Origin of the sequence: Rhizobium cauense, assembly GCF_019511525.1 — a bacterium.
Lineage (GTDB): Bacteria > Pseudomonadota > Alphaproteobacteria > Rhizobiales > Rhizobiaceae > Rhizobium > Rhizobium cauense.
Map to the genome: position 1 here is coordinate 283,729 of NZ_JAEUAT010000005.1, position 56,151 is coordinate 339,879.

53 protein-coding genes and 1 pseudogene (1 of these 54 only partly in view) are annotated in these 56,151 nt (G+C 60.8%); 38 read left to right on the forward strand and 16 right to left on the reverse strand.

All coding sequences use genetic code 11. From position 1 onward, the window contains the following. Positions 1–177, reverse strand: the beginning of a protein-coding gene (locus tag JNB88_RS12015; RefSeq protein WP_220355649.1) for a sigma-70 family RNA polymerase sigma factor. The gene continues 384 nt to the left of window position 1, outside the view; 177 of the gene's 561 nt are visible here — the first part of the coding sequence; it begins with the start codon at positions 175–177; its stop codon lies beyond the left edge, outside the window. 331 nt (positions 178–508) lie between these two features. Between JNB88_RS12015 and JNB88_RS12020 the strand changes: the two genes are divergently transcribed. From JNB88_RS12020 to JNB88_RS12040, 5 genes are all read left to right on the forward strand, one after another. Continuing rightward, entirely contained in the window at positions 509–1,072 is a 564-nt protein-coding gene (locus JNB88_RS12020; protein ID WP_037132041.1) for an invasion associated locus B family protein, read from the forward strand. A 228-nt stretch (positions 1,073–1,300) separates the two neighbouring features. Further along, the gene (rlmN, locus tag JNB88_RS12025) at positions 1,301–2,536 is read left to right on the forward strand and encodes a dual-specificity RNA methyltransferase RlmN (protein ID WP_220355650.1); all 1,236 of its coding nucleotides are present in this window, start codon (positions 1,301–1,303) and stop codon (positions 2,534–2,536) included. 107 nt (positions 2,537–2,643) lie between these two features. Next, positions 2,644–3,597 (forward strand): ABC transporter substrate-binding protein, encoded by a 954-nt coding sequence (locus JNB88_RS12030; protein ID WP_220355651.1) that lies wholly within the window; start codon positions 2,644–2,646, stop codon positions 3,595–3,597. Positions 3,598–3,719: 122 nt separating this feature from the next. Next, positions 3,720–4,601, forward strand: a complete 882-nt coding sequence (locus JNB88_RS12035) for an ABC transporter permease (RefSeq protein WP_220355652.1) — start codon at positions 3,720–3,722, stop codon at positions 4,599–4,601. Beyond that, positions 4,598–5,392 (forward strand): ABC transporter ATP-binding protein, encoded by a 795-nt coding sequence (locus tag JNB88_RS12040; protein ID WP_220355653.1) that lies wholly within the window; start codon positions 4,598–4,600, stop codon positions 5,390–5,392. Before JNB88_RS12035 ends, JNB88_RS12040 begins: the two co-directional genes overlap by 4 nt. A gap of 41 nt (positions 5,393–5,433) precedes the next feature. Here the strand turns inward: JNB88_RS12040 and JNB88_RS12045 are convergent, their stop codons facing one another. Both JNB88_RS12045 and JNB88_RS12050 read right to left on the reverse strand, forming a co-directional pair. After that, complete coding sequence (locus JNB88_RS12045) at positions 5,434–6,075, reverse strand: LysE family translocator (RefSeq protein ID WP_220355654.1); 642 nt, start codon at positions 6,073–6,075, stop codon at positions 5,434–5,436. Positions 6,076–6,155: 80 nt separating this feature from the next. Next, the gene (locus JNB88_RS12050) at positions 6,156–7,010 is read right to left on the reverse strand and encodes an SDR family NAD(P)-dependent oxidoreductase (protein ID WP_220355655.1); all 855 of its coding nucleotides are present in this window, start codon (positions 7,008–7,010) and stop codon (positions 6,156–6,158) included. A 186-nt stretch (positions 7,011–7,196) separates the two neighbouring features. On the opposite strand from JNB88_RS12050, the gene JNB88_RS12055 reads away from it, so the two are divergent. Next, positions 7,197–8,420, forward strand: a complete 1,224-nt coding sequence (locus tag JNB88_RS12055; protein WP_220355656.1) for an argininosuccinate synthase — start codon at positions 7,197–7,199, stop codon at positions 8,418–8,420. 47 nt (positions 8,421–8,467) lie between these two features. On the opposite strand, the gene JNB88_RS12060 is transcribed toward JNB88_RS12055, so the two are convergent. Beyond that, on the reverse strand, positions 8,468–9,652 hold the full coding sequence (locus JNB88_RS12060) for a multidrug effflux MFS transporter (RefSeq protein ID WP_220355793.1): 1,185 nt from the start codon (positions 9,650–9,652) through the stop codon (positions 8,468–8,470). 201 nt (positions 9,653–9,853) lie between these two features. Here JNB88_RS12060 and JNB88_RS12065 point away from each other — a divergent pair, with 201 nt between their 5' ends. Next, positions 9,854–10,495 (forward strand): LysE family translocator, encoded by a 642-nt coding sequence (locus JNB88_RS12065; protein ID WP_220355657.1) that lies wholly within the window; start codon positions 9,854–9,856, stop codon positions 10,493–10,495. 2 nt (positions 10,496–10,497) lie between these two features. Here the strand turns inward: JNB88_RS12065 and JNB88_RS12070 are convergent, their stop codons facing one another. After that, the gene (locus JNB88_RS12070; RefSeq protein ID WP_220355658.1) at positions 10,498–10,929 is read right to left on the reverse strand and encodes a hypothetical protein; all 432 of its coding nucleotides are present in this window, start codon (positions 10,927–10,929) and stop codon (positions 10,498–10,500) included. 212 nt (positions 10,930–11,141) lie between these two features. On the opposite strand from JNB88_RS12070, the gene JNB88_RS12075 reads away from it, so the two are divergent. The 9 genes from JNB88_RS12075 (at position 11,142) to ppa (ending at position 24,903) form a co-directional block, all read left to right on the forward strand. Beyond that, positions 11,142–13,229 (forward strand): M3 family metallopeptidase, encoded by a 2,088-nt coding sequence (locus JNB88_RS12075; protein WP_220355659.1) that lies wholly within the window; start codon positions 11,142–11,144, stop codon positions 13,227–13,229. A 136-nt stretch (positions 13,230–13,365) separates the two neighbouring features. Beyond that, the gene (locus tag JNB88_RS12080) at positions 13,366–14,481 is read left to right on the forward strand and encodes an ABC transporter ATP-binding protein (protein ID WP_220355660.1); all 1,116 of its coding nucleotides are present in this window, start codon (positions 13,366–13,368) and stop codon (positions 14,479–14,481) included. Beyond that, on the forward strand, positions 14,474–15,433 hold the full coding sequence (locus JNB88_RS12085; protein WP_220355661.1) for an ABC transporter substrate-binding protein: 960 nt from the start codon (positions 14,474–14,476) through the stop codon (positions 15,431–15,433). The genes JNB88_RS12080 and JNB88_RS12085 overlap by 8 nt, the downstream gene beginning before the upstream one ends. A 10-nt stretch (positions 15,434–15,443) precedes the next feature. Then, positions 15,444–17,123: an ABC transporter permease gene (locus tag JNB88_RS12090; protein ID WP_220355662.1), complete on the forward strand. Its 1,680-nt coding sequence runs from the start codon at positions 15,444–15,446 to the stop codon at positions 17,121–17,123. Positions 17,124–17,251: 128 nt separating this feature from the next. Continuing rightward, the gene (locus JNB88_RS12095) at positions 17,252–18,829 is read left to right on the forward strand and encodes an alkaline phosphatase D family protein (RefSeq protein WP_220355663.1); all 1,578 of its coding nucleotides are present in this window, start codon (positions 17,252–17,254) and stop codon (positions 18,827–18,829) included. 126 nt (positions 18,830–18,955) lie between these two features. Beyond that, positions 18,956–20,773, forward strand: coding sequence for a translational GTPase TypA (gene typA, locus JNB88_RS12100; protein ID WP_113360267.1), 1,818 nt, complete (start codon positions 18,956–18,958; stop codon positions 20,771–20,773). 204 nt (positions 20,774–20,977) lie between these two features. Next, positions 20,978–21,484, forward strand: coding sequence for a GNAT family N-acetyltransferase (locus JNB88_RS12105; RefSeq protein ID WP_220355664.1), 507 nt, complete (start codon positions 20,978–20,980; stop codon positions 21,482–21,484). Positions 21,485–21,619: 135 nt separating this feature from the next. Further along, positions 21,620–24,268 (forward strand): AMP-binding protein, encoded by a 2,649-nt coding sequence (locus JNB88_RS12110; protein ID WP_220355665.1) that lies wholly within the window; start codon positions 21,620–21,622, stop codon positions 24,266–24,268. Positions 24,269–24,366: 98 nt separating this feature from the next. Next, entirely contained in the window at positions 24,367–24,903 is a 537-nt protein-coding gene (gene ppa / locus JNB88_RS12115; RefSeq protein WP_220355666.1) for an inorganic diphosphatase, read from the forward strand. Here the strand turns inward: ppa and JNB88_RS12120 are convergent. Together JNB88_RS12120 and JNB88_RS12125 are read right to left on the reverse strand one after the other, a co-directional pair. Beyond that, positions 24,904–25,219: pseudogene (locus JNB88_RS12120) on the reverse strand (DUF167 domain-containing protein). After that, positions 25,216–25,506 carry a YggT family protein gene (locus JNB88_RS12125; protein ID WP_223217173.1) on the reverse strand — a complete coding sequence of 97 codons (291 nt, stop codon included), beginning with the start codon at positions 25,504–25,506 and terminating at the stop codon, positions 25,216–25,218. Before JNB88_RS12125 ends, JNB88_RS12120 begins: the two are co-directional and overlap by 4 nt. Before the next feature lie 139 nt (positions 25,507–25,645). Between JNB88_RS12125 and JNB88_RS12130 the strand changes: the two genes are divergently transcribed. Continuing rightward, positions 25,646–26,884: an MFS transporter gene (locus JNB88_RS12130; protein WP_220355667.1), complete on the forward strand. Its 1,239-nt coding sequence runs from the start codon at positions 25,646–25,648 to the stop codon at positions 26,882–26,884. A gap of 13 nt (positions 26,885–26,897) precedes the next feature. Here the strand turns inward: JNB88_RS12130 and JNB88_RS12135 are convergent, their stop codons facing one another. The 6 genes from JNB88_RS12135 to hemC form a co-directional block, all read right to left on the reverse strand. Continuing rightward, on the reverse strand, positions 26,898–27,665 hold the full coding sequence (locus tag JNB88_RS12135) for a glutamine amidotransferase (RefSeq protein ID WP_220355668.1): 768 nt from the start codon (positions 27,663–27,665) through the stop codon (positions 26,898–26,900). Next, positions 27,655–28,140 carry a tellurite resistance TerB family protein gene (locus JNB88_RS12140; protein WP_220355669.1) on the reverse strand — a complete coding sequence of 162 codons (486 nt, stop codon included), beginning with the start codon at positions 28,138–28,140 and terminating at the stop codon, positions 27,655–27,657. Before JNB88_RS12140 ends, JNB88_RS12135 begins: the two co-directional genes overlap by 11 nt. A gap of 15 nt (positions 28,141–28,155) precedes the next feature. After that, positions 28,156–29,745 carry a heme biosynthesis protein HemY gene (locus tag JNB88_RS12145; protein ID WP_220355670.1) on the reverse strand — a complete coding sequence of 530 codons (1,590 nt, stop codon included), beginning with the start codon at positions 29,743–29,745 and terminating at the stop codon, positions 28,156–28,158. A 3-nt stretch (positions 29,746–29,748) separates the two neighbouring features. Continuing rightward, positions 29,749–30,969, reverse strand: coding sequence for a COG4223 family protein (locus tag JNB88_RS12150; RefSeq protein WP_220355671.1), 1,221 nt, complete (start codon positions 30,967–30,969; stop codon positions 29,749–29,751). 86 nt (positions 30,970–31,055) lie between these two features. Beyond that, a complete protein-coding gene (locus JNB88_RS12155) occupies positions 31,056–31,763 on the reverse strand; it encodes a uroporphyrinogen-III synthase (RefSeq protein ID WP_220355672.1) in 708 nt (235 codons plus the stop codon). Positions 31,764–31,770: 7 nt separating this feature from the next. Then, entirely contained in the window at positions 31,771–32,700 is a 930-nt protein-coding gene (hemC, locus tag JNB88_RS12160) for a hydroxymethylbilane synthase (protein WP_220355673.1), read from the reverse strand. Between the two features lie 73 nt (positions 32,701–32,773). On the opposite strand from hemC, the gene tsaD reads away from it, so the two are divergent. The 5 genes from tsaD to JNB88_RS12185 are packed head-to-tail and all read left to right on the forward strand — an operon-like array spanning position 32,774 to position 36,244. After that, a complete protein-coding gene (gene tsaD / locus JNB88_RS12165; protein ID WP_220355674.1) occupies positions 32,774–33,871 on the forward strand; it encodes a tRNA (adenosine(37)-N6)-threonylcarbamoyltransferase complex transferase subunit TsaD in 1,098 nt (365 codons plus the stop codon). Further along, a complete protein-coding gene (locus JNB88_RS12170; protein WP_220355675.1) occupies positions 33,868–34,851 on the forward strand; it encodes an NAD(P)H-dependent glycerol-3-phosphate dehydrogenase in 984 nt (327 codons plus the stop codon). The genes tsaD and JNB88_RS12170 overlap by 4 nt, the downstream gene beginning before the upstream one ends. 10 nt (positions 34,852–34,861) lie before the next feature. After that, a complete protein-coding gene (locus JNB88_RS12175) occupies positions 34,862–35,155 on the forward strand; it encodes a YciI-like protein (RefSeq protein WP_007794196.1) in 294 nt (97 codons plus the stop codon). Between the two features lie 2 nt (positions 35,156–35,157). Continuing rightward, on the forward strand, positions 35,158–35,589 hold the full coding sequence (locus JNB88_RS12180) for an EVE domain-containing protein (protein WP_220355676.1): 432 nt from the start codon (positions 35,158–35,160) through the stop codon (positions 35,587–35,589). Between the two features lie 7 nt (positions 35,590–35,596). Next, positions 35,597–36,244, forward strand: a complete 648-nt coding sequence (locus JNB88_RS12185; RefSeq protein WP_220355677.1) for a class I SAM-dependent methyltransferase — start codon at positions 35,597–35,599, stop codon at positions 36,242–36,244. Here JNB88_RS12185 and JNB88_RS12190 read toward each other — a convergent pair. Further along, positions 36,234–36,758 (reverse strand): hypothetical protein, encoded by a 525-nt coding sequence (locus JNB88_RS12190; RefSeq protein WP_220355678.1) that lies wholly within the window; start codon positions 36,756–36,758, stop codon positions 36,234–36,236. The genes JNB88_RS12185 and JNB88_RS12190 overlap by 11 nt on opposite strands. 312 nt (positions 36,759–37,070) lie before the next feature. Here JNB88_RS12190 and sdhC point away from each other — a divergent pair, with 312 nt between their 5' ends. From sdhC to lpdA, 16 genes are all read left to right on the forward strand, one after another. Then, complete coding sequence (sdhC, locus tag JNB88_RS12195; protein ID WP_037132121.1) at positions 37,071–37,466, forward strand: succinate dehydrogenase, cytochrome b556 subunit; 396 nt, start codon at positions 37,071–37,073, stop codon at positions 37,464–37,466. An 11-nt stretch (positions 37,467–37,477) separates the two neighbouring features. Next, the gene (gene sdhD, locus JNB88_RS12200; RefSeq protein WP_037132123.1) at positions 37,478–37,858 is read left to right on the forward strand and encodes a succinate dehydrogenase, hydrophobic membrane anchor protein; all 381 of its coding nucleotides are present in this window, start codon (positions 37,478–37,480) and stop codon (positions 37,856–37,858) included. Positions 37,859–37,865: 7 nt separating this feature from the next. Continuing rightward, on the forward strand, positions 37,866–39,707 hold the full coding sequence (sdhA, locus tag JNB88_RS12205; RefSeq protein WP_220355679.1) for a succinate dehydrogenase flavoprotein subunit: 1,842 nt from the start codon (positions 37,866–37,868) through the stop codon (positions 39,705–39,707). A gap of 12 nt (positions 39,708–39,719) precedes the next feature. Beyond that, positions 39,720–40,499, forward strand: a complete 780-nt coding sequence (locus JNB88_RS12210) for a succinate dehydrogenase iron-sulfur subunit (protein ID WP_037132127.1) — start codon at positions 39,720–39,722, stop codon at positions 40,497–40,499. Between the two features lie 224 nt (positions 40,500–40,723). After that, positions 40,724–41,233, forward strand: coding sequence for a protease inhibitor Inh/omp19 family protein (locus tag JNB88_RS12215; protein WP_037132129.1), 510 nt, complete (start codon positions 40,724–40,726; stop codon positions 41,231–41,233). A gap of 48 nt (positions 41,234–41,281) precedes the next feature. Next, positions 41,282–42,445: a cell division protein ZapE gene (gene zapE / locus JNB88_RS12220; RefSeq protein ID WP_220355680.1), complete on the forward strand. Its 1,164-nt coding sequence runs from the start codon at positions 41,282–41,284 to the stop codon at positions 42,443–42,445. 180 nt (positions 42,446–42,625) lie between these two features. After that, positions 42,626–43,588 carry a malate dehydrogenase gene (gene mdh, locus JNB88_RS12225; protein WP_112655582.1) on the forward strand — a complete coding sequence of 321 codons (963 nt, stop codon included), beginning with the start codon at positions 42,626–42,628 and terminating at the stop codon, positions 43,586–43,588. Between the two features lie 40 nt (positions 43,589–43,628). Further along, positions 43,629–44,822, forward strand: coding sequence for an ADP-forming succinate--CoA ligase subunit beta (gene sucC / locus JNB88_RS12230; RefSeq protein ID WP_037132136.1), 1,194 nt, complete (start codon positions 43,629–43,631; stop codon positions 44,820–44,822). A gap of 18 nt (positions 44,823–44,840) precedes the next feature. Continuing rightward, entirely contained in the window at positions 44,841–45,746 is a 906-nt protein-coding gene (sucD, locus tag JNB88_RS12235) for a succinate--CoA ligase subunit alpha (protein ID WP_220355681.1), read from the forward strand. 160 nt (positions 45,747–45,906) lie between these two features. Beyond that, positions 45,907–48,891: a 2-oxoglutarate dehydrogenase E1 component gene (locus JNB88_RS12240; RefSeq protein ID WP_220355682.1), complete on the forward strand. Its 2,985-nt coding sequence runs from the start codon at positions 45,907–45,909 to the stop codon at positions 48,889–48,891. Positions 48,892–48,903: 12 nt separating this feature from the next. Continuing rightward, positions 48,904–49,221: a YciI family protein gene (locus JNB88_RS12245; protein WP_037132143.1), complete on the forward strand. Its 318-nt coding sequence runs from the start codon at positions 48,904–48,906 to the stop codon at positions 49,219–49,221. Between the two features lie 29 nt (positions 49,222–49,250). After that, complete coding sequence (gene odhB / locus JNB88_RS12250) at positions 49,251–50,492, forward strand: 2-oxoglutarate dehydrogenase complex dihydrolipoyllysine-residue succinyltransferase (RefSeq protein WP_220355683.1); 1,242 nt, start codon at positions 49,251–49,253, stop codon at positions 50,490–50,492. A 51-nt stretch (positions 50,493–50,543) separates the two neighbouring features. Next, a complete protein-coding gene (locus JNB88_RS12255; protein ID WP_220355684.1) occupies positions 50,544–51,095 on the forward strand; it encodes a hypothetical protein in 552 nt (183 codons plus the stop codon). Continuing rightward, the gene (locus JNB88_RS12260) at positions 51,092–51,844 is read left to right on the forward strand and encodes an SDR family oxidoreductase (RefSeq protein ID WP_220355685.1); all 753 of its coding nucleotides are present in this window, start codon (positions 51,092–51,094) and stop codon (positions 51,842–51,844) included. Before JNB88_RS12255 ends, JNB88_RS12260 begins: the two co-directional genes overlap by 4 nt. Before the next feature lie 20 nt (positions 51,845–51,864). Beyond that, complete coding sequence (locus JNB88_RS12265; protein WP_220355686.1) at positions 51,865–52,503, forward strand: LysE family translocator; 639 nt, start codon at positions 51,865–51,867, stop codon at positions 52,501–52,503. A 26-nt stretch (positions 52,504–52,529) separates the two neighbouring features. Continuing rightward, positions 52,530–53,936 (forward strand): dihydrolipoyl dehydrogenase, encoded by a 1,407-nt coding sequence (lpdA, locus tag JNB88_RS12270; protein ID WP_220355687.1) that lies wholly within the window; start codon positions 52,530–52,532, stop codon positions 53,934–53,936. Positions 53,937–53,988: 52 nt separating this feature from the next. Here the strand turns inward: lpdA and JNB88_RS12275 are convergent, their stop codons facing one another. Beyond that, a complete protein-coding gene (locus JNB88_RS12275) occupies positions 53,989–55,068 on the reverse strand; it encodes a TraB/GumN family protein (RefSeq protein ID WP_220355688.1) in 1,080 nt (359 codons plus the stop codon). An 81-nt stretch (positions 55,069–55,149) separates the two neighbouring features. Continuing rightward, complete coding sequence (locus JNB88_RS12280; protein WP_220355689.1) at positions 55,150–56,085, reverse strand: tyrosine recombinase XerC; 936 nt, start codon at positions 56,083–56,085, stop codon at positions 55,150–55,152. Positions 56,086–56,151: the final 66 nt, after the last annotated feature.

The following is a 56,151-nucleotide window of genomic DNA, read 5'->3' on the forward strand; positions in this document are numbered from 1 at the left end:
GATCATAACGTCCTGAACGAGTTCCTCTGCCTCGCTGCTCGTCAGCCGTTGTCGCAATAGCCAAGATTTGAGGCGGGGTGCGAAGTAGTCGAACAGCACCGTGAATGCCTCTTGGTCGCGGCGTTCCGCAACGGCCTTGGCGAGGTCGGCGAAGCGCTGTTTCTCCTCGGCATTCATGTTCCGTCCAAAGTCCCCTGGCTCAGCGAATTCTCCAACGGATTTCCGTGCTTATGACCTACATCGGTTTCTCAAAAGGTCAAACTCTTGCCTGAATCTTTATGTCTTAGATTCATCCATGGCGTTGGTCCGTGTGCGCACACGGCATCGCGCCAATACGGGCGAGGCGCCGCGTCCGATGTTGACAGTTGGGTGAGAATGACACAGGCAGGGACATCTCGCTGTCCCTGTTGACGCTTTGGTAACCTGAATTAAGTCAAAATAAAGCAGATCGTGATTATGCGCCGCCCGTTCGCTTCGGGCTCGAATCGCAAGAACCGGCAGGATATCCATGTTTCTTAAAAGTACCGCAATCGCCATTTCCCTCGTTCTCGCTGCCGCCGGCATTGCATCCGCTCAGACCAAGAAGTCGCAGCCCGCGGCGCAGGCAACGCAGCAGCAGGCCACTCCGGCTTCGACGGCACCGACACGCATACAGCAGTTCCAGGCCTGGGGCGCTTATTCGTATAAGTCGGGCGCGAGCACTGTCTGCTACGTTTTGTCCGTGCCGACGGAAAAGAAGCCGGCTGGCATTGACCATGGGGACAACTTCTTCATCGTCTCGCAGCGACCTGGCCAGAACATCTCCTACGAGCCGCAGGCAATGATGGGCTACACGGTCAAGGAGAACTCGAAGATCAATGTCGTTATCGACGACAAGACCTTCGTGATGTTCACCAAGGATAAGGCCGGCTGGGTCGAGAACGCCGCTCAGGAGCCTGCGCTCGTGGCGGCCATGAAGGGCGGCAAGTCGATGACGATCAATGCAACGTCTCGCCGTGGCACTACGACCTCTTACAGCTACTCGCTGGCCGGGATTTCCGCTGCGCTCAAGCAGGTTGAGGGCTGCAAGTAAGCAGCTTGCCTGGTGGCAAAGAAATCAGGAGGCCGGCCTTGTGCCGGCCTTTGTCGTTTCCATCTATAGTGACGCGCGGCAAAAATGATGCTAAAGGCCCGCGCAACAGCGGATAGATCGCGGTCCTTGCCGTATGCTCCGCATTCAATTTCTGCCACCATGCCCTTCCTACCCGCAAGTCATCCGGCTTTCCGGGGCGGTCGCATGTTGAATTCGGGATTAAAGACTATGTCCGTCATGGATGCGATGACTGTTACCAAGCCCTTGGGCGCAGCGACCGGCGGTGCCGACGCTGGGCTGAAGCCTTCGCTGATCGGCCTCAGTCGTGAAGAGATGGGCGCCGCACTGCGCGAAAAGGGCGTGCCGGAGAAGCAGATCAAGATGCGCGTCGCGCAGCTGTGGAACTGGATCTATGTGCGCGGGGTTTCCGACTTCGACCACATGGCCAATATCTCCAAGGACATGCGCGAGACGCTGAAGACGCATTTCACCATCGCGCGGCCCGAAATCGTCGAGGAGCAGGTCTCGAACGACGGCACCCGCAAGTGGCTGCTGCGCTTTCCCGCCCGCGGTGCCGGCCGTCCGGTCGAGATCGAAGCCGTCTATATCCCTGAAGAAGGCCGCGGCACGCTTTGCATCTCCAGCCAGGTCGGCTGTACACTGACCTGTTCCTTCTGTCACACCGGCACGCAGCGCCTGGTGCGCAACCTGACGGCGGAAGAAATCCTGTCGCAGCTGCTGCTCGCTCGTGACCGGCTGGGCGACTTCCCGGATCGCGAAGTGCCGCAAGGCACCATCATGCCAGCGGAAGGCCGCAAGGTCAGCAACATCGTGATGATGGGCATGGGTGAGCCGCTCTATAACTTCGACGCGGTGAAGCAGGCCCTGCTGATCGCCACAGACGGCGACGGGCTCTCGCTCTCCAAGCGCCGTGTGACGCTCTCCACCTCGGGCGTCGTGCCTGAAATCTTCCGGACCGGTGGAGAAATCGGCGTGATGCTGGCAATTTCGCTGCATGCCGTGCGCGACGACCTACGCGACATCCTCGTGCCGATCAACAAGAAGTACCCGCTGAAGGAGTTGATCGATGCCTGTCGGAAATACCCCGGCCTGTCGAACGCCCGCCGTATCACCTTCGAATATGTGATGCTGAAGGACGTCAACGACAGCCTGGAGGACGCCAAGGGGCTGATCCAGTTGCTCAAGGGCGTGCCCGCGAAGATCAACCTCATTCCGTTCAACCCCTGGCCGGGCACAAACTACCAGTGTTCCGACTGGGCGCAGATCGAGAAGTTTGCCGATTTCATCAACTCTGCCGGCTATGCCTCGCCGATCCGCACGCCACGCGGCCGCGACATTCTCGCTGCCTGCGGCCAGCTGAAGTCGGAGTCGGAGCGCATGCGCAAAACCGAACGGCTGGCCTTCGAGGCGATGATGATCGCCAACCATGGCGCGGACGACTAGAGCTGGCGACTGATCAGCAAGTTTGATCCGTTCAGTGTTTTCTAATGATTGATTTCATGGCCTGCTTTTCCTAGAAGCAGGCCAAAATCATATCTGGAGGATACCCAATGCGTTCAATTCTGCTTGCTGTCGCGGCCACGCTGGCCCTGACCCTGCCTGCAAAGGCCGAAGATGTGACGGTCGCGGTCACGGCGATCGTCGAGCATCCGGCTCTTGATGCCGCACGCAAGGGTGTCCTCGATGTGCTGACGGCCGCCGGTTACAAGGAAGGCGAGAACCTGAAGTTCATGTTCGAGTCGGCTCAGGGCAATCCGGCAACGGCTGCGCAGATCGCTCGCCAGTTCGCCGGCGAGGGCCCGAACGTTATCGTCCCGATCTCCACGCCATCGGCTCAGGCTGTCGTTTCCGCGACGCGCGACATTCCGGTTGTCTTCACCGCTGTTTCCGATCCGCTCGGCGCGCAGCTCGTGAAGGATATGGACAAGCCGGGCGGCAATGTCACCGGTCTTTCCGACATGTCTCCGGTTGCCGAGCATCTTGCGCTCATCAAGGAAATCCTGCCGAACGTCAAAACGATCGGCTATCTCTACAACTCCGGTGAAGCCAACTCCGTATCGTTGCTTGCCGTCCTGAAGGCCGAGGCCGACAAGGCTGGCCTGAAGGTTGTCGAATCCGCCGCCACGAAGTCCGCTGAAGTTCAGGGCGCTGCCCGCGCGCTGGTCGGCCGCGCAGACGCCATCTATATCCCGACTGACAACACGATCATCTCTGCACTCGAAGGCGCCGTCGCCGTTGCCGAAGAAAGCAAGCTGCCGCTCTTCACAGCTGACACGGACTCCGTTTCGCGCGGTGCGATCGCTGCCCTCGGCTTCAACTACTACGATGTCGGCAAGCAGACGGGCGAAATCGTTGTTCGCATCCTCAAGGGTGAAAACCCGGGCGACATTCCGGTGAAGGTTGCCGCTGGTAGCGACCTCGTCATCAACAAGGGCGCGGCCGCCAAGATGGGCGTTACGCTGCCGGAAAGCGTCGTTAAGCGCGCGACGAAGACGATCGACTGATCGCCGTATGGTTTTGAGAAACTGGTCATCCAGCCGCTCCCGTTTTACGCGGGGGCGGCTGATGGTATTAAAAGCTTGGACCCGATGACAGGCGGGGCAAGTCAGAGGAAAGGGCAGGAGCCTTGAGTCAGATCGCATTCTGGGGAGCCGTGGAACTGGGGTTGGTCTACGCCTTCGTCGCACTCGGCGTTTACCTTGCATTCCGTGTGCTGGATTTTCCGGATCTGACGGTTGACGGCTCTTTTCCGCTGGGTGCTGCCGTGACGGCGGTTCTCATCATCGCAGGCGTCAATCCTTGGTTGGCCGCCCTCGTCGCCATGGTTGCGGGCGCTGCGGCCGGCATGGTGACCGCGATGCTCAATGTGCGGTTCAAAATCCTCAACCTGCTGGCCTCGATCCTGACGATGATCGCACTCTTCTCGGTCAATCTCCGGGTCATGGGCAAGCCGAACGTCGCGCTGATCAATGCCGATACGATGATCAGCCCGTTCTTCGGTCATGGCCTGCGTGATTTCTACGTTCGCCCGCTCTTCGTCGGCATCCTCGTCATCGTTGCCGTGATCCTCGTCTGGCGCTTCCTCGAGAGCGACTCGGGTCTGGCGATGCGCGCAACCGGCGCGAACGCCCGCATGGCCCGTGCGCAGGGTGTCGACACGAGCCGCCAGATCTATCTCGGTATGGCGATCTCCAACGCGCTGGTTGCCCTCGGGGGCGCGCTGTTTGCGCAGACGAATGGTTTTGCCGATGTCACCTCGGGCGTTGGCACGATCGTTGTGGGCCTCGCTGCCGTTATCATCGGCGAAACGCTGCTTGGACGGCGTGGGCTGTTGATCGCCTTGATCGGTTGCGTGCTCGGCTCGATCCTCTACCGTATCGCCATCCAGCTCGCTCTCTCGACTGATGTCATCGGGTTGCAGGCCTCGGACCTCAATTTCGTGACCGCGGTTCTGGTGACGATTGCGCTCATTCTTCCCCGCCTTCGCCGCGGAGGTGCCGCATCGTGATTACGCTCAAGGATATCAAGGTCGTCTTCGGCAAGGGTACGCCGCTGCAGAAGCAGGCACTATCAGGCGTTAGCCTGACGATCGAGGAAGGCTCGTTCGTCACCGTGATTGGCTCGAACGGTGCGGGCAAGTCGACGCTGCTTGGCGTTCTGGCCGGTGATGTGCTTGCGAGCGAAGGCCAGGTTCTGATCGGCCATGCCGATGTCACCCGGAAGTCCACGGCCGCCCGCGCAGGCCTCGTCGCCCGTGTCTTCCAGGATCCGCTGACCGGAAGCTGCGGTTCGCTCTCGATCGAGGAGAACCTTGCGCTTGCGGCGCGTCGCGGCGAAAAGCGTGGGCTCGTCTCGGCGCTTGGCCCGAAGCGGCGCGAGCATTTCCGTGAGCGGATCGCGGAACTCAATCTCGGTCTCGAAAATCGGATGCGGGACCGCATGGACCTACTGTCCGGCGGTCAGCGTCAGGCGGTGTCGCTCGTCATGGCAACGCTCGCCGGTTCCGAAGTGCTGCTGCTCGATGAGCATACGGCGGCGCTTGATCCAGGGATGGCGGAGTTCGTCATGGGGCTCACGCAGAAAATTGTCTCGGAGCGCAAGCTCACAACGTTGATGGTCACGCATTCCATGCGCCAGGCGCTCGATTATGGGCACCGTACGATCATGCTGCATGGCGGGGAAATCGTGCTCGACGTCAGCGGTGACAGCCGCAAGACGCTGCAGGTCGAGGACCTGATCGCCATGTTCCGCAAAATGCGAGGTCAGACGCTCGACGACGACGCGCTGTTGATCGGCTGAGGAGAGCCAAAGCCGGGAAGCCAAGGCTTCCCGGAGATCGCTTAGCGGGCCTGCGTCAGCAGAATTTTTGCAGCGAAGACGGAGAAGACGCCGGCGAAGGTGAAATCCATGCCGCGCAAAACCTTCTTGTTGTTCTGCAGCCAGCTCGCCAGCCAGTCGGCGGCGAAAACGACGGCTGCGTTGACAGGCATGCCGATCAGAATGAAGCAGAAGCCGAGGAAGAGCAGCTTCTGCGTCACGGCAGGATCGCCGGCGCTGACGAACTGCGGCAGGAAGGTCATGAAGAAGATGATGACCTTCGGGTTCAGGAGGTTGACCCAGAAGCCCGAGGAAATGTTTGCAAGCGGCGTACCCTTTGAGCCTTCCACCTTGTTGACCGAGAATTTCGAGCCATAGCGGATCGCCTGTACAGCAAGCCAAAGCAGGTAGGCGGCACCACCGGTCTTGAGGATCAGGAAGGCGGTAGGCGAGGCGGTGATCAGCGCCGAGACGCCAAAAGCGACCAGCATCGTGTGTACGACGATACCGAGACTGGTGCCAAGCACGACGAAGAGAGCCGCTTTCTTGCCCTGCGCCAGCGCACGGCTAATCGATAGCGTCATGTCAGGGCCGGGCGTTGCCGCAAGCAGAAGGGTCGCGGCGGCAAAGGCGAGAAGCGTGGCAATGCTGGGCAGAAAGTCCATGTTACACTCTGAGAGCCGAAAAACGTTGGTTGCTTTTATCCGGCTCTCAGAAAATGTCTAATCAAACCTTCTAATACGACCTATTCCTTGCGTTCGAGATAGGCCTTGAACTTGTCGGCATAATCCTTGTGCCAGCGCGACAGCGGCGGACGGTTCTCGATGATGTCCCCCATCGCCCAGGCCATGCGGCGCTCGTCCACGGCGCGAACCACGTCGTTGTCGGGGCAGAGGATATAGAAGTCACCGCGTTCCAGACTTTCGATCATGAAGTCGACGGTCTGCTCCGCAGTCCATGCGGCCGCCGGCTTTTCGGCGCGATCGCCCTTGGTGAGGCCGGTGAAAACGAAGCCGGGAATCAAAAGGTGGGCTGAGATCTTCGAGCCCTCGGTGTTGCGCAATTCGTGCTCGAGCGCTTCGGTGAATACCCTCACGCCAGCTTTTGAGACGTTATAGGCAGGGTTGCCTGGCGGGGTTGTGATGCCCTGCTTGGAACCAGTGTTGATGATCAGGCCAGGTTCGCCGTGCGAGAGCATGTGCTGGCCGAAGGTCCTGACGCCGTTGATGACGCCTAGCAAGTTGACGCCGAGGATGTTGTCCCAGTCCGCCTGGGCGCTGAAGATCGACGTCTCAGGGCCGATACCGGCATTGTTCATCAGAACATGCACACGGCCGAAGCGCTGTATGACAGTCCGTTCGAGCGCTTCCAGCGAGTCCTTCTGCGCAACGTCCGTTTCAACGGCGAGTACGTTCTCTTCGCCCGAAATTGACTTCAGTTCGCTTGCTGCCTCCGCCAGCCGGTCGCCGCCGAGATCGGCAATGGCAACCCTCATGCCCGCCCGGGCAAAGTGCTTCGCCGCCGCTAAGCCGATGCCGGAGGCACCGCCCGTGATGACGGCAACATTGGATTTCTTGATGATGTCTTGGATTCTTGTCACGGCCGGCCTCTCCTCAGCGTTGTCAGGACGATGGCAGATATGGGTTGCGCTTTCGGCCTGTCAAACACTATCCGGGCCGCCTATGGTAGCCGTTGCCCTTGCGTCCTGCGCCGATCTCGCTAAAAGTGCCCGCCAGACCGGGCTTGGCGGGTTTGCCGCCGCCCTCTTGCAACGGACCTCATCATCATGGCATCGCACAAAGACGTAAAGAAAGTCGTCCTCGCCTATTCCGGCGGCCTCGACACCTCGATCATCCTGAAGTGGCTGCAGACCGAACTCGGCGCAGAAGTCGTGACCTTCACCGCCGACCTCGGCCAGGGCGAAGAGCTGGAGCCGGCACGCAAGAAGGCCGAGATGCTCGGCATCAAGGAGATCTACATCGAGGATGTGCGCGAAGAGTTCGTGAAGGACTTCGTGTTCCCGATGTTCCGCGCCAATGCCGTTTACGAGGGCGTCTATCTGCTCGGCACCTCGATCGCTCGCCCGCTGATCTCCAAGCACCTGATCGACATCGCCCGCAAGACCGGCGCCGATGCGATCGCGCACGGTGCGACCGGCAAGGGCAACGACCAGGTTCGTTTCGAGCTTTCCGCCTATGCTCTGAACCCCGATATCAAGATCATCGCGCCGTGGCGCGACTGGTCGTTCAAGAGCCGCACCGATCTGCTGGCGTTTGCCGAAGCCCACCAGATCCCGGTCGCCAAGGACAAGAAGGGCGAGGCGCCGTTCTCCGTCGACGCCAACCTGCTGCACTCCTCGTCCGAGGGCAAGGTTCTCGAAGATCCGGCGCAGGAAGCACCTGAATACGTGCATATGCGCACGATTTCTCCGGAAGCCGCACCTGACAAGGCGACAACAATCAGGGTCGGCTTCGAGAAGGGTGATGCGGTTTCGATCAACGGCGTACGCATGAGCCCGGCAACGCTGCTCGCAACGCTCAACAACTATGGCCGTGACAACGGCATCGGTCGTCTCGACCTCGTGGAAAACCGCTTCGTCGGCATGAAGTCGCGCGGCGTCTACGAAACGCCCGGCGGCACGATCCTGCTTGCCGCGCACCGCGCCATCGAATCCATCACGCTCGACCGTGGTGCCGCGCACCTGAAGGACGAACTGATGCCGCGCTATGCGGAGCTGATCTACTACGGCTTCTGGTTCTCGCCGGAGCGCGAAATGGTGCAGGCACTGATCGACAAGAGCCAGGAGCATGTCGAAGGCGAAGTGACGCTGAAGCTCTACAAGGGCAATGTCATGGTTACCGGTCGCGAGAGCCCGAAGTCGCTCTACTCCGACAAGCTGGTTACCTTCGAAGACGACCAGGGCGCCTACGACCAGAAGGACGCCGCCGGCTTCATCAAGCTCAATGCGCTGCGTCTGCGTACGCTCGCCAAGCGCAACCTCTCGAAGTAATCGAGAGCAGCTGCAAGAGATCAAAGGCCCGCCTCGTGCGGGCCTTTTCATTCGTCCGTTGTGGCGTGGGAGAGCTCTGCTGCGCGTTGCGACGCGCGCACGAACCAGAGGTAGCTGATGATCGAAATCAGCGCCATGAGCGGGATCACCGTTCCGAAGGCAAGCAGCGGCATGCCGATCAGCGAACCCGCGACGCCGCCGGCAAAGCCGCCGCCCATCTGGATGAAGCCCATCATCGCGGATGCCGATCCGGCGATATGCGGGAATGGGTATAGACCTGATGTGGTCATATGCGGTGTCAGGAACGCCAAACCGAAGGCGAGGAACGCGATCGGCCCCATGATCGAGAGATAGGATGGCGTGACGAAGTGGACTGACAGAGCGATCATGATGCCGGCAAAGCCCAGCAGGCCAAGCCCGACGCGCACGGAGCCGTCGCCGCCCAGACGCGGCGCCGCATAGCGAAGGCACACGGAACCAAGGAAGTAGGAACCTGATTGCATCAGCATGCCCAAGCCAAAGGCGGTCGGTGAAAGGCCAACGACCTTGATGAGAATGAACGGCAGGAGCGTCGCCTGCGCGTAAAGTGCGCCGATCGAGCCGCCGAGCACGAACGAGGCGGAGACGAAGCGGCTTTCGCGGGCAAGCTCCAAATAGGCGCGAAGCAGCGGAAGCGGGAGCGCGCGGCGGGGATCGGGCACGCTCGTCTCGCGCATGAAGACGATCACGCCGAAACATATCAGCAGTCCAAAGCCGATGAGGAGGAAGAAGACCGACTGCCAGCCAAACGCCGCCAGCGCCAAGCCGCCAACGGTTGGCGCGGCGGCCGGTCCGATGGCGATCATGATGCCGATCAGGTTCATGATGCGGGAGGCTTCGGTCCCGGTGAACTGGTCGCGGACGATGGCGCGCGCCACCGTAATCCCGACAGAAGCACCAATGCCCTGGATGAGGCGGCCGGCAAGCAGCCATTCGATGCCGGGCGCAAAGGCGGAAAGCAGGCTGCCGACCACATAGATGCCGATGAAGAGGAGCGTCGCCGCCCGGCGTCCGAAGGCATCCGAAAGCGGACCGGCAAGCAGTTGCGCAACCGAGAAGCCGGCGAAATAGACTGACAGCGTCATCTTGATCGCCGAGTCTGATGTCTGGAACGCATGGACGAGTTCGGGCATCGCCGGTGTGTAGATCGACATCGAGATCGGGCCGATGGTTGCGAGAAGCGCGCCGAGCATGCTCGTTCGCCGTTCGCTCATCCGGAATGGGGGCATAGGGTACTCGGTTCTGGTGAAATGCGCGGTCAGCGCGAAGGCTGCGGCTTTTCTTCTGTCGCAAGCTGCGTGATCCGGCAATTCAAAAATCTCATGGGTTGCCATGACAGCTTGACGCCTTTCGATTGGCGCATAAGCTGCGGCTGTCCTTTCCGGAGTTTCTCGATGACGCAATCCTTGCTGGCGGGCGCCTTTCTGGCAGCCCTTCTTTATGTGCTCATTCCAGGGCCTGCCTTCCTTGCGCTGCTGGGTATCGGCGCGGGGCAGGGACGCCGAGCAGGGGCAATGTTCGTCGGCGGCCATCTGGTCGGCGACCTGCTGTGGGCATCGCTAGCTCTGATCGCGATCATCGGGGCGAAGACAATCGGGACCTTCGTGTTCGACGCGCTCGGTCTTCTCTGTGGTTTCTACCTTGCCTGGATCGGCTGGAATGCGGTTCGGGCAAAGCCGAAGGGTGAGGGGCAGGCACTGATGGTGGTGGAGCGGCCGTTCCGCCGCGGTTTGATCTTCGGGGTCACCAATCCGAAGGGATATCCGGTCGCGCTGGCGACATTCACTGCCCTCGTTGCTGGCTCCGCGAGCGCGCTGCAGTTCCACACGCTGCCCGTCCTGCTGGCGGTTTCGTTCCTGGGTTTCATCGTGGCCGACATGATCCTGATCACGATCATCGGCGCAGGAACGGTTCGGCGGTTCTATCGTGCGCATGAGCGGCTGATCGTGCGCTGCTCCGGTGTGCTCTTCATGGGCTTTGCGGTACAGGCGCTCTGGCATGCGACGCCCGGCCTTCTCGGCTGGCGGAAGGCCTGAGATCAGACGTCGAGAAAGCTGACGACCGAATTCAGCCGTTCTACTGTCTGCGGGTCGCCGATCGATGTCGCGATCTGCAGCTGGTCCTTATAATAGTCCCGGAAGTTGAAGCTCGTCGCGTCGGTGACATCCGACAGGTCGAGGATGTTGCCAGACGGGTCGATTGTTCGCATCGGCAGCGGTTCGGAGATCGCGGCATAAGTATCTTGATCGATCGCACCGGCATCGAAGCTCTGCCTTGCATACAGGCGTAGTTCGCTGGGGCTGATCGCGGAAAAATCCGGCGCGTTCGCGTTCGTTTCATCGATTTGAAACGACGCTGAGGCCTTTGTCTTTGTGCCGATTTGCTCTTCTAATTCACTGTAATAATTGGAATTATCTTGGTTTCTTTTGAAAAGGAAACTCGGCGAAGACCGCACAGAAAGGATTTCCATGGCGCGTATCCACTTGCAAAAAGATGATGAGTGAAACTACCGCGCGTGGCGAACGTACGTCAATCGTTAACGATTAGTTAATTCTTATGCATCATTTCTTGCCATGAAGTTTTCGCAGTCAGGGCGGGTGATGTGCGTCTGATCGCCAATACCAATTGCGGATGCGCATCCCTATATTGCCTGTTCAGTTGCCTGCCACAAAGGATCTCCGCATGCCTTCCACATCAGAATTCAACCCGGCACTCGTCGAATGGAACGGTCTCCACGGCCTGCCGCGTTTCGATGCCCTCAATGACGGCGACTTTGCCTCTGCCTTTGATGCCGCGCTCGCCGCGCACGAGAAAGAGATCGACGCGATCGCCGGTAACCCGGAGGCGCCGACATTCGAAAACACAGTCGTTGCGCTCGAGATCGCGGGTGATGAACTGTCGCGCGTGTCGGCACTGTTCTGGAATCGGGCAGGCGCGCATACCAACGATACGATCCAGGCGCTGGAGCGGGACATCTCGCCGAAGATGTCGCGCCACTATTCCAAGATCGGCATGAATGCGGCGTTGTTTGCCCGTATCGATGCCTTGTGGGAAGCGCTCGATAGCCTTGGCCTGACGCTGGAGCAGACGCGTGTGCTGGAGCGCCACTGGAAGGGCTTCGTCAAATCGGGCGCGAAGCTGCCGAAGGCTGAGCAGGAGAAGCTTGCGGGGATCAACGAGAAGCTTGCCGGCCTCGGCACCCAGTTCGGCCAGAACGTGCTCGCCGATGAGAAGAGCTGGGCGCTGATCCTTTCCGACGGCGCGGATCTCGATGGTATTCCTGACTTCCTGAAGGATGCGATGGCGGCGGCTGCGCGCGAGCGTGGCGAAGAGGGCAAGTTTGCTGTCACGCTGTCGCGCTCGATCATCGAACCGTTCCTGACCTTCTCGGAGCGGCGCGACCTGCGCGAGCAGGCTTTCAAGGCCTGGGTTGCGCGTGGTGCGAACGATGGCGCCACTGATAATCGCGGCATTATCAGGGATACGCTTGCGCTCCGCGACGAGGTGGCAAAGCTCCTCGGCTATGGCAATTTCGCCGAACTGAAGCTCGACAACACGATGGCGAAGACGCCTGACGCCGTGAACCACCTGCTTCGAGAGGTATGGGCGAAGGCCGTCAAGCGTGCCGGCGAGGAAGAAGCCGATATCGCCAAGCTGATCGCTGATGAAGGCAAGAACCATGACGTCATGCCCTGGGACTGGCGGCACTATGCCGAGAAGATCCGGGCGCAGCGGTTCAATTTCTCAGAGGCCGAGCTGAAGCCCTACCTGCAACTGGAGAAGATCATCGACGCCTGCTTCGATGTCGCCGGACGGTTGTTCGGCATTCGCGCCGTCGAGAAGAGAGGTGTCCCTGCCTACCATCCCGATGCGCGCGTGTTCGAGATCCGCGATCGCGAAGACAGGCTGGTGGCGCTCTTCCTTGGCGATTACTTCGCCCGCAGTTCCAAGCGTTCCGGGGCCTGGATGAGCTCGTTCCAGTCGCAGCACAAGCTGCCGCTAAAGAATGGCCGCAGCGGCGAGCTGCCGATCATCTACAATGTCTGCAACTTCGCGAAGCCGGCCGAGGGCAAGCCGGCGCTGCTGTCACTTGATGATGCGCGTACGCTGTTCCATGAGTTCGGCCATGCGCTGCATGGGATGCTGTCAAACGTCACATACCCCTCTGTTTCGGGCACAGGTGTTTCCCGAGACTTCGTTGAGCTGCCCTCGCAGCTTTACGAACACTGGCTGACGGTTCCCGCGATCCTGAAGCAATATGCCGTGCATTTCGAAACCGGTGAGCCGATGCCGCAGGCTCTGCTCGACAAGGTTCTGGCAGCGCGTACCTTCAATTCCGGCTTCAACACGGTCGAGTTTACCTCATCGGCGCTTGTCGATATGGCGTTCCATACCCGCGACAAGGTCGAGGATCCAATGGCGGTGCAGAAAGAGGTGCTGTCTGAGCTCGGCATGCCGAAGTCGATCGTCATGCGGCATGCCTCGCCGCACTTCCAGCACATCTTCTCCGGCGGTTATTCAGCCGGCTACTATTCCTACATGTGGTCCGAAGTTCTCGATGCGGATGCTTTTGCCGCCTTCGAGGAAACCGGCGATGCATTCAATCGCGAGATGGCGGCCAAGCTGAAGGACAACATCTATTCCGTCGGCGGCGCGATCGACCCTGAAGATGCCTACAAGGCGTTCCGCGGCAAGCTGCCGAGCCCGGATGCCATGCTGGTCAAGAAAGGTCTGGCGACCTTCGAAGAATTGTCCGGCAGCGACGCCTGAGGCGGTAAGTCGCGCGTCGTCGATGCGAGACGGCTAAAGTATTGACGGAAGACGGCATCTTGCTGCTTCGTCACATGACTGTCATTGAAGGTTAATAAGCAACCGGCATCGATTTTCAACCGATGCCGGTTTTTTCATGACCCCTCAATCTTCAGAGCCCAATGCGGCCGTTTCGACGGCCGGCGTGGAATTGCACTATGGGGCGACGCCCGTTCTGAAGGGCATTGATATCTCGCTTTCCAAGGGCAAGACGCTGGCGCTGCTCGGGCCGTCCGGCTGCGGAAAGACCACCCTGCTCAGGCTCGTCGCCGGATTGCTCGCGCCGACGAAGGGCTCGATCGCGATTGCCGGACGCACCGTTGCCGATGCCGCAAGCGGCGCCTTCTCACCGCCGGAAAAGCGCAATCTAGGGATGGTGTTTCAGGACTATGCGCTGTGGCCGCAGATGACCGTTGGCGGCAACGTCTCCTTTCCCCTCGAAATGCGCGGTATCGGCAAATCCGAGCGAGAGTCGCGGACGATGCGGGCATTGGAACGCGTCGGTCTTGGGGCCTATGCCGATCGCAGGCCGAGCGATCTCTCGGGTGGTCAGCAGCAGCGTGTCGCGATCGCGCGAGCGATCGTTGCCGAACCGCAGCTCATTCTGTTCGACGAACCATTGTCGAATCTCGATCGTGAACTGCGCGAGAACATGGTCGGTGAACTGGCCGAGCTGATCGCGACGCTTGGCCTGACGGCAATCTACGTGACGCACGATCATAGCGAGGCGCTGACGCTGGCGGACGACGTCGCCGTCATGCGTGGCGGCGTGATCGAGCAGTTGGCATCGCCAGACGAGCTGATCGATAAGCCTGCAACGCCTGAGGTCGCCGACTTCCTGCGCCTCGGCGGTGTCGCCGAGCTCGAGTATCGTGATGAACATTGGTTCTTCAAAGGCAGCAGCCTCGCGCTACTGCGCGGTGCCGATGGGGTCGATTGCGCCGTCCGAGTCCTCATTCCCACCGGATCGATCACCGCGGGAGAGATCCTGCCGGGTACGCTTGCCGCAACAGTGCTGCGCTCGCAGTTTCGCGGCGATGGCCATCTGGCGACCGTCTCTCTGGTCGGCGCCGAGACAATCGAATTGCAGGTTTTGAGCCGCGCCAAGCTGCGACCCGGCGAGGGCATCGGTCTGTCGATCGATCCCGGCCAGATCCGGTGGTTCGGCAAAGAGGTTCAGTCGTCCAAAGAGGAGAATTTGGAGCATGTTTAAGTCGTTGAAGAGCATCACTTTCGGCGTTCTCGCCGCAACGCTGATGGCGGGCGTCGCCCATGCCGACATCACGGTCTACACCGCTGGTCCGCAAGGGCTGATCGACAAGCTGTCGGCCGGCTTCACCAAGCAGACGAGCGTCAAGGTCAACGTCTTCCAGGCAACGACCGGCAAGGTCATGGCCCGTATCGAGGCCGAAGCCTCGAACCCTGTTGTTGACGTCCTCATTTCGGCTTCCTGGGATACGGCGACCGACTTCGCCAAGCGCGGCTGGCTCGTATCCTACACCAGCCCGAACGCCGCCAAGGTTCCGGACTTCCTGAAGACCGACACCGCCGTTGCCCAGGGCATCTCGGCGCTTGGCATCGCTTGGAACACCAAGAGCGGCACGCCGAAGCCGGCCGAGTGGGCCGACCTGACGAAGCCTGAATACAAAGACCTCGTCAACATTCCGGATCCGGCGCAGTCCGGCTCGTCCTTCGAGCTGACGGCGGCGCTTGCCGGCCAGGATGACTTCAAGCTCTTCAAGGATCTGAAGGACAACGGCGCCATCATCGCGGGTGCCAATGCCGAGGCTCTGAACCCGGTTCTGCAGGGTGCGAAGGCTGCCGTCTTCGGCGCCGTCGATTACATCACCCTCAATGCCAAGGAAAAGGGCGAGAACATCGATGTGATCTTCCCGGAATCCGGCACTGTTATCGCGCCGCGTCCGGCCATGATCCTCAACTGGTCGAAGAACCAGGATGAGGCGAAGAAGTTCATCGACTACATGCTCTCCGACGAAGGCCAGAAGCTTGTTGCCGACCAGATGCTGATGCCGGCTCGTACGGACATTCCGGCAAGCCGTCCGCTGATCAGTGATCTGAAGCTCCTGAAGTACGACACCGCTGCTGTTTACGGCAAGCGGAAGGAAACGCTGAAGCAGGTCACCGACACGTTCGGCGGCAAGTAAGGACAGGGCGATGAGGACGAACGATGGTAGCGGCGCTGCGCCGGCCGCCTGGCTGGCGATCGCGGGGTTGACCGTTATCGTCGGCGTTCCATTCATCGCCGTTGTGCTTCAGGGCATATTTCCCAACATCGGACAGGGCTCGTTCGCGGGCCCTTTCTCTTCGCTTGTTGCGACGCTTTTCGATAGCGCGCTTGTTGGCATGGCCGGGAACACCATTCTGCTCGGCAGCTGCGTGGTGCTGGCCTCGGCGCTGGTAGCGGTGCCGCTCGGCGTGTTTCGGGCGCTCTATCGCATCCCGCTCGCGCCGCTCTGGGATGTGCTGCTGCTCGTTCCATTCATGATCCCGCCTTACATCGCCACACTTGGCTGGATCATGACGTTGCAACCGCGCGGCTATCTTCAGCAGATCGCGGGCTTCAACCTCGCACCCTTCCTTTTTTCATTGTTCGGCATGACCATGGTCATGGCCTTCAACACTTTTCCCGTCGTCTATTTCGCCGTATCGCGCACGGTCGAGGCGGTTGGTGCGCGTTATGCGGATGTCGGCCGGGTCTTTGGCGCGTCGCCGGCGCGGGCGTTCTTTCGGATCACGTTGCCGCTGTCGGCGCCCGGTCTCGTTGCCAGCCTGATGCTGGTGTTTGCCGCAGCGATCGAGGAATATGGCACGCCGGCAGCGCTCGGTCGCCGCGCCGGCTTCCAGGTGCTGGTGACCGGTATCGACCTGCGGATCTCGGATTGGCCGATCGATCTGCCGGGGGCGGCGATCCTGTCGATCCTGCTTGTCGTCATGTCTCTGCTGACATTCGTGCTGCAGCGATGGATCCTCGCCCGGCGCTCCTACCAGACGGTCGGCGGCAAGCCTGCTGCCAAGGACAAGCGGCCGCTTGGGGCTCTGAAGGTTCCGGTGATGATCGCCTTTGCCGTCGTCGCCTTCCTGGCGACCGGCGTGCCGCTGCTCTCGATCCTGTTCACGGCGCTGTCGCGGACGATTTCCGGTGGTCTGGCGCTCGACAACATCAGCGCCGAGAACTTCCTGTCAGTTTTCAACAACAGCGCCGGTGCTCTGGGGGCGCTTCTCAACAGCTTCTCGCTGGGCATCGGTACGGCATTGATTACCGGCCTCATCGGCGTATTGACCGCCTATACCGTGGTCAAGACGAAGATCCGCGGACGCGTGGCGATCGACACGATGACGATCCTGCCGAATGCGCTGCCAGGCATCGTTGTTGCCGTCGGCCTGATCCTTGCCTGGAACATGCCCTGGCTGCCGGCGACCCCCTACAACACGGCATTTATCCTGCTTCTCGCGTATTGCTGCATCCTGCTGCCGCAGCCCGTGCGCTACACGACGGCGGCATTCCAGCAGATCGGAGACAGCCTGGAGGCCGCGGCTCGTGTCTTTGGTGCAAGCGGAGTGACTGCGTTCCGCCGCATCCTCCTACCGCTCGTCTTTCCGAGCCTCGCTTCCGCAATGCTGTTAGTCTTTGCGCTTGCGTCGCGCGAACTGGTGGCCTCGGTCGTCGTCGCACCTGTCGGCATGCAGACGATCGCCACTTTCATCTGGCGGCAGTTCGAGCAGGGGTCAATTGGCCTCGGCATGGCGATGGCCTTCATCGCCATCCTCATCACGACGCTGTTGCCGCTTCTGCTGCTGATGCTGCTTCGCCGCAGCGGATTGGTGGCGGAATAGCGCCTCCGAGCGGCGCTCCCGTAACAAAACTGTCGCTGAAATTTCGAAAAACGGTCATGCCGCCTTTAAGCGAATGACATGACTGCCGCCATAGTTTCGGCCCTCCCGTTAGCCGGATAGACCTTGGCATGACATTGACTGAAACGACCCGTCGACGCTTCCTCTCATCCATGGGCGCCGTTGGCGGATTTGCACTGGCCGGGCTGGCGATGCCCTATTACGCACGCGGCTCGTCCAGTCGCCCAGTCTTTACTGCGGGCGTGCAATCCGGCGATGTCGATGCGAATTCGGGTGTGGTCTGGGCGCAAGTGAGCCGGCCGGCACGACTCTATGTCGAGTATTCGACGAGCGATCGGTTCGCCAATGCCGTGCGTGTCGCGCCCATAGACGTGACGCCGGATACCAATCTGGCGGGAAAGCTGCTGCTCCAGAATCTCCCTGATGATCAGGAGATATTCTATCGCTTCCGCGCGGCCGACCTGCAGGACGTCAACGATCTGTCGGAGCCGATCCATGGCCAGTTTCGCACGGCGCCGGCGGGTAAACGCAACATCCGTTTTGCGTGGTCCGGGGATACGGCCGGCCAGGGCTGGGGCATTGATTACGAGGGGATGCGCACCTATTCGACGATCGCCTACCACCGGCCGGATTTCATGATCCACTCCGGCGACACCATCTACGCGGACAATCCCATTGCCGACGAGGTCCGGCTGCGTGACGGCGGCATCTGGAAGAACCGCATCGTCACCGAAGCAAAGCGCGACATTGCGCAGACGCTCGACCAGTTTCGCGGGCAGTGGGCTTATAATCTGCTCGACGATCATGTGAAGGCATTCAACGCGGTCTGTCCGGTGTTCTATCAATGGGATGATCATGAGGTGCTGAACAACTGGTCGCCGTCGACCGATCTTCTTGATGACGATCGCTACAAGGAAAAATCCATCGCCACGCTTGCGGCTCGCGCCAGTCGCGCTTTCCACGAGATGACGCCGATCCGCTACGTGGCCGATGAGCCGGGCCGGATTTATCGCAAGGTGTCTTACGGTCCGCTGCTCGACGTCTTCTTCATCGACCTGCGCTCCTATCGAGGCCCGAACAGCCATGGGCTGGATGCCGAGCCAACGCCGGAGTGTCGGCTTCTGGGCGAGCGGCAGGTGGCGTGGCTGAAGCGCGAGCTGGTGCGCTCGACGGCGACCTGGAAGGTCATCGCCTGCGATCTGCCGATCGGGCTGGTGATCTGGGACGATTATGGCCACCGGACGGGCAGCGAGTCGATTTCCAATGGTGACAATGGCGCCCCGCGCGGCCGCGAGCTTGAGTTTGCCGATCTGCTGCGCTTCATCCGCGATGCCGGCATAACGAACATGATCTGGCTGACAGCCGACGTGCACTATACGGCTGCGCACTACTACGATCCTGGCAAGGCCAAGTTCCGCGAGTTCCTGCCCTTCTGGGAGTTCGTGGCGGGTCCGTTGCATTCCGGAACCTATGGTCCGCAGGAGCTCGACATGACGTTCGGGCCGCAGGTGAAGTTCATGAAAGCCGCACCCGGCGGTGCGGAGCAGAACCTGCCGCCATCAGCTGGCATGCAGTTCTTCGGGCTTGTCGACATCGACGGGCAGACCGAGCAACTGACAGTGAGGCTGATGGATCGGAACGATACCGAGCTGTGGCGGACGACGCTCGATCCGCAGATATCGAGTTGATCTCCATGCATGGCAGGCAATCCGGCTTTCCCCCCTTTCGCAAAAGCGAAAAACACTGTATGAGCCGCCCAAATGAAATTGGCGCCTTCTCCCAGCGCGGCGCCCCAGCCTCAGAGATCTAGACATATGGCACTTCGCAACATCGCGATTATCGCGCACGTTGACCATGGCAAAACGACACTGGTTGACGAACTCCTGAAACAGTCCGGTTCGTTCCGCGAGAACCAGCGCGTTGCAGAACGCGTCATGGACTCCAACGACCTGGAAAAGGAACGCGGTATCACGATCCTTGCCAAGGCGACCTCGGTCGAGTGGAAGGGTGTTCGCATCAACATCGTCGACACCCCCGGCCACGCCGACTTCGGCGGTGAAGTCGAGCGTATCCTGTCGATGGTGGATGGCGCGATCGTTCTGGTCGACTCGTCGGAAGGCCCGATGCCGCAGACGAAGTTCGTGGTCTCCAAGGCGCTGAAGGTCGGCCTCCGCCCGATCGTCGCGATCAACAAGATCGACCGTCCGGACGGCCGCCACGAAGAAGTCATCAACGAAGTGTTCGACCTCTTCGCCAGCCTTGATGCGACTGACGAACAGCTCGATTTCCCGATCCTCTACGGTTCGGGTCGCGATGGCTGGATGAACGTCAACCCTGAAGGCCCGAAGGACCAGGGTCTCGCGCCTCTGCTCGACCTCGTGCTCAAGCACGTTCCGGAGCCGAAGGTCGCCGAAGGCCCGTTCACGATGATCGGCACGATCCTGGAAGCCAACAACTTCCTCGGCCGCATCATCACCGGCCGCATCAATTCCGGTTCGATCAAGCCGAACCAAGCCGTCAAGGTCCTCGCCCAGGACGGCAAGACGATCGAAACCGGCCGTATCTCCAAGATCCTCGCGTTCCGCGGCATCGAGCGGACCTCGATCGAAGAAGCGCATGCAGGCGACATCGTCGCGATCGCCGGCCTTTCCAAGGGCACGGTTGCCGATACCTTCTGTGATCCTGCTGTCACCGAAGCGCTGACCGCGCAGCCGATCGATCCGCCGACCGTTACCATGTCGTTCATCGTCAACGACAGCCCGCTCGCCGGCACAGAAGGCGACAAGGTTACCTCGCGCGTCATCCGCGACCGTCTGTTCAAGGAAGCCGAAGGCAACGTCGCGCTGAAGATCGAAGAAGCCGAAGGCAAGGATTCGTTCTACGTATCCGGCCGCGGCGAATTGCAGCTCGCCGTTCTGATCGAAACCATGCGCCGCGAAGGCTTCGAGCTCGCCGTGTCGCGTCCGCGCGTCGTCATGCACAAGGATGACAGCGGCAACACGATGGAGCCGATCGAAGAAGTCGTCATCGACGTCGACGAAGAGCATTCCGGCGTCGTCGTGCAGAAGATGTCCGAGCGCAAGGCTGAAATGACCGAGCTGCGTCCTTCGGGCGGCAACCGCGTTCGCCTGGTGTTCAATGCACCGACCCGCGGCCTGATCGGCTACCAGTCGGAACTCTTGACCGACACGCGCGGTACCGCCGTGATGAACCGCCTGTTCAAGGACTACCAGCCCTTCAAGGGCGAAATCGGTGGCCGTACGAATGGCGTTCTGCTTGCCAATGCTCCGGGCGAAGCCGTTGCCTACGCCATGTTCAACCTTGAAGATCGCGGCCCGATGATGATCGAGCCCGGCGAAAAGGTCTACATGGGCATGATCATCGGCATCCACTCGCGCGACAACGACCTCGAGGTCAACGTCCTCAAGGGCAAGCAGCTGACCAACATCCGCGCCGCCGGCAAGGACGAAGCTGTCAAGCTGACGCCGCCGATCCGCATGACGCTCGACCGCGCTCTCTCCTGGATCCAGGACGACGAGCTGATGGAAGTGACGCCGAAGTCGATCCGCCTGCGCAAGATGTATCTCGACGCCAACGACCGCAAGCGCTTCGCCAAGGCGAAGACTGCCTGAGGCGAAACCGCTTCGTAGAGACTTTGAAACCCCGGCCATCGCGCCGGGGTTTTTATTTTGTGTGCTGCGTCGAATCCTTCTTGTCGCAATAGTTAAAAAAGCGTTAAATTTCAGCTGTCGTCCACATGTTAAGTCTGTGGGCAATCGGCCTTAATGCATTGGTGCATATGGTTAATTGTCCGCAACGGGACCAGAGTACGCGTTATGAAGACGTTGTCGATCGATGTTCGGCGGGCCGAACCGCACGATTCCCGAGCTATATCGGAAGTGCATCGGCTTGCGTGGCAACACACCTATGCGGGGATCATTCCGCATCGCGCGTTGCGGCAGATGATCGAGCGTCGCGGAGAAAACTGGTGGCGCAAGGCAACGCGTGGACCGGCAACACTGCTCGTTCTCGATGTTGCCGGCACTGTCGCTGGTTACGCAACACTCGGCCTCAATCGGGCCCGCGCCCTGCCGCAGGAAGGCGAGATCTACGAACTTTATCTTCGTCCCGAATATCAAGGCATTGGTCTCGGGCACATGCTGTTCGGAGAAGCGAGGCGGCTCCTGAAGTCTCTCGGATGCAATGGAATGGTCGTCTGGTGCCTCGAAGAGAACGAAACTGGCGCCCAATTCTATCGCAGTCACGGCGGTGTCGACTACTGCGAAGGTATGGAAACCTTCGACCAGAAGCAGCTAAAGAAAATCGGCTTCATCTGGGGTTGAGCGCGATCTCTCCTCGGTCGCATTTTTCGCAAGTATCGCTTGGTTGACAAGGCTTATTCAAGCGCAGAAACTTGCAAATCACATTCAACTTATATAAGTCGCGGCTCACGTTTTGATGCGGGCGGGGGAGCAATCATGTCGGATGGCTTTTGGACGGCTATCGATCGGATGGGCGATCGACCGGCCCTTCTGGTGCCATCCCGACCCGCGATCACATATGGCGAACTCGCCGGCCGCGTTGCCTCGCTGAGGCGCGAAATTGGGCCCGGCAAGAAGCTCGTCGCGATAGAGGCCGCGCAATCCGAACACTCGATCATTGCGTACCTCGCGGCGCTTTCGGGAGGGCATGCGGTGGCATTGCTGCCGCCCGAGGATGGGATCGCCTGGTCATCCTTCCTGGAGCGATTTTCCCCTGACCTCGTCTATCGGCGCGAGAGTCAGCGCTGGCGCCTGACTGCGACAAACGTCCCAGTCCCCGCAGCCTTGCATTCCGACCTTTCCTTAATGCTGGTGACATCAGGCAGCACGGGCAACGGAAAGGCGGTCAGGCTGTCGAAGACGGCTGTAGCCGCAAATGCTGCGCAGATTGTGCAGTATCTTGGTCTCGGCGAAAATGACACCGGTGCGCTTGTCCTGCCGCTTCATTATTCCTACGGGCTATCGGTGCTCAATTCCCACCTGCTGGTCGGGGCCTCTATCTGGATGCCCGGAACCTCGGTACTCGACCCGACTTTCCTCGACGACTTCAGGGCGGCACGATGCACGAACTTCGCAGGCGTCCCGCATTCCTATGAGCTCCTGGAGCAGCGCGGATTTCGCCAGCAGCAATGTCCGGATCTTCGCTTCATGACGGTTGCGGGTGGTCGCCTGGAGCCGGACATGGTGCGGCGCTATCACGGCTTGCTGCAGGATCGCGGGCAACGTTTCTACGTGATGTACGGCCAGACCGAGGCGACGGCGCGAATTGCCTATGTTCCGCCAGAGCACCTGCCACGTAGCGCAGACGGAATCGGTGTTGCCGTACCGGGTGGTGAATTGCGCCTGGTGGATGACGAGGGGACGACGATCACGAGCGCCGACGTTGCCGGTGAGCTCGTCTATCGCGGGCCGAACATCATGATGGGCTATGCCGACACGCGTGCGGATCTGGTGCGCGGTGCCGATGTCGATGAGCTTCGGACCGGCGATCTTGCCGTGCGCGATGCAAATGGCTTGTACCGGATCACAGGTCGCTTGAGGCGAATGTCGAAGATCGGCGGCGTACGGCTCGGCCACGACTCGCTCGAAATCGCGCTTGCCGAACGCGGCATCTCTGCCGCAGTTGTCGGCAATGACCAACAGCTGCTTGCGGCCTTCACCGGGCCGCACGACGAAACGGAAGTTCGCGAGGAACTAGCGCTGCTGGCAGGCATCGGTCTGCCCCAAGTGCGCGCCATGGGCCTCCCCGAGCTACCACGTCTGGCGAATGGCAAAACCGACTACCAGCAGCTTCGCCTGCATTTGGAGCAGCCGTGCGCGAAGGAAGAGGCAACCGTCCTCGGGTTATTCCGCGAGGTATTCTTCCCCCTGCGAGTTTCTCCGGAAGACAGCTTTGTCGACCTGGGCGGCGATTCCTTGCGTTATCTTGAACTTACCGTCGGTCTTGAGCGGTTGCTCGGGAGCGTACCGGACGGTTGGGAAAAGATGAGCGCCGGCGCGCTGTCCGCAATGTCACGTTCCGCCAGCGGCCAGCCAACCATTGCCAGCGATATTTTCCTCAGATCCATCGCGATCCTGCTGGTAGTGCTGCATCATGCCACTCCCTGGCCTATTCCCGGCGGCGCCGGAGCAATGCTGGTGCTTTGCGGATACGGGTTGGCACGGTTCCAATCAAAGGCGCTTTTTGCCGGCGATTTCCGGCGCTTCCTGCGGCCGCTCGGTCTCGTTCTCTGGCCGTATTACCTTGTCGTCCTCGGCTTCAGCATCGCCTGGTGGAAGATACCTTGGGCGTCGGTGTTTCTCGTCGGGAATCTAGGCTTCGCCGAACCTGAGCGCCACGAAATGCTCCCTTACCTCTACTGGTTCGTGGAAGCGTTTGCGCAGCTTCTGATCTTCTGGGGATTGCTGTTCACAGTGCCGCCCGTACGACGGTTTGCCACGCGGGATCCATTCCGCTTCGGCATGCTCATGTTGGCCGTTGCCGTGGCGATGCATTTCGTTGTCCCTGTTCTCTGGCCGGTCGGCCAGAGACAGATATTCACCCTTGCCTGGGTCTTGCACCTTGCGGTCTTCGGATGGTGCGCCGCCTTTGCGAACTCGATGGCAAGGCGGATGGCGGTTGTCGTCGTTGCCTGTCTGGTCATGCCGCTCATGGCTTATACCGGTGGGAACTGGGCGGGGGCGTGGTTCCTCTATGGCATGCAGGTGCCGGTGCTCGCGGTTCTCCTCTATGTACCGAGGGTTAGATTGCCGGCACCGGCAGCGGCACTGTTGGTTTCGATCGCAGCGGCGAGCTACCATATATACCTGCTGCACCGTATCGTCCCGGAGGTCTTGTTCGATACCGGGAATCCAGCGACGTTTTCAGCTCCGTTCCCGGTCGCAATATCAATTGCCTCGGGGATAGTGACAGGTATTCTGGCCTATCGGCTGCAGAGGAGGATCGCGCTCGGCCACCATCTGTGGCGAGGGGGCAAACAGCTTGGACGCAGACTGCGCCGCATCTCCTCACAGAAGGAAGGGGTATTGCTCGGATCCGGCAATACACTTGCCCGGGAACGGCACGGAAGTCAGGCATTGCGGTGAGCGTCGCTCGGCTCCCGGCGGCAAATTGCCGAAGCTTGTTGCGTTGCGGGATGATTCCCATTATCTGGCAACCATCGAAATCTTAAGAGGGAAGCTCTATGCGCATTGACGCGATTTCCATCGGCAAGAACCCGCCGGAAGATGTCAACGTAATCGTTGAAGTGCCCGTCGGCGGTCACCCGATCAAGTACGAGATGGACAAGGAAGCCGGTACGCTGGTTGTCGATCGTTTCCTCTATACGCCGATGACCTATCCGGGCAACTACGGCTTCGTACCGCACACGCTGTCTGAAGACGGCGATCCGATCGACGTCTTGATCGCCAGCACCCGTCCGCTGGTTCCGGGCTGTGTCATCAACGTGCGCCCGATCGGCGTTCTCAAGATGGAAGACAACTCGGGCAAGGACGAGAAGATCATCGCTGTGCCGTCGCCGAAGCTGACGCTGCGCTACGACAAGGTGAAGGATTATACCGATCTTCCTGATATCACGGTGAAGCAGATCGAGCACTTCTTCGAGCACTACAAGGATCTCGAACCCGGCAAGTGGGTGAAGATTTTCGGCTGGGGCGACGCGAAGGAAGCCGGGCAGCTGATCCTTGAAGCGATCGAACGCTTCAAGAAGGACAAGGCTTGATTAGCGCTCGACCAGAGCAGTCAAATTTCTGATCAAATCCTCCGGCTCGGCATCGATCCGGAGGATTTTTTTTGCGCGACGTTTCGCCTGAAACGAAGCTGACCGACGACTTCGCAACACCAAGTGACTTGGCTATCAACGCGATCAGTGCCTTGTTCGCCTTGCCCTTCTCGGCAACGGCACTCACTCTTGCCTTGAGGTACGACCTGCCCTCGGCATCTGTCTCCACGCCGTCTATCGCGTCACGCCCGCCATTGGGCGTGAGACGAATGGACAGAGATATGTGATCGGGGGATGCAGTCCAGGGGTGGCCTATGCGACCAGCGGGAAGATTGAATTCCACATCAACGACCGCAGGAAGAAGATGATCAGCAGCAGGATGATCGGGGAGATGTCGATGCCGCCGAGATTCGGGAGCACGCGACGGATCGGTCGCAGCAGCGGTTCGGTCACATTGTAGAGGAACATGCCGACCGAATTGACGAACTGGTTGCTGGAGTTGATTACGTTGAACGCATGCAGCCAGGAAAAGATAGCGCTGGCAATCAGGATCCAAGTGTAGAGATTCAAAGCCAAATCAATGGTTTGAAATAGCGCGAGCATTGTAGTCTCCAGTTCGTTGTTGACAGACATGTAGACATTGGCGACTAAACGGGCAAGTGCTGTCTCGAAACGCATTGTAAATCATGTTTAACAGCGGCGTCGTGTGTTGGCGTCCTGCTTGCTGCCCTGGAAAGCCTTCATGTCCTTTTCGCCAACTGGAGATCGTTTCGCGGCGTTCCGGCATTCGTCCTACGCCCGGTTCTTCGTCGCACGGTTTTTGCTGTCTTTTTCGCAGCAGATCGTCAGTGTTGCCGTCGGCTGGCAGATGTACGACCAAACCGGCAGCGCGATCTATCTCGGGCTGATTGGCCTTGTGCAATTTCTGCCGTCGCTGGTCTTGATCCTTGTTACAGGATCCGTCGCTGACCGACACAATCGGCGAGCGATTGCCGCGATCTGCTCACTCGTCAGCGCGCTGTGCACGCTGGCGCTTTTGTTGATGACGATAACAGGCACGTTCTCGCCATTGCCTGTATTCGCTGTCCTGCTGATTTTCGGTATCGAGCGCGCTTTCATGTCGCCGGCAATGCAATCGCTGGCGCCGAACCTTGTGCCGCCGGAGCATCTGTCCAATGCCATCGCCTGGAATTCGTCTTCATGGCAATTGGCGGCCATCACCGGTCCGGTTCTCGGTGGTCTTCTGTATGGCATCAATCCTCATACGGCCTACACGGTCGCGGTCATTTTCGCCGTGTTCGGTGCTACTCTCCTCTACATGATCCCGAAACCGCAGCAGAAGACGACTGGCGAGGCCAAGAGCTGGGACATGATCCTTGGTGGCTTTCGCTTCATTCGTGCCGAAAAGGTCGTGCTTGGTGCCATTTCCCTTGATCTATTTGCCGTTCTACTAGGTGGTGCAACGGCGCTGATGCCGATCTTTGCGCGCGACATCCTGACGCTTGGTCCGTGGGGGCTTGGGTTGCTTCGCTCGGCGCCTGGTGTCGGTGCGATTGCCATGGCGATCTTCCTCGCGGCTTATCCGCTGAGGCACCGCGCCGGGATCTACATGTTTATCGGTGTCGCGCTGTTCGGGCTTGGGACGATCGTCTTCGGATTTTCGACCAACACGGAGCTGTCGATTGCGGCGCTAGCGCTCATGGGTGCAGCCGACATGATCTCCGTCTATGTCAGGGAAAGCCTGATCGCACTCTGGACGCCGGACCAGCTTCGAGGTCGCGTCAACGCGGTCAACATGGTGTTTGTCGGCGCCTCCAACGAGCTTGGCGAGTTCCGCGCCGGCACGATGGCGCACGTGTTCGGCGCCGTGCCGGCTGTTATCATCGGCGGTATTGGCACGCTTGCTGTAGCGGCGATCTGGGCCACGAGCTTCCCGAAGCTGCGAGGGATCGACACGCTCGATGCGCCTGAGCGCGGTTGACTAACCTGGGCCTTCAGGGAACAGGCGCGCGCTCGACCGGGGCCGCGGCCTTCCCTGTCGTTGTCGCCTTCTGCGCGAAGACGATATCGAGGAATTCATTCAGCCATGCCTTCAGCGGGGCATCGAACAGCATCCGGCCCTCCAGATGCTCGCGACCCTGCTGTGCATTGGGGAGAATGAAGCGGTGCGCACCGTGAACGACCCAGCGGTGCATCATCGCGCGTGTCAGTTCGGCATGAAACTGCAGGCCCCAGGCGTGGCCACCGTACCGAAAGGCCTGGTTCGGATAGGCGTCGCCTTGCGCAAGCAGCTCCGCCCCATGCGGCAGGTCGAAGCCTTCGCGATGAAAGTGGTAGACCATCCGCGGCCAGTGCATGAGCATGCGGCCTTTCTCCGTGGCATGCAGTGGATACCAGCCGATCTCGGTGGACCCATCGGTGTTTGCCTGCACCTTGCCTCCCAGCTGTCTCACCAGCATCTGCGCACCAAGGCAGATGCCGAGCAGCGGTCGCTTTTCCCTGAGCGGTACGTCGAGCCAGTTGATCTCCGTCTTGACGAAATCATCAGGGTCATTGGCGCTCATCGGCCCACCGAAGACAACGACACCCGCATGTTTGGCAAGTGTCGAGGGCAGCTTGTCGCCGAGAACCGGGCGGCGAATGTCAAGCCGATAGCCCTTCTCGACGAGAAGCTGACCGACCCGACCGGGGCTGGACCGTTCCTGATGCAGAACGATCAGGACCGGACGTTTGTCGTGTTCCTGCAAGAGGTCAGTCGGCATCGTCCTGCACCACCTCGGCGTCGGTGACCCGCCGCGCCGCCTCCTGCCGCTTCTGGATACGTTCGCGAGCGGAAACGCCGAGAAGTTCGGCGATGCGCCAGATCGCGTCATCCTCCATCTCGCTGCGCTCGCCATCGGCATAGACGATGTCCCAGAGGATTCCTATCAGCTCGAGCCGCTGTTCCGTGTTGAGGTGGCGCTTGAGATCCGAGGTGAAGCGATAGTAGTCGACGGCATCGCTTTCCGCTTCCTGGCCGGCGGCGATCAGCGCATCCAGTTGCTTGCCGTCGAGACCATACTGGTCCTTCAGCAGCTTGCGGAGCCGCTTGGTCTCGCTGTCCTTGACCTGCCCGTCGGCCTCCATGACCTGCATACAGAGCGCGGCAACTGCGATGCGCGGGTCATCGGGCGCGAAGCCTTTCTTGGCATTGTCGGAAGTCAGATTCTGAAAGAATTCCTGAAAGCGTTCGAACATTTAGGTCCTGTTTGTCTAGAAAAGGCGAAGCCGTGTCTTGGGTTCAGGCTCCGCTGCTGGATTGCGAACGCCGGGATCGTCCGGCAGTCCGCCGAAGAAGGGGCGCGGTTCGGGTGAAATGGCAGCTTCCGCCGCCTGTTTGGCTGGTGCGGGCGTACTGGGGAATGGACGCGCCGCTTCCGCTATCGTTGCCGCCCGCTCGAGTTCGATGACGCGGTGGTCGTTTACCGGGCCCTCCGGACGGACTTCGCGCACCGGCGGCAATGTCTTTAGCGCTCTCTCTATGGATATAGTCGTGCCCTCATCGCCCGCCTCCACGTGGTCGAACGGCGCCTTCCAGACAAAGGCGTCCAACCGACCCGTAACGGGCGAGAGCGGCAGCCACTTGTCGGACACGAAGCCATCCGCAACCCATGCCGGATCGCGCGGCGCCTTCACGGCCTGAGCGAGCCAGTGGCGAACGCGGCCCTGGTCTCCCGTTTCGGCGCCTTCGATATCGGCGAGCAACAGGAAGGCGGCTTCGCGTGGCTCTATACGGGCAGCGGCTTCCGCCTTGGTCCGAGCCTTTGCGAAATCCTGCGTGTCAAGAGCAGCCTGTGCCACGAGAAGCAGCGACTCGACGTTGTTTGGTCTCATCCCTTCGAGGCGCTCCGCGCGCTTCAGGCGGTCTGCGGCAGAATCCCCGCTGCGAGCCCGCACATAGGTGCGGCCGATATCCGGGTGCGGTGTCGACTTCCATGCCTGTTCGAGAATGGATGCAGCCTTGCGCAGCTTGTCTTCACGAAACAATGCCTTTGCTGCAACAATTGCTGCGGGTTCGAAATCTGTGGCCAGCTTGAGGGCATGCGTGGCATCGTCGCGCGCGCCAGCCGGATCGTTTTCCAACTTCTCAGTCGCGCGAGCGGTCAGCAGCACAGCACGCAGCCGGTCCGCCTCCGCCTTGTCGATCACGCGGCCTGCCTTTTGTTGCTCCAGCAGGCGCAGCGCATCGTCCCAGCGGCCTGCCCGGCTGCGATACTCAAGCGTCGCCTGAGCCGCCCAGGGCAGATAGGGTGCGTTGTCGGCGGCCTTTTCGGCATATTGACGGGCAGCTTCATCGGCGCCGAGCCGACGGGCTTCCAGATACAGCCCGCGCAAGCCAAGCTCGCGCGTCTCGGGATCGTTGGTCATTTCCTCAAACTTGGCGCGGGCCTCATCGTGGCGGCCTTCGATCAAGGCAGCTTGGGCCTCCAGGAGAGCGATCAACGGTTCCTGGTCGGCGCGGATCAAACCGCGTGAACGTGCCGCCATCTTGCGGGCCATCAATGCATTTCCCGCGCCAGCCGCTATCAGGCCTGTCGACAGCGCCTGATAGCCGCGATCGCGCTTGCGGGCACGAAAGTAGCGGTTGACGGAGTAGGGTGATGTCCAGATCGTCCGCAGCAGCCACCACAGGATCATCACCAATGCGATGAGTGCAATCAGGGCGCTCGCGGCGACAGTGAGCCGGGTCTGGTAAAGCTGCCCTTCCCAGATCAGCGAAAGGTCGCCGGGACGATCGGCCAGCCAGGAGAAGCCGTAACCGAGTGCGAGCACGAGGAGCGCAAAGATGACGAGCCTTACCATGCCTCAGCCCTCCTTGCCGGTGTTCGAAACTGCCTTGGAAAGGGCAGTGCCAACGAGATCCTCGACGCGTATGCGAGCCTCAAGCGATTGCTTGAAGGCGGCTGATGCCTGTTTCGCTTCAGCCGGCAGGTCGGCCCATTCGGATGCCGCGCCTTGCAGATCGCCATTCTTGACCTTGTCTTCCAGGCGGGCAGCGATCGCTTCAACGCTCTCGCCTTCAATATTGCCGACGGGGCGGACCTTGACCAGAGATTTGGCGCTCGCCATCAGGCGGTCAGACCAGCTCTGGTTCGGATCCACTTGATTGACGGAATCGACGATCGCCGTTGCCACGTCCGGAACTTGACGAATGAGCTCCGCACGCGAGGGAACGCCCGTTTCGGCGAAATTGCGCAGATCTGCGGCTGTCGGATCATCCGGCGAGACGCCGGCAAAGGTGTCGAGTTCGGCAACGAAGGGACCACCGCGATCGATGGCCGCCTTGAGCGCGGCTGCTGCGATCGCCTTGGCAACGGCAACGTCCTGTCGCGGCTCATTCAGCTTCTTTTCGGCTTCCGCCAGACGTTGCTCGATACCGGTAGCGTCTGAGACTTTCTGTTCCGCTTGAGAAACGGTGCCGCGCAGTTGATCGATCTGACCGGTCAGATCGGCAATCTTCTGATTGAGAGCATCGATCGCGCTTGTGTCGGTGGCAACCGCCGTCGGCTCCTTGGCCGTCGCTTCCAACGCAGCGATGCGCTGTTCCAGCGCGGTGCTATCTGATGCTGGGGGAGGAGCAGCGGCGAGAGCGGCGACCGATTGCTTCAGGTTGCCGATTTCGGACGAGAGATCGCTGACGTCGGCTGCTGGCACCGCAGCGGGAGCGGAAGGGCCGGGCAGGTAGCCCGCATACTGAATGGCCCCTGCACCGACCAGTGCGATCAGGCCGCCGACGATACCGGCGGCGACCAGGGCCGACGTGCTGCCCTGCTGTGGGGCGGCAGGCGGCGGAGCCTGTTCGTCGCCCGTCGGTTCGGCGGCCACGATTGTTTCGTCGCGAGCGGACGGCGGCGCGTCAGAAGATTCCGGTTCGGCTGGGGTGTCGCTCGAAGGGCTTGATTCGCCGATTGGTTCTTCAGCCTTCGCTTCGGCATCCTTGGCAGAGGCAAACTCCTGCGCTTCCAGATCGATGGTGACCGGCTCTTCGGTGCTCTTCGAATGGCGAGGCGGGTTTCCTGGTGCCATGAGATCCTCATACTGATGCTATGCGACGAAACTAGTCAGTGATGCCAGTTAAGAAAAGAGGTTAGATGAAATTTGGGCATAGGCGCTCAAAGAAGCGACAGGAGGCTGCGCTCTTCCGGCGCTGGTGCCGTGCTCACGGCGCCCCGCAGCGGCTCCGGGACTGCCTCTGCGACGGAGCTGCTGAGGCAGAGGAAGCGCGTTCCAAGCAGATTACCCAGACCCACTTCCTCCTCGATCATGCGGAAATAGCTTTCGGCGGTTTGGCGCGAGTAAAGCAGGACTGCATCTGGACGTTGATGCGCGAAAATCGCGTGTAGCGTCTGCGGTTCGATCCGTATCGGCTGCATCCGATAGCACTCCACCACGTTGATCTGCAGGCCGATTTCTCGGGCACGCTTCTCGAAGGCTTCCGCTCTCGGCAGGCCTGTCAGATAGAGAACGGGGGCACTGGCCTTTTCCGCAATTGTGCCGGCAAGTTCATGGCCGTTGCCGCCGGATGCCGTGACGGAGACGAAACCTATCGCGCGTGCTTCTTCGGCGGTTGCCTCGCCGACCGCAAAAACGGGGCGTACAAGGTGATCGGCGAGCTCAGCGCTTTTTTCGGCGAGCGCCCTGATCGCTTCGGCGCTGGTGATGGCGATGCTGCCTTCGGTCGTCTTCAGGGCGTGCAACGCTGTGTCAGCATCATGAACGGGCTGTGCGAGTGGGAGCAATATTGGCTCGTGCCCCAATTCGCGAAGGCGCCTCGCGGTGCGCTCGCCCGAATGCCGAGGACGGGTCACGAGCACACGCATCGGGATCTCAACTCCAGTCGTCGAAGAAGGTGCTGCCGGCGCGTGCCCGGATTTCCTGCCCGGCGCGAGTCCCGAGGGCGGCGGCATCGCGCCGATTGCCATCGACCGTGACGGCATGCTGGCTGCGGCCGTCAGGAGTGATGATCAAGCCTGAGAAGCGTATTTGGTCGCCTTCGCAGATAGCGTAGCCGCCGATCGGCGTGCGGCAGGAACCGTCCAGCGCGGCAAGGAAGGCGCGTTCACAGGAAACGGCGTCAAACGTCGCCGCGTCGTTGATCGGGGCAAGCAGCGCATCAATACGCGAGTCGCCAATCCGGCTCTCGATGCAAATCGCACCCTGCGCCGGCGCGGGTGGGAAGGTGTCGGCAGCAAGGATATCGGTGATCACGTCGACCTTGCCGAGGCGTTTCAACCCCGCAAGCGCAAGAAGCGTCGCGTCGACCTGACCCTCCTGCAGCTTTCTCAGCCGCGTATCGACAAGCCCGCGAAAGGTGATGACGTTGATGTCGGGGCGCATACGGCGGATCAGCGCCTGGCGGCGAAGCGACGAGGAGCCCACCGTCGCGCCGTGAGGCAGATCGATCAACCTGGGCGCAGTGCGCCCGATCACCGCGTCCCGGACGTCCTCGCGCGGCAGGTAGGCGGAAAGACAGAGACCATCGGGAAGCCGGGTCGGCATGTCCTTGGCGGAATGCACTGCAATGTCGAGGTCGCCGCTTGCGAGCTGCTGTTCCAGTTCCTCGGTGAACAGTCCCTTGCCGCCAATTTCCGCCAGCGAACGGTCGGTGATACGGTCACCCTTGGTGCTCAGCACGACGACTTCGAACATCTCCTCCGGCAATCCATGCGCTGCCATCAGCCTGTCGCGTGCTTCGTGAGCCTGGGCGAGCGCCAGCGGGCTACCTCGGGTGCCGATCCGGAAAGGTTTTGTTTGCATCCGCATTGATCCGTTGTTACCGGAGTTCCTCGTAAACGGGTTTAAGACCCATCGCAATCAACGATCAGGTTTCATGGCGCCATTTCTACGCATCCTCGGCATCGAAACAAGCTGCGACGAAACCGCCGCGGCAGTGGTCGAGCGTGCTGTCGACGGGCAGCCGACGGTGCGTTCCGACGTCGTCCTGAGCCAGTTGGAGGAGCACAGCGCCTATGGCGGCGTTGTGCCCGAGATTGCCGCGCGCGCTCATGTCGAAGCGCTCGATACCCTGATCGACGAGGCCTTGAAACGCGCCAATGTGTCGCTCTCCGATATCGACGCCATCGCGGCGACCTCGGGACCCGGCCTGATCGGCGGTCTGCTTGTCGGCCTCATGACCGGCAAGGCGATAGCCAAGGCATCCGGAAAGCCGCTTTATGCGGTCAACCACCTCGAGGGGCATGCCTTGACGGCACGGCTGACGGATGGGCTCGCCTTTCCCTATCTGATGCTGCTCGTTTCTGGCGGTCATACGCAGCTTATTCTTGTCCGAGGTGTCGGGCAATACGAGCGCTGGGGCACCACGATCGATGACGCGCTTGGTGAGGCTTTCGACAAGACAGCCAAGCTGCTGAGCCTGCCTTATCCCGGTGGACCTGCTGTCGAGCGCGCTGCCAAGAGCGGTAATCCGGATCGCTTCAACTTTCCTCGGCCTCTGGTCGGAGAGGCAAAACTCAATTTCTCCTTCTCCGGCCTGAAGACGGCTGTGCGGCAGGCCGCGAGCGAAATCGCGCCGCTGACGGAGCAGGATGTCGCCGACATCTGCGCCTCCTTCCAGAAGGCGATCTCGCGCACGCTGAAGGATCGCATCGGCCGCGGGCTGCAGCGCTTCAAGGCGGAGTTCCCTGACGTCGATGGTGGGCCGGCGCTTGTGGTTGCCGGCGGAGTCGCTGCCAATCTCGCGGTTCGCAGCACCTTGCAGACGCTTTGTGACAAGCATGGCTTCCGTTTCGTCGCGCCGCCGCTCAGGCTGTGCACCGACAACGCCGTGATGATTGCCTGGGCAGGTCTCGAGCGTATGGCCACAGGCGTCGAGCCGGATGATCTCGACGTGCAGCCGCGCTCGCGCTGGCCGCTGGATTCCAACGCCGAGACGCTGCTTGGCTTCGGCAAGCGTGGAGCGAAAGCATGAGCGAAAAGATTGCCGTCATCGGAGCCGGTGCCTTTGGAACTGCGCTTGCCGCAGTGATTGCCTTGACGGAGCGCAACGCGGTTACGCTGGTCGGACGAGACCCTGAGTTGATCGCAGACCTGAAGGCCGAACACCTGCACGACGCCGCCTTGCCGGGTATCGAGTTGCCAGAGTCGCTCGGCTTTTCCGCGGAACCGGATGCGATCGGTGACGCCGACATCGTGCTCTTCGCGATGCCTTCACAGGCGCAGGCGGATGCGGCAAGACAATACCGGCCCTATCTTGCAAGCAATGCGATCGTTGTGACCTGCGCCAAGGGCATCGAGAGGGCGACAGGCAACCTGTTGACCGACATGCTGGAACGAGAGATTCCGGCGCATGCCATTGCGGTGCTGTCAGGACCGGGGTTTGCCGCCGATATTGCCAAGGGACTGCCGACGGCGATGGCGATCGCGGCGTCGGATATGGAAGTAGCCGAACGGCTGGCACACGCGGTCTCGGGGCCGACATTCCGGCTCTACGCCTCGTCCGACCGGATCGGTGTGCAGCTCGGCGGAGCACTAAAGAACGTTCTGGCGATCGCATGCGGCATCGTCGAGGGAGCGGGTATTGGCGATTCGGCGCGCGCGGCACTGATTGCGCGTGGGCTTGCCGAGATGTCGCGCTTTGTCGTCGCCAAGGGTGGGCAGGCGGATACCGTGCGGGGGCTTTCCGGCCTGGGCGACCTGGTGCTGACGGCGACCAGCCATCAATCGCGTAACCTGCGTTTTGGCATTGCCCTCGGCCGAGGAGAGACGGTCGATCCGGCGCATGGGGACCTCGTGGAGGGCGCTTTCGCGGCAGCCGTGGCATCGCGCCTTGCGCAGTCGCTCAATGTTAGCATGCCGATCACCGATGCCGTTTCCGCTATTATCGAGGGCAAACTCGGCATTGCCGAGGCCATCGATCAGCTCATGACGCGTCCGATAACGACTGAATAGGAGTTCCGATATGCTCTTTGCTCTCCTCTGCAAGGATAAGCCCGATCATCTCAACGTTCGCATGGAGGCAAGGCCTGCCCACGTGGAGCACCTCAACAAGCTCAATGCCGAGGGTGTGTTGAAGATGGCCGGCCCATTCCTCGATGGCGAAGGCAAGCCGTGCGGCAGCCTGGTCATCATTCACGCCGATACGATCGAAGCGGCAAAGGCGCTCGCGGATAGCGACCCCTATGCGAAGGCCGGGCTCTTTGAGAGCGTCGACATCAAGCCCTTCAATTGGGTCTTCAATAATCCGGAGGCATGAGCGTGGCGCACTGGCTTTATAAATCGGAGCCCTCGGCGTGGTCGTGGGAGCAGCAAAAGGCGGCCGGCGAGAAGGGCACCGAATGGACCGGTGTCCGCAACTATCTCGCACGCAACAACATGCGGGCGATGCAGCTTGGCGACAAGGGCTTCTTCTACCACTCCAACGAAGGTCTCGAGATCGTTGGCATTGTCGAAGTCTGCGCGCTGTCTCACCCTGACTCGACGGCCAAGGGTGACGACCGCTGGGATTGTGTCGACATTCGCGCCGTCTGCGATATTCCCAAGCCGGTTTCGCTGAAGGACATCAAGGCCAACGAGAAGTTCGCCAAGATGTCGCTCGTGACCTCCATGCGGCTTTCGGTCCAGCCGGTAACGGATGAGGAGTATCTGGAGATCTGCCGGCTCGGCGGCCTCGACAATCCACCGCGTTGAGTTGTCGTTGAAAACCGATCCCGAAATCTTCATCCGCGCCAATACTAGTCCGATGGCGCCGCCGCATGTGCCCGAAATTCGGCTGAATCTGGCGGACGAGGCCCACGACTTGTGGCTAAGGACGGAAGAGGAGCTTGCGGAAATCGGTCTGCCGCCACCCTTCTGGGCGTTCGCCTGGGCCGGTGGCCAGGGGCTGGCGCGCTACATACTCGACCATTCCCATGTCGTGACGGGCAAGCGCGTTCTCGATTTCGCCACAGGCTCCGGCCTCGTGGCGATTGCTGCGAAAATGGCGGGGGCGGCCAACGTCGTTGCGGCGGATATCGATCCTTGGACCGAAGCGGCCGTGCGGTTGAACGCTGCGTTGAACAAGGTCGAGATCGACTTTGTCGGGCTCGATCTGATAGGCAGCAATGTCGACGCGGATATCCTGCTCGCTGGGGACGTCTTCTACGATAGCGACTTTGCCGCGGCGATCGTTCCGTGGTTCGAGATGCTCTGCCACCAGGGCATCACCGTTCTCGTCGGCGATCCAGGCCGAGCCTACCTTCCCAAGGAGCGGCTGGAATTATGCGCGGTGTATCAAGTACCCGTCACGCGGGCGCTCGAGGACAGTGAAGTGAAGAGAACGACCGTCTGGCGCTTCACGGTCTGATGACGCAGACACCAGCCTCGTAAGAGCAACTGCTGCTGCTTGTCGTGACGTTGATCACCTTCGCTTTGGGAGCAAGGGCAATGCCTCGCTGCTGGGCAGGGAAGCTATAGCCGCTGGCGCTCACATAGGTCCCGCCGTTGGTATCGTACACGTAGGAAGATCCCGCATAGGTGCCGCTCACGCCCCCGCTCAACGGCGGTTGAGCGAGGACAATGACGGTGCGTCCGCCGTAGCCGCCATATCCATTGTTGCCGCGATAGGGCAGCGAGGCGCGCTTGATGAACGGGGTGCGACCAGGGCGATAGGCGGACCGGCCGTATCCATCAGAGAAACGGACGCGCCCATCGTTCCATCCGCGGAAGGGGCGTCCGACGATTGTGGGAGTGTGGTGCCTGATGAATCCCTTGCCGCCGTGACGAGAGAACGAATTCTTGCCGAAATCGCCCGCTGAGGTCGGCAGCGCGATCAGAGCCGCTGCGGCAAGCGAAACGAGCGTGGAGACAATCTTCAGCATCGCGCGGAACTCCGAAAATGAAATGCTTAACAAAGTGTTAACGGCAAAATGCGCCAAAACTCTTGGATTGTCCAGAAGACCTTGTGCCACGTCAGGCGGCTGCTGGCGGTTGCGGCCGCTCAAGCGAGGTTCGCGCCACCCAGAGACGCAAATCGATTAAATTAAATTCGGGGTGCAATTATACTTGTCGTTAGGGGCTTACGTGATTAAACGTCGCCATTGATGCGACGCACACAAACAAATTTGTCATTCGTGTGATCGCCTTGAATGCTCCGAAAATGCGGAGCGCAGAGAAGACGCCGCGAGGTTCTGATGGCGAATGTGACAAGTAACCGGCCCCTGTCGCCGCATTTGCAAATTTACAAACCAATCCCCACCATGGTCATGTCGATCGTTCACCGCATCACAGGCGGCGCGCTCTACGTTGGCACGCTGCTGGTTGCCTGGTGGCTGATCGCGGCTGCGACAGGCCAGGCTTACTACGATTGGGTCAACTGGATCCTCGGCAGCATCGTCGGCAAGCTCGTGCTGCTTGGCTACACCTGGGCCCTGCTTCACCACATGGTTGGCGGCTTTCGTCACTTCGTATGGGATCTTGGCTACGGCTTCGATAAAGAGGTCTCGACCAAGATGGCGAAGGCCTCAATCGTCATATCGCTCTGTCTGACCGTGCTGGTCTGGGTGATCGGCTTCCTCATTCGTCTCTGAAGGTTGTTCTCATGGATATGCGTACCCCCCTGGGTAAGGTTCGCGGTCTTGGCTCGGCCAAGGAAGGCACCGATCATTTCTGGCGCCAGCGCGTTACGGCCGTTGCCAACGTTCCGCTCTTTATTTTCTTCATCGTCTTCATGATCGTTCATGCGGGCGAGCCCTATGCCGATGTCGTTCGCGCTTTGTCGAACCCCTTCGTGGCCGTCGTCATGGGCCTGATGGTCATCTCGGGCATCATTCATATGCGGCTCGGAATGCAGGTCATCATCGAGGACTATGTGCACGGAGAGTTCGCCAAGATCGGGCTGCTGATGCTCAACACATTCTTCTCGATCCTGATGGCGGGGCTCTGTCTCTTCGCCATTCTGAAAATTGCATTCGTAGGATAACCGTATCATGGCACCGACTTCACCCGCTCAGAATGGGAAGGCCTACAAGTACGTCGATCACTCATATGACGTGATTGTCGTCGGCGCCGGCGGCGCCGGTCTTCGCGCCACGCTCGGCATGGCCGAACAGGGTTTCCGCACGGCCTGCATCACCAAGGTGTTCCCGACCCGCTCGCATACCGTCGCAGCCCAGGGCGGTATTGCTGCCTCGCTGCAGAACATGACGCCCGACAGCTGGCAGTGGCACCTCTATGACACCGTCAAGGGTTCCGACTGGCTCGGCGACGTCGACGCCATGCAGTATCTCGCCATGGAAGCGCCGAAGGCGGTCTATGAGCTCGAGCACTACGGCGTGCCGTTCTCGCGCAACGAGGAAGGCAAGATCTACCAGCGTCCGTTCGGCGGCCACATGCAGAACTTCGGCGAGGGCCCGCCGGTCCAGCGCACCTGCGCCGTTGCCGACCGTACGGGCCACGCGATCCTGCACACGCTCTACGGTCAGTCGCTGCGCAACAACGCAGAGTTCTTCATCGAATACTTCGCGCTCGACCTGATCATGTCGGACGACGGCAGCCGCTGCACGGGCGTCGTTGCCTGGTGCCTCGACGACGGCACGATCCATCGCTTCGCCGCCAAGATGGTGGTGCTGGCGACCGGTGGCTACGGCCGCGCCTATTTCTCGGCAACGTCAGCCCATACTTGCACCGGCGACGGCGGCGGCATGGTTGCACGCGCCGGTCTGCCGCTGCAGGACATGGAGTTCGTTCAGTTCCACCCGACCGGCATTTACGGTTCGGGCTGTCTCATCACCGAAGGTGCGCGCGGTGAAGGTGGTTACCTCGTTAATTCCGAGGGCGAACGCTTCATGGAACGCTATGCGCCTTCTGCAAAGGACCTCGCCTCGCGCGACGTCGTTTCGCGCTGCATGACGCTTGAGATCCGCGAAGGCCGTGGCGTCGGCAAGGCCAAGGACCACATCTTCCTGCACCTCGACCATCTCGATCCGGCCGTCCTGCACGAACGCCTGCCCGGCATCTCGGAGAGCGCGAAGATCTTCGCCGGCGTCGACGTGACACGCGAGCCGATCCCGGTTCTGCCGACCGTTCACTACAACATGGGCGGTATTCCGACCAACTACTGGGGCGAAGTGCTGAACGCTGACAGCTCCAACCCGGAACGGGTCATTCCTGGCCTGATGGCCGTCGGTGAAGCCGGTTGCGCCTCGGTGCACGGTGCGAACCGTCTCGGCTCCAACTCGCTGATTGATCTCGTGGTCTTCGGCCGTGCCGCTGCGATCCGCGCCGGCGAGGTGATCGACCGCGCGGCGCCGGTGCCGCATCTGAACGTCGCCGCCTGCGACAAGATCATGGAGCGTTTCGATCGTCTCCGCCACGCCAGCGGCGGCACGCCGACGGCGCATCTTCGCGAGAAGATGCAGCGCGCCATGCAGGAAGACGCGGCCGTGTTCCGCACGCAGGAATCGCTGGAGTCCGGTTGCCGCCGCATCTCGGCCATCTGGCAGGAAATGCGCGACATCAAGGTCACCGACCGCTCGCTGATCTGGAACTCCGATCTCGTCGAGACGCTGGAGCTCCAAAACCTGATGGCGAACGCCATCACGACGATCTACGGCGCCGAAGCGCGCAAGGAGAGCCGTGGTTCGCATGCTCGCGAGGACTACACGGAAGGCGCCTTTGCCGGCCGCGACGACGTCAACTGGCGCAAGCACACGCTCGCCTGGGTCAATGAGGCCGGCGACGTGACGCTCGACTATCGCCCGGTTCACACCGAGCTTATCGCAGAGGGTATCGATCCGAAGAAGATCGCGCCCAAGGCTCGCGTGTACTAAGAGGATCTGGACATGGTTGAACTCGCTCTCCCCAAGAACTCCCAGATCCGCGAAGGCAAGGTGTGGCCGAAGCCGGCTGGCGCCAAGAACACCCGCGAATTCCGGGTCTACCGTTGGAGCCCGGATGACGGCCAGAACCCGTCGATCGACACCTTCTACATCGATGCCGACGATTGCGGCCCGATGGTGCTCGATGGCCTGCTCTACATCAAGAACAAGATCGATCCGACGCTGACGCTGCGCCGTTCCTGTCGTGAGGGCATCTGCGGCTCCTGCGCGATGAATATCGATGGCACGAATACGCTCGCCTGCACGAAGGGCATGGACGAGATCAAGGGCTCGGTGAAAATCTATCCGCTGCCGCACATGCCCGTCGTCAAGGACCTGGTTCCTGATCTCACCAACTTCTACGCCCAGCACCGTTCGATCGAGCCGTGGCTGAAGACGGTTTCGCCGACGCCGGCGAAGGAATGGAAGCAGAGCCACGAGGATCGTCAGAAACTCGACGGCCTTTACGAGTGCATTCTCTGCGCCTGCTGCTCGACCTCCTGTCCGAGCTACTGGTGGAACGGCGATCGTTACCTCGGTCCGGCCGTTCTCCTGCAGGCCTACCGCTGGCTGATCGATAGTCGTGACGAAGCAACCGGCGAGCGCCTCGACAATCTCGAGGATCCCTTCCGTCTCTATCGGTGCCATACGATCATGAACTGTGCGCAGACCTGCCCGAAGGGTCTGAACCCGGCCAAGGCGATTGCCGAAATCAAGAAGATGATGGTCGAGCGCCGCGTCTGATCAATCAAAGCAAAAGGGTCGCTGACGCGGCCCTTTTCTTTATCCGATCACGAAGCCTTGATTTGTGCAGGATTGCGCCAAATTTGTCTCGGGTTTACGGCGTTGCTCCCGCAACGACACAATTTCTCCTCGCGCTGGCTTGATTCAACACAGCCTTTCAAGATAATTCCGCCGTGATTGCGCGGCAACTTCAGGACAATACTGGAAAAATCAGGAGTATCATGATGCAGTTCAGACATGTGGCGACAGGTCTCGTAGTCATTCTGTCGTTAGCTGGCTGCCAGCGCACCGCATATAATGATGCAAGCTTTTCTGCCCCGGCGCCTCTAACGGCACAGCCGGTTCCTTCCGTTCAGGGCGGGCAGCTTCCGCCGCCTTCCGGCACATCCCAGTTCCCGGCAGCTCCGACGAGCGCGGCGCCTGTCGCCGGTGGCCAGCCTGGCGCCATGGCAGCGAACGCGATGGATGTCACCAAGGAATCCATGGTCGGCAGCTGGCGCGTCAATGGGTCGTGCGACATGTTCCTGACACTTACCAATCTCGGCAGTGGCTCGCGTGGCGGCACGCGCGGCTGTGTCGGTGAGTTGACGGCGATGGGCTCCTGGGAAGTTTCCGGCAAGCAGGTTATCCTGAAGGACCGCAGCGGCAACCAGATCGGCAGCGTCTACAAGACCGCCGAGAACGCCTTCAGCGGCCAGACCAACACTGGGCAGCCGATCGGCCTCAGCCGTTAAAAGATTGGGCGGCGCAGGCCGCCGATCCTGCATAGGCGGACTTCCTTTATGCAACCCATGCCAGACTACTCCCTGAGCGTCAGCGAACAGTTGAAATCGCTGACGGTTTCGGGCGCGCTTCAAGTCGATTCAGCCCAGATGCATGTGGCGAAGTGCCTGGATCGGGTGCTGTCGGGATTGAAGCAGCGGCGACCGGCGGCAAAGACGAGTGCGCTAGGCTGGCTGTTCGCCAACAAGAAAAAGCCGTCGGAATCGGTCAAGGGACTATATATTCACGGCAGCGTCGGCCGCGGCAAGACGATGCTGATGGACATGTTCTTCGGAATGGCGCCTTGCACGAAGAAGCGCAGGGCGCATTTCCACGAATTCATGGCCGATGTGCACAACCGTATCGCGGCGCACCGCCTGAAGCTGAAGCAGGGCGAGACGAAGCAGGCCGATCCGATTCCGGTGGTCGCTGCAGCTCTTTACCACGAAGCCGAACTGCTCTGCTTCGATGAATTCACGGTGACAGACATTGCGGACGCGATGATTTTGTCGCGGCTTTTTTCGGAGCTGTTCCGGCACGGCTGCGTGCTTGTCGCCACCTCCAACGTCGAGCCCAACAACCTCTACAAGGACGGCCTCAATCGAAGCCTCTTCCTGCCCTTTGTCGATCTGTTGAAACGATATGTCGAGGTCGTGACGCTAGACTCTCCGACCGATTATCGGATGGAGAAAGTCGACAGTCAGCCTGTCTATCTCACACCCATCGATGAGCGCACCGACATGGCAATGGAGGCGTCGTGGACCCAGGCGCTGCATGGTCGAAAGGCGCAACCTCTCGAGATCCCGATGAAGGGGCGTTCGATACACGTTCCGCTCGCGGCCGATCGTATCGCCCGGTTTTCCTTTGCCGATCTTTGCGAGAAACCTCTCGGTGCCGCGGACTTTCTGGCGATCGCCGAGCGCTTCGACGCGGTCTTCATCGACCACATACCATTGCTGGGGCCGGAGAAGCGGAACCAGATCAAGCGCTTCATTATCCTGATCGATGCGCTTTACGATCACGCGGTACGGCTCTATGTGTCCGCTGCAGCGATGCCTGAAAACTTGTTGACACAGGCGCGTGGTACCGAGGGCTTCGAATTCGATCGGACGGTTTCGCGTCTCTTCGAAATGCGCAGCGCGGATTATCTGGCTTTGCATCAAGGGCGGCGGGCCGCAGAGTAACGTTTTGGTGACAAATTATCTTACGTTTACGTAAGAATTTTACTATCTAAACGATTGAAATTCCTTGCTCAAAAATAATCGTTTGCCATTTTTTGGCTTTGGGTCTATGCGATGGCGGCATTGGGCGATGCCCCCTCCGCGCGTCGCCTGACGAATTTTGATCGCAAAGGAAACAGCGAAATGGCGCGTAACAAGATCGCACTCATTGGTTCTGGCATGATTGGTGGCACGCTGGCGCATCTCGCCGGCCTGAAGGAACTGGGTGACATCGTCCTCTTCGATATCGCCGACGGCATTCCCCAGGGTAAGGGCCTCGACATCGCTCAGTCCTCTCCGGTCGAAGGCTTCGACGCCAATCTGACGGGTGCCAGCGACTACTCCGCGATCGAAGGCGCTGATGTCTGCATCGTCACCGCCGGTGTGCCGCGCAAGCCCGGCATGAGCCGCGATGACCTTCTCGGCATCAACCTCAAGGTCATGGAGCAGGTCGGCGCCGGTATCAAGAAGTATGCCCCGAACGCTTTTGTCATCTGCATCACCAACCCGCTCGACGCGATGGTCTGGGCGCTGCAGAAGTTCTCCGGCCTCCCGGCCAACAAGGTCGTCGGCATGGCCGGCGTTCTTGATAGCTCGCGCTTCCGCCTGTTCCTTTCTCAGGAATTCAACGTTTCCGTACAGGACGTCACGGCATTCGTTCTCGGCGGCCATGGCGACACGATGGTGCCGCTCGCACGCTACTCGACCGTCGGCGGCATTCCTCTGACCGACCTCGTCACCATGGGTTGGGTCACCAAGGAGCGGCTCGAGGAAATCATTCAGCGCACCCGTGATGGCGGCGCCGAAATCGTCGGCCTGCTGAAGACCGGCTCGGCCTACTACGCACCGGCCGCTTCGGCGATTGAAATGGCCGAGTCCTACCTCAAGGACAAGAAGCGCGTTCTGCCTTGCGCAGCGCAGCTGACCGGTCAGTACGGCGTCAAGGACATGTATGTCGGCGTGCCGACGGTTATCGGTGCCGGTGGCGTCGAGCGCGTCATCGAGATCGACCTCAACAAGGCCGAGAAGGAAGCTTTCGACAAGTCGGTCGCTGCTGTCGCCGGCCTTTGCGAAGCCTGCATCAACATTGCGCCCGCGCTGAAGTAATCAGACCGCGCGCTGACGCAATCCAAACAGGAATAGATCCATGAATATTCATGAATATCAGGCCAAGGCTCTGCTGAAGGGCTATGGCGCGCCGGTCGCAAAAGGTGTGGCGATCCTCAAGGTCGAGGAAGCCGAAGCTGCTGCCAAGTCGCTTCCGGGCCCGCTTTACGTGGTCAAGAGCCAGATCCATGCCGGCGGCCGCGGCAAGGGCAAGTTCAAGGAACTCGGTCCCGACGCCAAGGGCGGCGTTCGTCTCGCCAAGTCGATTGACGAAGTCGTTGCTCACGCCAAGGAAATGCTCGGCAACACGCTGGTAACGGCGCAGACGGGCGAAGCTGGCAAGCAGGTCAATCGCCTCTACATCGAAGACGGCGCCGACATCGAGCGCGAACTCTATTGCTCGCTGCTGGTCGACCGCTCGGTCGGTCGCGTTGCCTTCGTCGTTTCGACCGAAGGCGGCATGGACATCGAGGCTGTCGCTCACGACACGCCCGAGAAGATCCACACGATCGCCATCGATCCGGAAGCCGGCGTCACCGCTGCTGACGTCGCTGCGATCTCCAAGGCTCTCGAACTGAGCGGCGCTGCCGCCGAAGACGCCAAGTCGCTGTTCCCGGCGCTCTACAAGGCATTCGGCGAGAAGGACATGGCTCTCCTCGAGGTCAACCCGCTGATCGTCATGAAGGATGGCCATCTGCGCGTTCTCGACGCCAAGATGTCGTTCGACGGCAATGCGCTGTTCCGCCACGACGACGTCAAGGCACTGCGCGACGAGACAGAAGAGGACGCCAAGGAAATCGAGGCCTCGAAGTGGGATCTCGCCTACGTGGCTCTCGACGGCAACATCGGCTGCATGGTCAACGGCGCAGGCCTTGCCATGGCGACGATGGACATCATCAAGCTCTACGGCAAGGAGCCGGCAAACTTCTGCGACGTCGGCGGTGGCGCCGGCAAGGAGAAGGTCGCTGCAGCCTTCAAGATCATCACGGCTGACCCGAAGGTCGAGGGCATCCTCGTCAACATCTTCGGCGGCATCATGCGTTGCGACGTCATTGCCGAAGGCGTTGTCGCAGCTGTGCAGGAAGTCGGTCTGAAGGTTCCGCTCGTCGTTCGCCTCGAAGGCACCAACGTCGAACTCGGCAAGAAAATCCTCAACGAGTCGGGTCTGGCGATTACGGCTGCCGACGATCTCGACGACGCGGCGAAGAAGATTGTCGCGGCGATCAAGGCCTAATCCGGAAGGACCGAAAGAATGTCTATTCTCGTCAACAAAGACACCAAGGTTCTCGTTCAGGGCCTGACCGGCAAGACCGGCACCTTCCACACCGAACAGGCGCTTGCCTATTACGGCACCAAGATGGTCGGCGGTATTCACCCGAAGAAGGGTGGCGAAACCTGGTCGTCGGGCGTCGACGGCACGGTGCTTCCGATCTTCGCAAGCGTTGCCGAAGCCAAGGAGCGAACCGGCGCCGATGCGACCGTGATCTACGTCCCGCCGGCAGGTGCTGCTGATGCGATCATCGAGGCGATCGAGGCCGAAATCCCGTTCATCACCTGCATCACCGAGGGCATCCCGGTCATGGACATGGTGCGCGTCAAGGCAAAGCTAGACAAGTCGAAGTCGCGCCTGCTCGGCCCGAACTGCCCGGGTATCCTGACGCCGGAAGAATGCAAGATCGGCATCATGCCGGGCTCGATCTTCCGCAAGGGTTCGGTCGGTATTGTCTCGCGCTCTGGCACGCTGACCTACGAAGCCGTGTTCCAGACGTCCAACGAAGGTCTCGGCCAGACGACGGCCGTCGGCATCGGCGGCGACCCGGTCAAGGGTACCGAGTTCATCGACGTGCTCGAGATGTTCCTGGCAGACGAAGCCACGACCTCGATCATCATGATCGGCGAAATCGGCGGCTCGGCTGAAGAAGATGCAGCCCAGTTCCTGATCGACGAAGCCAAGAAGGGCCGCAAGAAGCCAATGGCAGGCTTCATCGCCGGCCGCACCGCTCCGAAGGGCCGCACCATGGGCCATGCCGGCGCTGTGGTTTCCGGTGGCAAGGGCGACGCGGAATCGAAGATCGCCGCCATGGAATCGGCTGGCATCAAGGTTTCGCCTTCGCCGGCACGCCTCGGCAAGACGCTGGTTGAAGTCCTCAAGGGCTAAACCAATCTATATCCCGGGCAGCGGTTGCACCGCCTGCCCGGGTTTTGACCTCGAAATGAAATGAGCCGCGGACAGGCGGCTGACGACAGATGCGGCAAGCCGGTCGAGTATCCGGCAAAATCACAAGTCAGGAGGCGGACGAAAGCGTCCGCGTGTAACCATGGCACGGCAAGAAGCCAACGAGCAGTTTCAGATTACCTCGTTCCTGGATGGCGCCAATGCTGCGTATATCGAGCAGCTTTATGCGCGCTACGAAGAAGACCCCAACTCGGTCAACGAGGAATGGCAATCCTTCTTCAAGGCGCTGGAAGACAATCCGGAAGATGTGAAAAAGGCGGCCAAGGGTGCATCCTGGCGCAAGAAGAACTGGCCCTTGCAGCCGAAGAGCGACCTCGTTTCGGCGCTCGATGGCGACTGGGGTACGGTCGAAAAGATCATCGAGACCAAGGTCAAGGGCAAGGCGGAAGCCTCAGGCAAGCCGACCGATGGTGCCGACATCCTGCAGGCGACGCGCGATTCCGTCCGCGCCATCATGATGATCCGCGCCTATCGCATGCGCGGCCACCTGCATGCCAAGCTCGATCCCTTGGGGATCGCAGCACCGGTCGAAGACTACAAGGAACTGTCGCCGGAGGCTTACGGCTTCACCCAGGCAGACTATTCCCGCAAGATCTTCATCGACAACGTTCTCGGCCTCGAATACGCGACTCTCCCCGAGATGATCGAGATTCTCGAGCGTACTTACTGCTCGACGCTCGGTGTCGAGTTCATGCACATCTCCAATCCGGAAGAGAAGGCCTGGATCCAGGAACGCATCGAAGGTCCGGACAAGGGCGTTGCTTTCAGCCCTGAGGGCAAGAAGGCGATCCTTGCGAAGCTGGTCGAGGCCGAAGGGTACGAGCAGTTCCTCGACGTGAAGTTCAAGGGCACCAAGCGCTTCGGTCTCGATGGCGGCGAATCGCTCATCCCGGCGCTGGAGCAGATCCTGAAGCGCGGCGGTCATCTCGGCCTGCGCGAAGCCGTGTTCGGTATGGCACACCGCGGCCGTCTGAACGTCCTGTCGCAAGTCATGGGTAAGCCGCACCGCGCCATCTTCCACGAGTTCAAGGGCGGCTCCTACGCGCCGGACGAAGTCGAAGGCTCCGGCGACGTCAAGTACCATCTCGGCGCTTCCTCGGACCGCGAATTCGACGGCAACAAGGTCCACGTATCTCTGACGGCTAACCCGTCGCATCTTGAAATCGTCGACCCTGTCGTCATGGGCAAGGCTCGCGCCAAGCAGGACATGGGTGCGACCGTCTGGGACGGCGACACCATTCCGCTTTCTGAGCGCGCCAAGGTTCTGCCGTTGCTGATCCACGGCGACGCGGCGTTCGCCGGCCAGGGCGTGATTGCCGAAATCCTCGGCCTGTCGGGTCTGCGCGGTCACCGCGTTGCCGGCACGATGCACGTCATCATCAACAACCAGATCGGCTTCACCACGAACCCGGCCTTCTCGCGTTCGTCGCCTTATCCGTCCGACGTCGCGAAGATGATCGAGGCCCCGATCTTCCACGTCAACGGCGACGATCCGGAAGCAGTTGTTTACGCTGCCAAGATCGCCATGGAATTCCGCATGAAGTTCCACAAGCCTGTTGTGGTCGACATGTTCTGCTACCGCCGCTACGGCCACAACGAAGGCGATGAGCCGTCCTTCACGCAGCCGAAGATGTACAAGGTTATCCGCGCTCACAAGACAGTCCTGCAGATCTATGCGGACCGCCTTGTTGCCGAAGGCCTCGTCAGTGACGGCGAAGTCGAAAAGATGAAGGCAGACTGGCGCGCCCATCTCGAGCAGGAATTCGACGCCGGCCAGAGCTACAAGCCGAACAAGGCCGACTGGCTTGATGGCGAGTGGTCGGGTCTGCGCACGGCTGACAATGCCGACGAGCAGCGTCGCGGCAAGACCGCCGTTCCGATGAAGCAGCTGAAGGATATCGGCCGCAAGCTTTCGGAAATTCCCGATGGTTTCCACGCGCACCGCACGATCCAGCGCTTCATGGAAAACCGTGCCAACATGATCCAGACGGGCGAGAACCTCGACTGGGCAATGGCCGAAGCGCTGGCTTTCGGTTCGCTGGTCACGGAAGGCCACAAGATCCGCCTGTCGGGTCAGGATTGCGAGCGCGGCACCTTCTCGCAGCGTCACTCGGTCCTCTACGATCAGGAGACGGAAGAGCGCTACATCCCGCTTGCCAACCTTTCGCCCAATCAGGCCCGCTACGAAGTTATCAATTCGATGCTCTCGGAAGAAGCGGTCCTCGGCTTCGAGTATGGCTACTCGCTGGCTCGCCCGAACGCGCTGACGCTCTGGGAAGCTCAGTTCGGTGACTTCGCCAACGGTGCGCAGGTCGTGTTCGACCAGTTCGTCTCGTCCGGCGAACGCAAGTGGCTGCGCATGTCCGGTCTCGTCTGCCTGCTGCCGCATGGCTACGAAGGTCAGGGTCCGGAGCACTCCTCGGCCCGCCTCGAGCGCTTCCTGCAGCTCTGCGCCGAAGACAACATGCAGGTCGCCAACGTCACGACACCGGCGAACTACTTCCATATCCTGCGCCGGCAGCTGAAGCGCGATTTCCGCAAGCCGCTCGTCCTGATGACGCCGAAGTCTCTTCTGCGCCACAAGCGGGCTGTGTCCAGCCTGGCGGAACTTGCCGGCGAATCCTCCTTCCATCGCCTGCTCTGGGACGATGCCGAGGTCATCAAGGACGGTCCGATCAAGCTGCAGAAGGATGCCAAGATCCGCCGCGTCGTCATGTGCACCGGCAAGGTCTATTACGATCTTCTGGAAGAGCGCGAGAAGCGCGGCATCGACGATGTCTACCTGCTGCGCGTCGAACAGCTCTATCCGTTCCCGGCCAAGGCGCTCATCAACGAGCTTTCCCGCTTCCGGAACGCAGAGATGGTCTGGTGCCAGGAAGAGCCGAAGAACATGGGCGCTTGGTCGTTCATCGACCCGTATCTGGAATGGGTGCTCGCCCATATCGATGCGAAGTACCAGCGCGTCCGTTACACCGGCCGTCCGGCCGCCGCTTCGCCGGCAACAGGTCTGATGTCCAAGCATCTGTCGCAGCTCGCCGCATTCCTCGAGGATGCGTTGGGCGGCTAAGGGATCGGGGCGATGGCATATTTCTTTTTGAGACTTGTGCCGCCTCGCCCCCGTTTCCCGCACGATGCGACCGGGGAGGAAATGGCCGCGATGAAGCGTCATGTCGCCTACTGGCACCAAAACGCAGAAGAGGGATCGGCGATCGCCGTCGGTCCCGTCTTCGAAGGCGAGGGGGCCTGGGGCATGGCAGTCGTCTCGGCGGAGGATCAGAAGGCGGCGCAGGCGCTCGCCGATGCCGATCCGATCATCCAGTCCGGTTATCGTTTTCGCTTCGACATATTGCCAATGCCCTCGATCATTCTCCGGCCATCTGCCGCCGGAAACGAATAAACGAACACAAGCAAATCAGGATTTGAACAATGGCCACAGAAATCCGCGTTCCAACTCTCGGTGAATCCGTCAGCGAGGCAACCGTCGGCACCTGGTTCAAGAAGGTTGGCGACGCCATCAAGGCCGACGAGCCGATTCTCGAGCTTGAGACCGACAAGGTGACCATCGAAGTACCGGCTCCGGCTTCAGGTACGTTGTCGGAGATCGTTGCCCAGGCTGGCGAAACCGTCGGCCTCGGCGCATTGCTCGGCCAGATCGCCGCAGGCGCCGGTGCTGCTGCCCCGGCTGCTGCTGCTCCTGCCGCCGCCCCGGCAAAGGTAGCCGAACCGGCTGTTGCAGCCGCTGCTGCTCCGGTAGCGGCCGCTTCGGCGATGCCGCCGGCACCGGCTGCCGCCAAGATGCTCGCCGAGAACAACCTGTCGGCCGATCAGGTTGATGGTAGTGGCAAGCGTGGACAGGTTCTGAAGGGCGATGTGATCGCCGCCGTTGCCAAGGGTATCGCCGCCCCGGCAGCCGCTGCTGCTCCTGCCGTTCCGGCTGCTGCCCGTGGCCCGTCGACGGTCGAGGATGCGGCTCGCGAAGAGCGCGTGAAGATGACGCGCCTGCGTCAGACGATCGCCAAGCGCCTGAAGGACGCACAGAACACCGCCGCCATGCTGACCACCTACAACGAGGTGGACATGAAGGCGGTCATGGACCTGCGCGCCAAGTACAAGGACGTCTTCGAAAAGAAGCATGGTGTGAAGCTCGGCTTCATGGGCTTCTTCACCAAGGCCATCACCCACGCGCTGAAGGAATTGCCAGCCGTCAACGCCGAGATCGACGGCACCGACATCATCTACAAGAACTTCTGCCACATCGGCATGGCCGTCGGCACCGACAAGGGCCTCGTCGTCCCGGTCATCCGCGACGCCGACCAGATGTCGATCGCCGAAGTCGAGAAGGAACTGGCACGTCTGGCAAAGGCTGCCCGTGATGGTTCGCTGTCGATGGCCGACATGCAGGGCGGTACGTTCACGATCACCAACGGTGGCGTCTACGGCTCGCTGATGTCCTCGCCGATCCTGAACGCGCCGCAGTCCGGCATCCTCGGCATGCACAAGATCCAGGATCGTCCGGTTGTCGTCGGCGGCCAGATCGTCATCCGTCCGATGATGTATCTTGCGCTCTCCTATGACCACCGCATCGTCGATGGCAAGGAAGCCGTGACCTTCCTCGTTCGCGTCAAGGAAAGCCTGGAAGATCCGGAGCGTCTGGTTCTCGATCTCTAAGCATTCGACTGGGCCGCGTGAGCGGCCCTTTCCACCTCAGCGGGGCGCGTGATGTCGCTGGCAATCTCCACAGGGCGTATGATCAAGGGACCACTCCTTGCCAAAGGCAGGGCTGGCGCCTTGTTGGCGTTTCTGTTGGTCCTGCCCGTGGCCGCTGTGGCCGCCCCCGACTGCAGGCAGGCAAGCGCGGTCTACACTGACCGCGATGGAGCCTACGAATTGCGCTTCACGCCGATCGATTCGGAAGCGGCGGCTGCCAGCAACCGATTCACGCTGAACGTGCTGAAAACTTCGATTGAACTCGACGGCTATGTGATGCCATCCGATGATCCGGAACGTACTGTCGGTATCCTGATGTTCAAATGCCCCGGCGGTGACGTGACGGGCGCTGATCTCGCGGCCTGCACGATCTGGCGGGGCACGATCTACGGCGCGAATGCCGATGGCGAAATCGGCAACCTTCAGCACGAAGCGATTACCGCGGCCGATCATATTTTTCTGCCGGGTCTCGGTCCGGCGATCCGCCAATCGCAGATCTGGGGTAACGACAAGGCGAATGTTGCGCCGTGGGACGTCCTGGCATTCAAGGAGTGCGCGAAATGACACAGCGACCGGTTCTTCTCGTCACCGGCGGTAGCCGGGGTATCGGCGCTGCCGTCTGCCGGCTCGCTGCGCGTCAGGGGTGGAATGTCGCCGTGAACTACGCTGCAAACCGCGCTGCCGCGGATTCTGTCGTCTCCGACGTAAGGGCGGAGGGCGGTGACGCGATCGCGATCGAGGGTGATGTCGGCAACGCGCAGGATATCGTTTCGATGTTCCAGGCGGTCGACGGGCATTTCGGACGGCTGGATGGACTGGTCAACAATGCCGGCATCGTCGATGCCCAGCAGCGCGTCGACGAAATGAGCGTCGAGCGTCTTGAGCGGATGATGCGCGTCAACGTGACCGGCTCGATCCTCTGCGCGGCCGAAGCCGTCCGCCGAATGTCGTCGAGGCATGGCGGCAAGGGCGGGTCGATTGTCAACATTTCGTCGATGGCAGCGGTGCTGGGGTCAGCATCGCAATATGTCGACTACGCCGCATCGAAGGCCGCGATCGATACCTTTACCATCGGTCTGTCGCGCGAGGTGGCGAATGAGGGTGTACGCGTCAACGCCATCCGTCCCGGCGTTATCGATACCGATATTCATGCGTCCGGCGGCCTGCCGAACCGCGCGCGGGACCTCGCGCCGAGCATCCCGATGCAGAGGCCGGGCACCGCGGAGGAAATCGCCGATGCGGTCCTCTACCTTCTCTCGCCGACGGCTTCCTATATAACGGGCGCCATACTCAATGTAAGCGGCGGCCGTTAGGACGCGGAGACCATATCGCCATGCAATACTTCTTCGAATTTCTGGGCCTGATGGCCGTCTTTTCGATCTTCATCGTGGTACCAGGCGCCGACTTTGCCGTCATCTTGCGCCAGAGCATCGTGCACGGCCGTCGTGCTGCCATCATGACCGGCCTTGGCATGGGCTTTTCGCTGCTGTTTCACATCAGCTACACGATCCTTGGCCTCGGCCTGATCGTTTCCAAATCGCTGATGCTGTTTGCCATGATCAAGTGGGCCGGCGTCGCCTATCTCGTCTACCTCGGTATAAAGTCCTTCCGCGAGCCGGGTTTCAAAGTGAACGAGATCGAGGTGACGGATGAAGACCGCCAGCCGATCTCGGCACTGAAATGCCTCGGCATGGGATTCATCACCAATGCGCTGAATCCGAAACCGGTCCTTTTCTTCCTGTCGCTGTTCTCGACGCTGGTGCATCACGATACCCCGGCGCTGATCCAGTTCAGCTATGGCATCGGCATGGCCGCCGCGCTCGTCGCCTGGTTCGCCGGCGTCTCCACCTTCTTCACCGTAAAACCCATTCGCGACCGCTTCATCGCAAGCGGCAAGTGGTTCAACCGCATCACCGGCGCCGCACTGGTCGGCTTCGGTTTCCGCCTCGCGCTCGCCCGCGCGGCTGACTAAGCAAATAACGAAAAGGAAAAGAAACAATGTCCTACGATGTGATCGTTATCGGAACCGGCCCTGGCGGCTACGTCGCTGCCATCAAGGCAGCGCAGCTTGGGCTCAAGGTCGCTGTCGTTGAAAAGCGCGCAACCTATGGCGGGACCTGCCTCAACGTTGGCTGCATCCCGTCCAAGGCGCTGTTGCATGCTTCCGAAATGTTCCATCAGGCCGGTCACGGCATGGACGCGCTCGGTATCGAGGTCGCCGCCCCGAAGCTGAATCTTCAAAAGATGCTGGCGCACAAGGACGCGACCGTGAAGGCCAACGTCGACGGCGTTGCTTTCCTCTTCAAGAAGAACAAGATCGATGCCTTCCAGGGCACCGGCAAGATCGTTTCGGCCGGCAAGGTTTCCGTGACCGCTGAAGACGGCAAGGTGCAGGAAATCGAAGGCAAGAACATCGTCATCGCCACCGGCTCGGACGTCGCCGGCATTCCCGGCGTGAAGGTCGCTATCGACGAGAAGGTGATCATTTCCTCGACGGGCGCGATTGCGCTTGAGAAGGTGCCGGAAACGATGATCGTCGTCGGCGGTGGTGTCATCGGACTCGAGCTCGGTTCGGTCTGGTCGCGTCTCGGCGCCAAGGTCACCGTTGTCGAGTATCTCGACACGATCCTCGGCGGCATGGATGGCGAAGTTTCCAAGCAGTTCCAGCGGATGCTCGCCAAGCAGGGTATCACCATCAACCTCAGCTCCAAGGTGACGGGCGTCGAGAAGGGTGGCAAGGGCGCCAAGGTGACCTTCGAGCCGGTGAAGGGCGGTGATGCACAGACACTCGAAGCCGAGGTCGTTCTGATTGCGACTGGCCGCACGCCGTACACGGCCGGCCTTGGTCTCGAAGAAGCCGGCGTCAAGCTCGATAACCGCGGCCGCGTAGAAATCGATGGTCATTTCCGCACCAACGTTGCCGGCATCTACGCGATTGGCGACGTGGTGAAGGGTCCGATGCTGGCTCACAAGGCTGAAGACGAAGGCGTGGCACTTGCCGAAATCCTCGCCGGCCAGCATGGCCATGTGAACTATGACGTCATCCCAAGCGTCGTCTACACGCAGCCGGAAGTCGCTTCCGTCGGCAAGACCGAGGAAGAACTGAAGGCGGCTGGTATCGCCTACAAAGTCGGCAAGTTCCCCTTCACGGCCAATGGCCGCGCCCGCGCTATGCTCGCGACCGATGGCTTCGTGAAGATCCTCTCCGACAAGGAGACCGATCGCGTCCTCGGCGGCCACATCGTCGGTTTCGGCGCCGGCGAAATGATCCACGAGATCGCCGTCCTGATGGAATTCGGCGGCTCCGCCGAAGATCTCGGCCGGACTTGCCACGCGCACCCGACCATGTCGGAAGCGGTCAAGGAAGCAGCGCTCGCCGCCTTCTTCAAGCCGATCCACATGTAAGACGTGGAAATATCCGAATTGCGGACCGCGGCTCGAAAGGGCCGCGGTTTTTTTAGTTCACGGCCGTTACTGTAAAGCCCTGCTTGCGTAGCAACTCGACGACGCCGCCTTCACCTGGAAGATGGAGCGCGCCTACGGCCATGAAGACGTTTCCGTTGGCAAGGATCGGGGCTGCGCGCTCGGCCATCACCTTGTTTCGGTCGAGAATGATGCGCTGCTCGAAGGCGGCATAGTCGCCCTCGTCATCCTCGCCATCGGGAGAAACGGTCTTCAGCATCGGAATGGTCATGCCGACATCGCCAGAGAGGTAAAGGTCGGTCATGGTCTCCACCACGTCGTTCATCTTGGAGCCAAGCGCCAAGGTCTCGATCAGCGACTTCATGTGGAATTCGGTCGGCAGCTCGGCCATTGCCTGCAGCTGCTCGGCAAGCGTTTCCAGACCTTTGACCTGCTTGCCCTCGGCGAGGGCGTCTGCGGCGATCTTCTGGTCGAGGAACTTTACGCCTTTCGCCTTGCGGGCCATTTCACAACCGGGCAGGGCAACAACGCTCGATATCATCCAGGGGCGCATGCGGGAAACCGCGGCAAGTGGGATGCCACGCTGCTTCAGACCTTCCTCCAGACGAACATAATCATCGTGAGACAAAAGCTTCTCAATCGTCGTCCCGTCGGTGAACATCATCAGCTCAGGCTGCATCAACAGAGCGGCAGAGGCCTTTTTCTCGTCGAGGATCTCATCGGATTCGATCACGATGGTGTCGGCAGCGTCGTGGGCCGCCTGGGTACGCGGGGGAAGCGTCAGTACGCGGGGATCGGTGACATGCATGCTGCCGAGCAGCCAGGATGGCTTTACGCCAGGCTTCTCGATCTTCCAGAAGATGCCCTTGCCGTTTGGTACAGCGTCCGCTTCCTTGACCACCTCAGCGTAGCGCGCCGGGTCACTTTGTTTGAGATCGGTCAAGATGTTGCGGCCGGTGCAGGTATCGTCATCAGCGGCAGCAGCAGAGGAGACCGAGAACAGCACGGCGATCAGCGTTGCCGCAAGCAGCATGTGAAATGCAGCAATCAGCCAGAGCAGGAGATTGCCTGGCGATGGTATGTGCAGGCTGCGGTGGCCGATGGAGATCGTCATGATGGTGTTCCGGTCACTATGATTGCTAAGCTCTACGCCCGGCGTACGGATATTCCTTTAAGAGAAGCCGTTAACAAAAGATTACGCCCGAGGATGGGCACGGTCGTAAACTTCAAGCAATCGTGAGGAATCCACACCTGTGTAGACCTGGGTGGTGGAAAGGCTGGCGTGGCCAAGCAATTCCTGAATGGTTCTGAGATCACCGCCGCCAGCCAACAGGTGGGTCGCAAACGAATGGCGCAGCGCGTGCGGCGTCGCCGTTTCCGGCAGGCCGAAGGCGCTGCGCATCTTCTGCATGGTGCGCTGAATGATGGCCGCCTGCAGCTTGCCGCCCCGCGCGCCGCGGAAGAGCGGTTCCTTGCTCTCCAGATGATAAGGGCACAGGGAGCGGTATTTCTCGACCGCTTCCGTAACGACGGTCAGCAGCGGCACAAGCCGGGTTTTGTTGCCCTTGCCCGTGATCCGCAAGGTAGCCGCGCCGCGGTTGAAGTCATCAGGTGTCAGGTCGAGCGCTTCGGAGATGCGCAGGCCGCAGCCGTAGAGCAGAGTGAAAACGGCGGCATCGCGCGCCGCGATCCAGGGCTCTTCGTGCAGCTGCGCCTCGTCGCTGACGACGGTGATAGCTTGCCTGTCGGACAGGGGTTTCGGCAGGGACTTCGGCTGCTTTGGCGAGCGGATCGCGCCTGCGCCGGCTGCATTCACCAGCCCCTTCTTTTCAAGATAACGCAGCAGTGACCGCAGGCCGGCCAGATTGCGGCCAAGCGAACGTGCACCCGATCCCTCCTTGCGTCGCGCGGCGAGAAATGCGCGGAAATCGGCGGGTCGCAATGCGTGGATGTCCTTCAGTGTTGCAGGGCCCGCGAGATGACCGGTCAGAAAAGTGAGGAACTGGCGGGTGTCGCGCTCGTAGGCGTCCAACGTATGTTCAGAAAGCCGGCGCTCGCGCGCCAGGCTGTCGAGCCAAGCCGAGCGTTCCGCCATCAGGCGCGGGTCGGCGATGATCAGCAGTTCGTTCACGTCTCAGACCCTTGAATTTGCCAGTCCTGCCGCCAATTCTGAAGGGACGATAGTTATGGAATCGAT

What these genes read in the sequence shown, in the direction of transcription:
- JNB88_RS12020 (WP_037132041.1), top strand. Translation starts at nt 509, where the DNA reads ATGTTTCTTAAAAGTACCGCAATCGCCATTTCCCTCGTTCTCGCTGCC.
- rlmN (WP_220355650.1), top strand. Translation starts at nt 1,301, where the DNA reads ATGTCCGTCATGGATGCGATGACTGTTACCAAGCCCTTGGGCGCAGCG.
- JNB88_RS12030 (WP_220355651.1), top strand. Translation starts at nt 2,644, where the DNA reads ATGCGTTCAATTCTGCTTGCTGTCGCGGCCACGCTGGCCCTGACCCTG.
- JNB88_RS12045 (WP_220355654.1), bottom strand. Translation starts at nt 6,075, where the DNA reads ATGGACTTTCTGCCCAGCATTGCCACGCTTCTCGCCTTTGCCGCCGCG.
- JNB88_RS12055 (WP_220355656.1), top strand. Translation starts at nt 7,197, where the DNA reads ATGGCATCGCACAAAGACGTAAAGAAAGTCGTCCTCGCCTATTCCGGC.
- JNB88_RS12060 (WP_220355793.1), bottom strand. Translation starts at nt 9,652, where the DNA reads ATGCTCGGCGCGCTTCTCGCAACCATCGGCCCGATCTCGATGTCGATC.
- JNB88_RS12065 (WP_220355657.1), top strand. Translation starts at nt 9,854, where the DNA reads ATGACGCAATCCTTGCTGGCGGGCGCCTTTCTGGCAGCCCTTCTTTAT.
- JNB88_RS12070 (WP_220355658.1), bottom strand. Translation starts at nt 10,929, where the DNA reads ATGGAAATCCTTTCTGTGCGGTCTTCGCCGAGTTTCCTTTTCAAAAGA.
- JNB88_RS12075 (WP_220355659.1), top strand. Translation starts at nt 11,142, where the DNA reads ATGCCTTCCACATCAGAATTCAACCCGGCACTCGTCGAATGGAACGGT.
- JNB88_RS12080 (WP_220355660.1), top strand. Translation starts at nt 13,366, where the DNA reads ATGACCCCTCAATCTTCAGAGCCCAATGCGGCCGTTTCGACGGCCGGC.
- JNB88_RS12085 (WP_220355661.1), top strand. Translation starts at nt 14,474, where the DNA reads ATGTTTAAGTCGTTGAAGAGCATCACTTTCGGCGTTCTCGCCGCAACG.
- JNB88_RS12090 (WP_220355662.1), top strand. Translation starts at nt 15,444, where the DNA reads ATGAGGACGAACGATGGTAGCGGCGCTGCGCCGGCCGCCTGGCTGGCG.
- JNB88_RS12095 (WP_220355663.1), top strand. Translation starts at nt 17,252, where the DNA reads ATGACATTGACTGAAACGACCCGTCGACGCTTCCTCTCATCCATGGGC.
- typA (WP_113360267.1), top strand. Translation starts at nt 18,956, where the DNA reads ATGGCACTTCGCAACATCGCGATTATCGCGCACGTTGACCATGGCAAA.
- JNB88_RS12105 (WP_220355664.1), top strand. Translation starts at nt 20,978, where the DNA reads ATGAAGACGTTGTCGATCGATGTTCGGCGGGCCGAACCGCACGATTCC.
- JNB88_RS12110 (WP_220355665.1), top strand. Translation starts at nt 21,620, where the DNA reads ATGTCGGATGGCTTTTGGACGGCTATCGATCGGATGGGCGATCGACCG.
- ppa (WP_220355666.1), top strand. Translation starts at nt 24,367, where the DNA reads ATGCGCATTGACGCGATTTCCATCGGCAAGAACCCGCCGGAAGATGTC.
- JNB88_RS12125 (WP_223217173.1), bottom strand. Translation starts at nt 25,506, where the DNA reads ATGCTCGCGCTATTTCAAACCATTGATTTGGCTTTGAATCTCTACACT.
- JNB88_RS12130 (WP_220355667.1), top strand. Translation starts at nt 25,646, where the DNA reads ATGTCCTTTTCGCCAACTGGAGATCGTTTCGCGGCGTTCCGGCATTCG.
- JNB88_RS12135 (WP_220355668.1), bottom strand. Translation starts at nt 27,665, where the DNA reads ATGCCGACTGACCTCTTGCAGGAACACGACAAACGTCCGGTCCTGATC.
- JNB88_RS12140 (WP_220355669.1), bottom strand. Translation starts at nt 28,140, where the DNA reads ATGTTCGAACGCTTTCAGGAATTCTTTCAGAATCTGACTTCCGACAAT.
- JNB88_RS12145 (WP_220355670.1), bottom strand. Translation starts at nt 29,745, where the DNA reads ATGGTAAGGCTCGTCATCTTTGCGCTCCTCGTGCTCGCACTCGGTTAC.
- JNB88_RS12150 (WP_220355671.1), bottom strand. Translation starts at nt 30,969, where the DNA reads ATGGCACCAGGAAACCCGCCTCGCCATTCGAAGAGCACCGAAGAGCCG.
- JNB88_RS12155 (WP_220355672.1), bottom strand. Translation starts at nt 31,763, where the DNA reads ATGCGTGTGCTCGTGACCCGTCCTCGGCATTCGGGCGAGCGCACCGCG.
- hemC (WP_220355673.1), bottom strand. Translation starts at nt 32,700, where the DNA reads ATGCAAACAAAACCTTTCCGGATCGGCACCCGAGGTAGCCCGCTGGCG.
- tsaD (WP_220355674.1), top strand. Translation starts at nt 32,774, where the DNA reads ATGGCGCCATTTCTACGCATCCTCGGCATCGAAACAAGCTGCGACGAA.
- JNB88_RS12170 (WP_220355675.1), top strand. Translation starts at nt 33,868, where the DNA reads ATGAGCGAAAAGATTGCCGTCATCGGAGCCGGTGCCTTTGGAACTGCG.
- JNB88_RS12175 (WP_007794196.1), top strand. Translation starts at nt 34,862, where the DNA reads ATGCTCTTTGCTCTCCTCTGCAAGGATAAGCCCGATCATCTCAACGTT.
- JNB88_RS12190 (WP_220355678.1), bottom strand. Translation starts at nt 36,758, where the DNA reads ATGCTGAAGATTGTCTCCACGCTCGTTTCGCTTGCCGCAGCGGCTCTG.
- sdhC (WP_037132121.1), top strand. Translation starts at nt 37,071, where the DNA reads ATGGCGAATGTGACAAGTAACCGGCCCCTGTCGCCGCATTTGCAAATT.
- sdhD (WP_037132123.1), top strand. Translation starts at nt 37,478, where the DNA reads ATGGATATGCGTACCCCCCTGGGTAAGGTTCGCGGTCTTGGCTCGGCC.
- sdhA (WP_220355679.1), top strand. Translation starts at nt 37,866, where the DNA reads ATGGCACCGACTTCACCCGCTCAGAATGGGAAGGCCTACAAGTACGTC.
- JNB88_RS12210 (WP_037132127.1), top strand. Translation starts at nt 39,720, where the DNA reads ATGGTTGAACTCGCTCTCCCCAAGAACTCCCAGATCCGCGAAGGCAAG.
- JNB88_RS12215 (WP_037132129.1), top strand. Translation starts at nt 40,724, where the DNA reads ATGCAGTTCAGACATGTGGCGACAGGTCTCGTAGTCATTCTGTCGTTA.
- zapE (WP_220355680.1), top strand. Translation starts at nt 41,282, where the DNA reads ATGCAACCCATGCCAGACTACTCCCTGAGCGTCAGCGAACAGTTGAAA.
- mdh (WP_112655582.1), top strand. Translation starts at nt 42,626, where the DNA reads ATGGCGCGTAACAAGATCGCACTCATTGGTTCTGGCATGATTGGTGGC.
- sucC (WP_037132136.1), top strand. Translation starts at nt 43,629, where the DNA reads ATGAATATTCATGAATATCAGGCCAAGGCTCTGCTGAAGGGCTATGGC.
- sucD (WP_220355681.1), top strand. Translation starts at nt 44,841, where the DNA reads ATGTCTATTCTCGTCAACAAAGACACCAAGGTTCTCGTTCAGGGCCTG.
- JNB88_RS12240 (WP_220355682.1), top strand. Translation starts at nt 45,907, where the DNA reads ATGGCACGGCAAGAAGCCAACGAGCAGTTTCAGATTACCTCGTTCCTG.
- JNB88_RS12245 (WP_037132143.1), top strand. Translation starts at nt 48,904, where the DNA reads ATGGCATATTTCTTTTTGAGACTTGTGCCGCCTCGCCCCCGTTTCCCG.
- odhB (WP_220355683.1), top strand. Translation starts at nt 49,251, where the DNA reads ATGGCCACAGAAATCCGCGTTCCAACTCTCGGTGAATCCGTCAGCGAG.
- JNB88_RS12255 (WP_220355684.1), top strand. Translation starts at nt 50,544, where the DNA reads ATGTCGCTGGCAATCTCCACAGGGCGTATGATCAAGGGACCACTCCTT.
- JNB88_RS12260 (WP_220355685.1), top strand. Translation starts at nt 51,092, where the DNA reads ATGACACAGCGACCGGTTCTTCTCGTCACCGGCGGTAGCCGGGGTATC.
- JNB88_RS12265 (WP_220355686.1), top strand. Translation starts at nt 51,865, where the DNA reads ATGCAATACTTCTTCGAATTTCTGGGCCTGATGGCCGTCTTTTCGATC.
- lpdA (WP_220355687.1), top strand. Translation starts at nt 52,530, where the DNA reads ATGTCCTACGATGTGATCGTTATCGGAACCGGCCCTGGCGGCTACGTC.
- JNB88_RS12275 (WP_220355688.1), bottom strand. Translation starts at nt 55,068, where the DNA reads ATGACGATCTCCATCGGCCACCGCAGCCTGCACATACCATCGCCAGGC.